Source organism: Streptomyces tropicalis (assembly GCF_029269835.1).
Lineage (GTDB): Bacteria > Actinomycetota > Actinomycetes > Streptomycetales > Streptomycetaceae > Streptomyces > Streptomyces tropicalis.
In genome coordinates, this window is the sequence record NZ_JARJBB010000005.1 from 453,911 (window position 1) to 503,087 (window position 49,177).

A 49,177-nucleotide genomic window follows, 5' to 3' on the forward strand; every position below is an offset into this window, starting at 1 on the left:
TGCTCTTCCTGGTACCGGTCTTCCTGCAGACGACTTTCGGATTCGGTGCCCTGCACTGCGGAATCGTGCTGCTCCCGATCACGTTGGGGCTGATGGCGGCCGCCCCGCCGGCCGCCCGGCGCATCGGACAGGGGAGGATGACCCACCGCGCCGCTGCGATGGGGGCGTTCGCCTGCATGGGCGTCGGTTGCGTCGCTGTCGCCGTTCTGTTCAGTCCGCGTGCACAGGGAGTGGCGGCGGTGGGCCTGGCACTCGCGCCGGGCATCCTCCTCGTCGGGCTCGGCCGAGGCATGGCCACGACGCTCACCGACCTCGTCCAGTCGGCGCCCGACCGGGACGAGGTGAGCGACGTGACAGGACTGTCGTACACGGCCGGCTATCTGGGAGGTTCATTCGGAGTCGCCCTCGCCGGTGCCTTGATGGCCACCTCCCTGCTGTACGCGTTCGAGGCCGGGGTGAACGACAGCAGGGTCCTATCCACCGCCCAGAAGGAGCAGGTGACGCGGGCCGTGGAGCACCAGGTCCAGATCACCGCCGTGTCCGACGACGCCCTGCGGGCGAAGGCGGCGTCACGGGGCATCACGGGTACCGCGGCCGACGGGATCGTACGGATCAACGCACGTGCCAGGGAGCAGGCGCTGACCGTGTCGGCCACCGGCATGGCCGTACTGGCCGTGGTCGGCTGGCTGATGGCGCTGCGTCTGCCCATCCGTGCCGGGATCGCGACGGCCGCGAGCGCGGGACGTGAACCCCCTGCGCACGGCCGGTAGTGCCCGCCCGTCCGCGCCGTTCCACCGGTGGAGCCGCGCCGGGGGCGCCGAGGGCGACCACCGGCTGCGCCGGGGAAACCCCGCCCCGCTCTTCGGTGCCCGTGCCCGTGGCCTGCGTGCCGGCGCTTCCCGAGCCGAGACCTCGCTGCGGCCCCGGTCCGTCGGTCCAGCGAGACAAGCCTCGCGTCGTCCCACCTGGCAGCGGCCTCGAAGAACTGGCGGAGGCCGTCCCGGTGACGCCCCTGTTCCGCGGCACCGGGCTCCCTACACCCCAGAGGCAGGCCGCGGCACTGGTCGGGTCGGCGGAGCCCGCCCCTCCGGTGAGCCGGGTACGACCGCCCGCAGGCAGCGGGTGCCCCGGTGTGGCAGACATGCCGGGGGGAGGAGACGAGACAGGATGGAAGGACGAATTCGTCCCGGGAGGAGGAGTGCGGCATGGCCGGACCCGGCTCTGGCGGTCCCGAGGGCGTGGAGGGGGGCAAGTCGCGGTTCGACGACATCTACTGCGGGCCGGACCCACGCGCGTACTTCAGGCGGCTGGCGCCGCTGGAGTACGAGATCCCGCACCATGCCCAGCCGGTCTTCCGGCAGGCTGCCACCGAGCGGGCCGCACTCGACGAGGGCAGCACCCACGGGCCGGCGGTACTGGACGTGTGCTGCTCCTACGGGATCAATGCCGCGCTGCTCAACCACGACGTGACCCTGGCGGAGATGTGTGAGCGGTACACCTCCCCTGGGAGCCGGACCCTGTCGACGGCGGAACTCAGGGCATCGGACAAGGCTTTCTATGCCGCGCGGCGCCGGCCGGACCCGGTGCCGGTGTTCGGCCTGGACGTCTCGGCCCCCGCCGTGCAGTACGCGCTCGAGGTGGGTCTGCTGGACGCCGCTTTCACCGACGATCTGGAACAGGGCTCACCCAGCCCCAGGCTGCGCAGCGCGCTCGCCGATGTCGGACTCATCACGCTGACGGGGGGCGGCAGCTATGTCACCGTCCGCACGTTCACGGCACTGCTGACCGGTGCTCGCAGACCGGTATGGGTCGACGCGTTCGTGCTGCGGACGGTGTCGTACCAGCCCATCGCCCGCACGTTGGCCGTCCACGGCTTGACCACCACCGTCGACGTGTCTCGCACGTATCCACAGCGCCTCTTCACCGACGAGCGGGAACAGCGCTATGCAATCGCGGCGGTACGAGCGCTGGGGGGCGACCCCACAGCCCACGAGGAGAACGGCCGTTTTTACACCCTGCACTACGAGTCCCGGCCCGATGCGCCACGACAACCGGTGAGTCGACCCCACCGGGACGGCGGCGGGGCGGCGCCCGGGCCCGGTTAAGCGTTGCCGGAGTGAACCGGGCCGGCATCTCCGGCCGGCGGCCCGTGCCCGGATCGAAGCCCTCGCCCCTGCCGGAGGGACTGCGCCCAGTGCGAGCGCCTGGACGTCGGCTGCGGGAGGCCGCCGCCACACCGCCCGCGCTCATCCAGGAGCGTGATGCAGCGGGTCGCGACGACTTCCTTGAGCATCACCCCGGGCCACCGGGGAGTTCTCCCGACGGGGGACACGGCCCGCCCGCGTCCCGCGCCGCGGCCGGCGCCGCGGCCGGCGCCGCGGCCGGTCGCTGCCGCGAGCGGCCTCCCGGACCGGCCCGGCCGCTGAACGCCCGGCCCTCGCGGCCCGTACCCCTGGGTGGAGTCACGATGCCTGTGCGGAAGGGACGTCAGCATGACCAGCGAATCGCTTCAGCCCCCGGTGGGACCCGCCCGGCGGACCGTCGTCGCGGCGGTGGGAGCGGCGGGGCTCGCCGCCGCGCTGACCGCGTGCGGGTCCGACGACATGTCCTCGAAGGGGGCTTCCGACAGCGGTGGGGGCAAGGGCGGTTCGGACGGCGGCAGCGTCTCCGTGGGCGCCGCCGGGACCGTGGTCGCGAAGACCTCCGACATCCCGGAGGGGGGCGGCATGATCTTCAAGGAGCCCGCCATGGTCGTCACCCAGCCGACCAAGGGCGAGTTCAAGGCGTTCTCCAGCAAGTGCACCCACCAGGGCTGCCCCGTGACGGGGATCAGCAAGGGTGTGATCACCTGTCCGTGCCACCACAGCGCCTTCTCCATCGCCGACGGCAGCGTCAAGCACCTGCCCGCGACGCAGCCGCTGGCCTCCGTGCGGATCGACGTCGCCGGGGACGAGATCAAGCTGGCCTGACGCCGCATGGGACCGGCCGGCGTTGCGCGCGGACGCAGGACGACTCATCCTTTTCTGACGTGATGTCAGAGGTACTCCCCCGGTCGGGACGGGCGGGATGCACGCCCTCTGGCACGACGTGAGAGAAGAGGGGGGCGGATGACCGCCACACAGCGCCGGGGCCGGAAGATCATGATGACGCCGGTGGAGCTGGACGAGTTCCTCACCACCGCGCGCACCTGCCGGGTCGCCACGGTGTCGGCGGGCGGCGCCCCGCACGTGAGTGCCCTGTGGTTCGCCTGGGACGGGACCTCGCTGTGGCTGTACTCCGTGGTGCGCAGCAGGCGTTGGGCCGACCTGCGCCGCGATCCGCGCGTCGCGGTGGTCGTCGACACCGGTGAGGAGTACGACCAGCTGCGCGGCGTGGAGCTGTCGGGCACGGCCGAGTTCGTGGGCGAGGCGCCGCGCACCGGGGAGCTGTGCGCCGAACTCGACGTCCCCGAGACGCTGTTCGCCCGGAAGAACTTCGGCCTGGAGGAGATGCCGCACGACGGGCGGCACGCGTGGGTGCGGCTGACCCCGGAGAGGACCGTCTCCTGGGACTTCCGCAAACTGGGCTCCGTCGGCTGAGGCTCCGTCCGCCGGGGCACCCCTCGCCGGCCGCGGCACCGGGTCAGCCCGCCGGTTCCCCGCCCTCGGTCCGCTCCCCGTCCGCGATCCGCTCTCCCGCCGCGCGCAGGGCGTCGGCCGCCGCGCGGATCGAGGGCCGGCGGTCGGCGTCGGCGCGCCACACCGCGTAGACGTGCCGGCGTACGGCCTGCCGCACCGGCACCGCGCGCACGCCCGCGGGCAGCGGTCCGCGCCCGAGCCGGGGCGCCACGCACACCCCGAGCCCCGCCGCCACCAGCGCGAGCTGGGTCGCGTGTTCCTCGGCCCGGTGCGCGATACGCGGTTCGATGCCCTTGGAGCGCAGGGTGTCCAGCAGCCACTCGTAGCAGAACTCGGCCTCGCCCCAGGTCACCCACTCGTCGCCCGCGAAGTCCTCCAGGTCCGCCTCGGCCCGGTCGGCGAGCGGGTGTCCGGCGGGCACAGCGACGTCGGCCGGGTCGTCCAGGACCGGGGCGCGGCCGAGCCCCTCGGGCACGGGCAGCGGCTTGTTGTACCAGTCGAGCACCAGGGCCAGGTCGACGTCGCCGCGCAGCACCGCGCGCAGGGCGGGCGCGGGCTCCATCTCCCCCGTGGTGACGCGCAGTCCGGGGTGCCGGGTGCGCAGGTCGGCGAGCGCCGCGGGGAAGAGCCCGCGCGCCGCACTCGGGAACCCGCCGAGCCGCAACTCGCCGACGACCTGCCCTCGTTGCGCCTCCAGGTCCGACTGGGCGAGCTCCACCTGCGACAGGATGCGCGCCGCGTGCTCGGCGAGGAGGCGGCCGGCGTCCGTGAGGCGGACTCCCCGGCCGTTGCGCGCGAGGAGCGGCTGGCCGACCTCCCGCTCCAACTTGGACATCTGCTGGGAGACGGCCGACGTCGTCACGTGCAGCCCGTCGGCCGCGCCGCTGACCGAGCCGTGACGGGCGAGTGCGTCCAGGGTGCGCAGGCGCTCCAGATTCAACATGTAAGTGATTCTACGAGATACCGACCACGTATTCTCGATTGTGCTACGACGTCTCCAGACTGCATGGTGGGCACCATGAGCAACCCGACCGTCTCCCGGCCGACCGCGCCCCGCCCGGCCGCCCTCCCCCGCGGCCCCCTCCCGTGGCGGGTCCGTTTCGCCTTCCTGTCGTCCGTGTGGGGCTTCAGCTTCCTCTTCATCAAGGTCGGCACGGAGGGCTTCGCACCCTTCCAGGTCACCTTCGGCCGGCTGCTGTTCGGCACGGCGGTGCTCGCGGCGGTGCTGGCGGTGAAGCGGGAGCGGCTGCCGCGCGGGGCGCGGACCTGGGGACATCTGGCGGTCGCGGCGTTCCTCCTGAACGCACTGCCGTTCTCGCTCTTCGCCTACGCCGAGCTCACCATCCCCTCGACCCTCGCGGGCATCTGCAACGCCACCTCGCCGCTGTGGGGCATGGTCCTGTCCCTGGTGGCGCTCTCCGAGGACCGCCCCACCCGGGTGCGGGTCGCCGGGCTGGGGCTCGGCTTCCTCGGAGTGCTGACGGTGCTGGGCGCCTGGCAGGGCTTCCAGGGCCTGGACGCCACGGGCACGGCCCTCGCCCTGCTCGCCTCGGTAAGCTACCCGGTCGGCTGGATCTACGTCCGCCGCACGCTGGCCGGCGCGCCCGAGTCGCACCTCTCCCTGACCGGCGGCCAGCTGCTGCTGGCCACGCTCCAACTCGCCGTCGTCACGCCACTGTTCACCAGCCTTCCCAGCCACCTGCCGGTGCTGCCGCTGCTGGCGGTCGCGGCACTGGGCGCCCTGGGCACGGGGCTGGCGATGCTGGTGCAGTACGGCCTGGTCGCCGAGGCCGGGCCGACGACCGCGCAGATGGTCACCTACTTCGTGCCGATCATCGCCACCGCCGCGGGTGTGGCGGTGCTCGGTGAGCACCTCACCTGGTCGACGCCGGTCGGCGCGGTGATCGTGCTCGCGGGAGCGGCACTGACGCAGGCCCGCCCGAGGTCCGGCACGGCCCTGCCCCGCGAGGCCGCGGTCCGGCCCGCGGAGGCGCCGCGGCCGGCCGTCGCCGGGGCCGACGGCGGGCACCGCGACGGGCCGCAAGGCCTGGCCGCCGGGCCCGGGCGGCCCGCGACGGCCGCCGCGGAGCCTGCCGCCGGTACGGCCGGCGCCGTGACCGGCATCGAGGGCCTGGCCGCCTGCGCGACCGGGGAGGCCCCGGCAGCCTGACCGCCTCCTCCCCCTCGGCGCCGGGCGGTCTGCGGAGAGGTCACGGACGCGGGGCGCCGCGGCGGGCACCGGGGCCGGTCCGGACGAGGGTGCACGGACGCCAAGGCCCGGCGGCCGGGATGGACGTCGGACACCCCTCATACCGGCTGCTGGACGCCGAGCCGGGGCGCGGACACGAACGGAGCGCCCGCCGGAGGCCGCACGCTTGATCCCGGCTCGGCGCTCGGCCACGGACAGGGCCGACCGGCAGCCGAGGCGGACGCCGGAGGCGTGCTGCTGAACGCCGGGACGCGCGCGACGGGCGCCGGGTCCGGACGAGCGGTCACGGACACGGAGGTCCGGCGGCGCGGGCGAGCGCCGCTCCACGGCTCGGTCACGGACGCGGAGGCCCGGCAGCCGGGGCGGACGTCGGACACCCCGTGCCGGCTCCTGGACGTCGAGTCGCGGCGCGGACACGAGCGGGCCGGTCCGGCGGCCGGGACGGACGCCCGGCACCGGGCGCCGCGGCGCGGCGCGGCGCGGTCGCGGACAGCGGTCCGGCAGGCGCCGGACCGCCGGACCCTCACCCCCGCCTACACATAACTCCGCGCCGGCTCCGGACCCAGCGCCGCAGCCACCGCGTCCGCCAGCGGAGCCGCCTCCTGCGCGCTCAGCGTCGCGACGGTGATGCGGACGCCGGGCGGCGCGCCCAGCCGGAAGCGGGCACCGGGGGCGACGGCCCACCCGGCCTGCAGCAAGCGGGCCACGGCCCCCGTCTCGTCCGGCACGGGCACCCACACGTTCATGCCGCTGCGCCCGTGGGCCCGCACCCCCCGCTCGGCCAGGGCCGCGATCACCGCGTCCCGCCGTCCGCCGTACGCGGCGGCCACGGCGGCCGTGTCCAGGGCGCCGTCCGTCCACAGCCGGACCACGGCGCGCTGCACGAGCAGGCTCACCCAGCCGGGGCCGAGGCGCTGCCGGCCGTGGACCCGGCCGACCGTGACCGCGTCACCGGTGAGCAGCGCGAGGCGCAGGTCGGGCCCGTAGGCCTTGGCGACCGAGCGGACGAAGGCCCAGTGCCGGGTGGCACCGGCGAGCGGGTGCAGCGGCAGGTCCACGATCCCGTGGCCGTGGTCGTCCTCGATCACGAGCACGTCCCGGTGCTCCCGCAGGACCGCGCGCAGGGCGCGGGCGCGCGGTGCGCCGACCGCGGCGCCGGTCGGGTTCTGCGCCCGGTCGGTGACGATCAGGGCCCGCGCCCCCGCCGCGAGCGCCCGGCGGACGGCGTCGGGCAGCGGCCCCTCGTCGTCGATCGCGACGGGGACCGTGCGCAGCCCCAGCGCGGGGACGAGGTCGAAGACGCGGCCCCACCCGGGGTCCTCGACGGCGACCGTGTCACCCGGCTTGAGGTGGGCGGCGAGGACGCGTTCGACGCCGTCGAGTGCCCCGGACAGCACGGCGAGCGGGCCCTCGGGGACCCCGTCGGCCGCCAGCCCGGACCGGGCGAGCCGCTCCAGTGCGGGGTCCACGGCGGTGTCGCCGTACAGCACCGGGTCCCGGTCTCCCGCCGCGGCGGCCGCGGCGAAGGCGGGTGCCAGCGGCGGCAGCAGGGCCGGGTCGGGGTTGCCGCTGGAGAGGTCGCGCACCCCGTCGGGCACCTCCACCCGGATGTGGTCCCGTCCGGTGGTGGGGGGCGCGGGCCGGACCCGGCTGCCCCGGCGCCCGGCCGTCTCGATCACCCCGCGCTCGCGCAGTGTGCGGTAGGCCGCCGCCACGGTGTTGGGGTTGACGCCCAGCTCGATCGCCAACTCCCGCATGGGCGGCAGCAGTTGCCCCGGCGCCAGGGAGCCCGAGCCGACTCCCTGTTCGACGCTCGCCGCGATCTCCGCCGCGCGCCTGCCCTCGATCCGATATCCTCCTAGCACAAAAGAGATTATGCACTAGCGCAATGGAGATGGCAATGCAGGGGACCCCGCAGCCGACGTCACCGCCCGACGACGCCTACACCCGCACCGACCGCACGGTCCCCACCCGTTCGGCGGACCGGGCGACGTACGACCGTGAGACGGTGCACGCGATACTCGACGAGGGCTACGTCTGCCACCTCGGCTTCGTCCGCGACGGCGCGCCCGTGGTGCTGCCCACCCTCTACGGCCGGGTCGGCGAGCGGCTCTACCTGCACGGCTCGACCGGGTCGCGCCCGCTGCGCATGGCCGGCCGGCCCGACCCGGGGCTGCCGGTCTGCGTGACGGTGACCCACGTCGACGGCCTGGTGCTCGCCCGGTCCGCCTTCCACCACTCGATCAACTACCGCTCGGTCGTGGTGCACGGCACCGCCCACCAGGTCACGGACCCCGAGGAGAAGCGCTCGGCACTGGACGCGCTGGTCGACCACGTGGTGCCGGGCCGGTCCGCCGACTCCCGCCCGGCCAACGCCAAGGAGCTGGCCGCGACGGCGGTGCTCCGGCTCGACCTGGGCGAGGTCTCCGCCAAGCTCCGCACCGGCGGTGTCAACGACGAGCCCGAGGACCTCTCCCTCCCCCACTGGGCCGGGGTGGTCCCGGTCGCCCGGCACTACGGCGCGCCGCTCCCCGACGCCGCCCTGGCGCCGGAGACCGGGCTCCCGGACTACCTCGCGGCGCTGTGATGCTGATCCATCCGTGGGACGCGGCGCGCGACGGCGCCGAGTGGCAGCACTGGCTGACCGGCCGCGACTTCGGCCAGCTCGCGGTCAACGGGCCGCCCGGCGAACCGCCGTTCGTCCAGCCGCTGCACTTCGCCTACGACCCCGGGCGGGGCGACGCGGTCACCCACCTCGCCCGCCCGAACCCGCTCTGGCCCGCGCTGGAGGCGAACCCGACGGTGCTGCTGAGCGTGGTCGACGACTACGTGTTCGTCCCCGGCCCGTGGCAGGCCGCCCCGGAGGACCCGCCCGAGCACGGCGTCCCGACCAGCCTGTACGCGGCGGTGCAGCTCACCTGCACCGCGCACGTCGTGGACGACCCGCAGGAGAAGGCCGCACTGCTGAACCGCCAGACGGGACACTTCCAGCCGGAGGGCGGCTCCGCCCGGGCCGCGGCCGGCGAGGAGCCGTACGGGCGGATGCTGCCCGGCATCCGGGGGCTGCGGCTGGAGGTGCTGGCGGTGCGCGCCAAGTTCAAGTACGCGGGCAAGAAGCCCGCGGAGATCCAGGAGCGCATCGCGGGCGGCCTCGCGGAGCGCGGCGGGCCGGGGGACGCGGCGGCCCGCGGCCACCTGCTGCGGCGGCGCGAGGCGTGAGCCGGGGGGGGGAGTCCCGCGGACCGCGGGACTCCCCCCCGGCGCCGTCACACCGGGAGCGGGTCGGGCTCCGCGCGGGCGGCGCGCACCGCCCGCGCACCGCGTGCCTCGGCGTACGCCAGGGCCGCCACCGAACCCAGCATCAGCGCCGTGCCCGCCAGGGTCGCCGCGGTCAGCCGCTCGCCGAGCAGCGCGACCGCGAGCACGGCGGCGCTCACCGGCTCGAGCAGCATGATCACGGAGACGGTCGCCGACCGCACGACGGCCGCCCCGGCGAAGTACAGGGCGTAGGCGAGCGCGGTGGGGACGGTCGCGATGTAGGCGACGAGGCAGAGCAGGCGCACCGGGTCGGCGGTGTGCGGCACCGCGCCGTGCACGAGGGCGAACGGCAGCAGGCACACCGTGGTGACCGCGAACGCCCCGAGGGTGGTGGCGGAGTGGTCGGTCCCGCCGTCGCGGCCCCACCAGCGGGTCAGCAGGGTCATCACCGAGTAGCCGGCCGCCGAGGCGAGTGCGAGCAGGACACCCCACGGGCGGACGGTGGCACCGCCGCCGCCGAGCACCAGCACCGCGAGCCCGGCGAGCGCCCCGGCGACGGCGGACAGACCGGGCCCGCCGAGCCGTTCGCCCAGCGTCAGGCGGGCGCCGAGGGCGATGAGGACGGGGCCCGCACCGAGTGTGACCACGGTCGCCACGGCGAGCCCGGTCGCCGAGACGGCGGCGAAGTAGGCGGTCTGGAACACGGCGAGGCCGAGTCCGGTGGCGAGCGCCCGCAGCGCCCTGCTGCGCAGCGGGAGGACGGCGGCGGCCCGGCTCCGGCGGGCGCGGTCACGGGGGCGGGCGAGCCGGGCCGCGAGCAGCAGCACGGTCCCGGCGGCGCACCGCCAGAAGGACAGGACCACCGGGCCCATGTCGCTGGTCCGGTAGACCAGGAGGGCGGCGGCGCCGGCGGTGCCCCAGGCGGCGCCGGCGACGATCAGGTAGAGGAGGCCACGCCCGACGGGCAGGCCGAGGGAAGGCTGGGACACGAGTCGTCTCCGCAGAGGTCGGAAGTACGGGGAGGGACCCCGGTCGAGCGGGGTCGGCGGACTTCTTCTGCGGGCAGCACCGTTCAGCCCGGCGCAGTGCCGGGCTCGATCACCGGAGGGCCCGCCTCAGGCGGCCGGAGGCGGAAGAACGAGTGCGCGGTCGTACATGATCGACACTCTAGGCCGCCGTCCCGCGGGCCGACAACTCCCGCTCCGCCCCGCCGCTGGCGACCGGGTCCGGGGAGCCCTTGGCCGGGGCGGACGACTGGGCGATGAAGGCGCCCAGGAGCACGACGGCGCCGCCGGCGACCTGCGGCGCCGAGAGGTGCTCGCCGAGGAGCACCCAGGCCAGCACGGTCGCGACGACCGCCTCCAGGCAGGCCACGACGCCGGCGACCTGCGGCGAGAGCCGGCGCACGGAGAGCACCCCCGTGGCGTACGCCAGGACCGTCGCGACCAGCACGATCCAGGCGAGCAGCAGCGCGGCCGGGACCGGGGAGCCGTCCATGGTCGCGGAGCCGGCGAGCACCTTCCAGTCCAGGTTCCAGGGGCGGGCCACGACCGTCAGGACCACGGCACCGACGAGCAGCCCGTGGGCGATGACTCCGAGCGGGTCCGGGGCACGCTCGCCCCGCGTGCCCCCGTGGTCGGAGAGGATGAAGTACCCGACCTGGCAGCAGGCGGCGCCGAGGGCGAGGAGCAGCCCGAGGAGGTCGAAGCGCAGGCCGGACCAGACCTCGACCACGCCGGCCAGACCGGCCGCCGCGAGGACCACCCCGAGTGCCGCGGCATGGGTCACGGGACGGCGCTGGACGAAGCGCACCCAGCCGAGGACCAGGGCCGGCGCCAGGTACTCGACGAGCAGCGCGACACCGACGGGGATGCGGGAGAGCGCCGCGAAGTAGCAGGCCTGGACTCCGGCCACGGCCAGCAGTCCGTAGCCGGCGAGGAGTACGGGCCGGGTGCGCAGCAGGGCACGGTGCCGCAGCGCGAGCGGCAGCATGACCAGGGCCGCGCCGGTGACCCGCAGCCACACCACGTGCAGCGGGTCGAGGCCCGCCGTGATCAGCGGCTTGGCCGCGACCCCGGAGCCGCCGAAGGCGACCGCGGAGACGAGCGCCAGGCCCAGCCCCGCGCCCCTGCCGGCGGTGCCGGGATTGCTCTTGGACGTACGCACCGGCACATGATGACAGGCGATGACATGAGCGTCACCCCTGATGGCACCTGTCTCATCGGCTGGACGGGCGACCACCTCGGCCCGGGGCGGTTCCGGCACCTCCGGTGCATTCCCCTGCGCGGCCCCCGGCATCGTTGTCAGAGCCGTCACCAGGGCTGCCTGCCGGGGCGCCGCGGCCGCCGTCCGTGACGGGGGCGAGGCGGGTGTCCGCGGCCGGGTCCGGGCCGGACTCCGGGGCGCGGCCGGAGCCGGTGGCCAGCCGGGCCGTGAGGGCGCGGGGGTCGACACCGGCGCGGGCGAGCACGTCGACGGCGCGGGCGTGCGGCTCCGCGACGATGGCCGCGAGCAGGTCGGTTCCGCGGGCCGGGGAGCCGCCGGGACGGCCGGTCCGCCCGCAGGCGTACGCGAGGGCGGCCGCGGCCAGCGGCGAGAGCCCGTCGGCGGCGGCCGGGGCGAGCAGCGGCAGACCGCCGGACGCGGACGGCGCGGACGCGGATCCCGGGGATCCCGGGGATCCGGAATGCCGGGCGCCCGCGTCCTCGACGCTGCCCTGCCAGCGCAGGCCGTAGCCGATGCTGCGCTGCACGAGATAGCCCAGCAGCCGGGCGATCTGCGGGGTGCCGTCGAAGACGGCGCGGACCTCCGGGTCGGACTCCAGCAGCGAGTGCAGCAGATGGGCGGTGTCGACCTGCCGGTCCCCGTCCCGCACGGCCCGCCGGCGCGCACCGGCGACCGTCGCCTCGAGTTCGGCGCTGAGCCCGGCGTCGTCGTCCGCGCGGCGGCTGTCCGGCTCGGCGGCCGACTGCCTGGGGATACGGGGTTGCACGCCCCCACCCCATCAGCCCCCGGGGCCGGGCACATCACCGGCAGGAAGCATTCCGGCGTCCCACGGACAGTGCACACACAGGCCCCGGATCTCCTCCCTGAGGAGGAGATCAGACCGCGGAGCGGCCCCGCGGAGAGGTCCGCGGGGCCGCTCGGCCGGCTGGTTCTCAGTGCTCGTCGGCGAGGATCAGGTACAGCTTCCTGCGCGCCTCGTTGATGACGGTGAGCGCCTTCTCGCGCTGCTCCTTGCTGCCGGTCTTCCAGACCTGGCCGAAGGCCTCCATCAGGCCGAACCCGGCCTGGCGGATCTCGGTCAGCGCCTCCCAGTCGACCCCGCGCGAGGCCTCCTCCCAGGGGGCGTCGGCCCCCTCGTCGGCGGCCGCGCGGCCCGCCCCGGTGAGCGAGAAGAGCTTCTTGCCCCCCTCGCTCTCGCTGGCGATGAGCCCCTCGTCCTCCAGCAGTTGGAGGGTGGGGTAGACCGATCCGGGGCTGGGCTTCCAGGCGCCGCCGGTGCGCTCGGCGATCTCCTGGATCATCTCGTAGCCGTGCATGGGGCGCTCCTTCAGCAGCGCGAGGATCGACGCCCGTACGTCTCCGCGCCGGGCCCTTCCGCGGGGTCCGCCCCGCCCTCGGCCACCACCCCAGGGACCGGGACCGAAGCCCGGCCCGAACCCGGGGCCGCCGGGACCGAAGCCGCCACCGCCGGGACCGAAGGGCCCGAAGGCCCCCCGCCGCCCGTCGAAACCGTCCCGGCCGCTCCGGGGGCCGCCCTGCCGGTGCCCGCGCTCGAATCCATGGGTACGCATCGTCACCACTCCATTCCGTCGTTGATCTGTCGCGATGCCTCAACGATATATCGGCAACTTTCTTGCGACAAGGCCCGCTCAGGAAGACGGCTGTCCCGCGGCAGCGAATCTCGTCCGATTGCCACTGACCTTCGGCCACCGGTACGTTCCTGCCCCGGAACGTCGATCGTTGCGGTGGGAGGCGTGGTGGGGGCACCGGCTCATGCGGAGGGAGATCGCGCGGTGACCGACGAGCAGGAGCGGGCGCAGCCGTCGGGGGTGTGGGCCACGGCCGTGGGGGTGGCCAGGGTGCGGGCGCTGGAGACCGAGCGGGAGAACGCGCTGTTCCGCGACCCACTGGCACGGGCCTTCGCCACCGCCGGCGGCCTGTGGCCCTCCTCGCCGCCGCTGCCCGATGACGAGGCCGCGCGCCGCCGCAGGCGGGCCGTGTCGTTCTCCATCGTCATCAGGACGAAGTTCCTCGACGACCTGTTGCACCAGGCCTCCGCGTCCGGGGTCCGGCAGGTCGTGCTGCTCGGCGCCGGCATGGACAGCCGGGCCTTCCGGATGGACTGGCCCGAGGGCACCCGGCTGTTCGAGGTCGACACCGCCGCGCCGCTGGACTTCAAGGCTTCGGTGCTGCGCCGGGAGCGGGCCGTCGCACGCTGCGAGCGGATCACCGTCGCGGTGGATCTGCGTGAGGACTGGCCAAGCGCGCTGGTCGCCGCGGGGCACGACCCGACGGTGCCGACCGCGTGGATCGCCGAAGGGCTGCTGATCTATCTGCCCGAGGATGCGGTGGAGCTGCTGCTGGCCCGGATCGGCGCGCAGTCGGCGGCAGGCAGTCGGATGGGGCTGACGTGGGGCTCGCGCGGCGTGATCGAGCGCTTCGGCGCGGACGCCGTGCCGGGATCGGCCGCGTCCATGTGGGTCTCGGAGATGCCCGACGACCCGGTGGGCTGGCTGGCCGGGCACGGCTGGGAGGCCGCCGGCCACACCCTGCGCGAGCGCGCTGCCGCCTACGGCCGCCCGGTCAGCGCCCCTCCGCAGCGCGAGGAGCGGCCCGGCGGACTGATCTCGGCGGTCCGCCGGTAGAACGCCTCCAGGCGGTCAAGCTTCAGCGGCCATCGGTCAGGGTTCACTGTCGCAGGACGACGGCGTCCCGCGCGGGCGGACCACGCGGGCACGTGGGACAGGACGGGCGGCCGTCCTCCGTACGAGCCACCGGGCGCGGATTGGCCTTGGGCGGTGCGCCGGTCGGGGCCCTACGGTCGGGGCATGCGGATCCGAATCGTCGACGCCTTCACCGACCGTCCCTTCGCCGGCAACCCGGCGGGAGTCCTGCTGCTCGACGCCTTCCCCGAGGACGAGTGGCTCCAGAAGGTGGCCCTGGAGGTCAACCACGCCGAGACCGCGTTCGCCCGTCCGCTGCCCGAGGGCGGGGAGGCGGACTGGGCGCTGCGCTGGTTCACGCCCGCCACCGAGGTGGCGATGTGCGGTCATGCCACGCTGGCGACCGCGCACGTCCTGCACACGACCGGCGCCCACCACGGCCCGGTGCGCTTCGCCACCCGCAGCGGGGTGCTCGTCGCGGCGCCCGCCGAGGACGGCACCATCACCCTCGACTTCCCCACCGCCCCGCTCACCGCCGTCGAGGTGCCGGACGGCGTCGCCCGGGCTCTCGGGGCCGTGCCGATCGCCGCCGCCGACACGGGGCCGCACGTCGGCGACCTCCTCCTGGAGCTGGCCGACGAGGAGGCGGTGCGCGCGGTGCGGCCGGACCACGCGGCACTCGCCGCCCACTCGGAGCGCGGCATCATCGCCACCGCCCGCGCCGGGGACCCCGGCCGGGGCTACGACTTCGTCTCCCGCTGCTTCTTCCCGAACGTCGGCATCGACGAGGACCCCGTCACCGGCAGCGCCCACACGGCGCTCGCGCCCTTCTGGTCCGCACGCCTCGGCCGCACCGACCTGATCGGCCTCCAGGCGTCACCACGGTCCGGCCTGGTCCGCACCGGGCTGCGCGGCGACCGCACCCTGCTGACCGGCGGCGCGGTCACCGTCATCGACGGCGAACTGCTCAGCGGGGCGTACTGATCCGGAGATCCGAGGATCCGCGGCGCCGGGGACGCCGGGGGCGCGGCCCGCGCGCCCCGCTCCGCGCGGGCCGCCGGCGGACCCCCACCGCCGGTCGCCGTCAGGCCGTGGGCAGCCAGCCCACCTTCCCGGCCAGCAGCGCGTAACCGACGAACGCGCCGATGTCGAGCAGGGAGTGCGCGACGACCAGGGGGCCGACCCGCCCCCACCGGCGGTAGAGCCAGACGAAGACCACGCCCATCACCAGGTTGCCGAGGAAGCCGCCGATGCCCTGGTACAGGTGGTAGGAGCCGCGCAGCACGGAGCTGGCGACGAGCGCGGTGCCCGGGGTCCAGCCCAACTGGCCGAGCCGGCGCAGCAGGTAGCCGACGACGACGACCTCTTCGAGGATCGCGTTCTGCAGGGCGGACAGGATCAGCACCGGGTACTTCCACCACACGTCGGGCAGCGCCTCAGGCACCACCGTGAGGTTGAAGCCGAGGCCGCGCGCGGCGAGGTAGAAGGCGATGCCGGTGCTGCCGATGACCGCGGCGACCGCCGCGCCGCGGCCCAGGTCCGGAGCCGGCCGGGTCCGGTCGAAGCCGAGGCCGCGCAGGCTCGACCCCTCGCGCAGCAGCAGGTGCGCGACCAGCGCGACCGGCACCAGTGCCGAGGCGATCCCGAAGAGCTGCCAGGCGAGGTCGAGCCAGGGCCGGCCCGGGGCGGCGGAGGCGTTGAGGGTGGCCGCCTGGTCCTTGAGGCCGCCGGGCTTGGTGACCGCGCCGACGAAGCTGATCAGCGCGGACACCCCGCTCGCCCCGAGCGAGAGGGCCAGGACGAGGATCGTCTCGTCGCGGAAGAGCCGCCGCGCCGGCTGCTCGCGGGGGTAGGGATCGGCCACCGGCCCTGTCTCCGCCTGCACTCTGCCTCCAGTCGACCAGCCGCCGCGCCCCGTCCTCGTCCGGCCAGGGTCCCGGAAGGGTGCCGCGCGCGGTGCGCGACAGGCCGGACGGGGGCGTGCACCCCGTGGGAGTCACAGCTTGCCGCATCGCCCCGGACGGTGGGTCGGCACCCCCGGCGCAGGCCGGTCGGCGGGGGCGGGCGCGAGGCGGGCCGGGCGAGCGGGCCGACGGCCGACCGGGCCGCGTGCTCGGTCGGCCCGGTCCGGGGCCGGCGTGGCCGGGACGCCCCGCTCCGCCCCGCGGGTCAGCCCAGCGGCACCGGCTCCGGCAGCCCCACCGGCCAGGTGTGCACCGGCTCCCCGACGTGCATGAGCTGGCAGTACCGCCGGGTGGTGGCGGCCAGCGCGGCCTCCCGGGTGTACCCGTGGTCGAGCGCCCGGTGGAAGGTCGCGACCTGCCAGGACGCGCCGTTGACGCGGCGGCGGCACCGCTCCTCGATCACTCCCAGGTAGAAGTCCCGGTCGGCCGGCTCGACCCCCCAGCCGTTCAGGCCGGACTCGGCGAGCGGCAGCAGTTCCTCGCGGACGAGACTGACGGCGTCGACCTCGGCCGTGCCGGCGTAGCGTCCGCGCCGCGGCCAGGTCAGGCGGGCGTCGATGCCGTACCGGCAGGCCGCGTCGAAGTTGGCGGCCGCCGCCTCGAACGGGAGCCGGGACCAGACCGGCCGCGACTCCTCGGCGAGGGCGCGCACGAGTCCGTAGTAGAAGGCCGCGTTGGCGACGACGTCGACGACGGTCGGGCCGGCGGGCAGTACGCGGTTCTCCACCCGCAGGTGGGGGACGCCGTCCGCGATGTCGTAGACCGGGCGGTTCCAGCGGTAGACGGTGCCGTTGAGCAGCACGAGTTCCCCGAGCTTCGGGACGCCGCCCGCGTCCAGCACGTCGAGCGGGTCCTCCTCGTCGCAGATCGGCAGCAGGGCCGGGAAGTAGCGCAGGTTCTCCTCGAACAGGTCGTACGCCGAGGAGACCCACCGCTCGCCGAACCAGGTGCGCGGCCGGACGCCCTGCGCCTGGAGTTCGGGCGGGCGGGTGTCCGTGGACTGCTGGAACAGCGGGGGCCGGGACTCGCGCCACAGTTCGCGGCCGAAGAGGAAGGGCGAGTTGGCGCCGAGCGCGATCTGCACGGCGGAGGCGGCCTGCGCCGCGTTCCACACGTCGGCGAAGCGGCCCGGGGTGACCTGGAGGTGCAACTGCACGGAGGTGCAGGCGGCTTCGGGCGCGATGGACTTCGAGGTGCAGCTCAGGTGCTCCACCCCTTCGATGTCCAGGTGGAAGTCCTCGCCGCGGGCGGCGACGATCTGGTCGTTGAGCAGGGTGTAGCGGTCGGCGGCCGAGAGGTTGGAGGAGACGAGGTCGTCCCGGTCCAGGGTCGGCAGAATGCCGATCATCGCGATTCCGGCGTCGACCTCCCCGGCTTTCCGGTGGGCGTACGCAAGGGCCGTGGTGACCTCTTCGGCGAGCCGGTCGAATACGCGGGCTCCGAGCCGGTGGGGGGCGATGTTCACTTCCAGGTTGAACATCGCGAGCTCCGTTTGGAAATCACGGCTCGCGATGCGCTCCAGCACCTCTGCGTTCAACATCTTCGGCATGCCGTCGGAGCCGACGAGATTCAATTCGATCTCCAGCCCCATGAGGTTCTTGGGGCGATCGAACCGCTTCTCCTCCAGGAGCCTCTCGAGCCCCTGCAGGCACCGCCCGACCTTGTCGCGGTAGCGGTGGCGATCGGACAGGTCGAACTGGCCTGCCACGACCTTCTCGCCCATCGCAGTGTCCCTCCGTGCACGGGTGGGCCGGCTTTCCGGCCGTCTGGGGTCCCGGTCAGGTGTGATGATGCCCCGCCGAAGCGATCGATAACGTCCCGCATCCGCGCGACGGCGACTAGGCTGTTCCGCAAGTCCACCGGCACATTCACGAGGCATGCCGCGCAGAGCACGTTTCCGGCCCGCCCGGAAGTCGTGAAAAACGCCGACGAGAACGAGCCGACCGCTGTCCGGCCCTCGCCCGAGGTCACGGTGCTTCAGCCCTCCGGAAATCGGGATCATTTCCGCGTATGGGCGACCGAATTGGGCCTTGCTTTTCGCCCCGGAAACGGCTAGGCGAAACACGATATGAACATGTGTCGTATAAACTCGCCCAGAAGGCAGAAGGCTGGCGCCACGGACCCGGCTCCCGACGGCCCGGGTTCCGTGTGCGGGCCGCACCTCGCACTCCCTCGCACGCCCCTCGCCCACCACCCCGGGCCGCGCCCTCCCCTGCCCTCGAGAGCTGACAGCGCCGTCCGCCCCCGCCCCGCGCCCCCGCGCCACCGTGCCTGTCGACAAGAGAGGCGACCCACCATGCCGCTGCACGTCCCGCCGGCTCCCGCGCCCGCACTCCGCTCCGTCCTCACGGCCCTCGGTTCCCCCACCGCGGTCCGCGAGGCCCGAACCCCCGCCCTGCGCGCAGCCCAGGGTCCGGTCACCCCCGAGCTGCCGCTGCCCGTGCACGTCCTGGACCGGATCACCCCCGAGGGGATCTCCGCCACGCGGCTGGCGGGCTGGCGCTTCCTGATCCGCAGCGGCGGACACGCCGTCGCCGCCGCCGACACCATGCTGACGGCCGACGGCTGGGCCTTCTCCCACTTCTTCGAGGGCCCCTACGTCGCCTCCACCGAGCACGCGCTGCGCCAGGCGGAGGCGATGCCGCAGCCCTACCAGCCGCGCCTGCTGTCGGTGCCGGGCCTCTACATGCTGACACTGTGGCTGCACGACAACCTCGCCGACGACGGCGCCGGGGGCCATCCGGTCGCCACGGACATCCTCGTCCCGCTGGCGCCGGCCCCGCCCGGCATCGCGGCCCACCGGCCGCTCGGGGTGGCCGAGCTGCTTCCCGTGCTCACCCTGCGGGCGACGCCGGTCCGGCTGCTGGGCTCGCCCGCCTGACATCGGCCCGGCCGCCGCTCCGGTCCCGCCTCAGTCGCTCCCGTACCCCGTCGCCGGTATTTCCCGGAGGCGGGGTACACGCTGTTTACCGGAGGTAAAGATCCCCCGGTGCGGAAATTCGCTCGTACGAGCCGCATTTAGCTCGCATGAGCCTGCCGCCAGGGACGACCCGGGCGGACTAGCCCCATCCGACCACCCCGAACCACCCGAAAGGACAGGGCAGTTGGGGCGAACCGTCCACCCGGGTGAGGCGTCCTCCACCGGTGAGGAGCGGTCCGTCGAAATGCCTGCGGAATCATCTCCTTCGGGCAACACTGGTTTCCGACCGACTTATCAAACGGGGGGCGGCCATGGAGAATGCCACCAGCCGCGGAACACACCTGACAGACAGCCCATACGACACGACACACCGAGAGATCCCACCCATGTGCCAGCACCAGCCACCGTGCCCCTCATCGGACTCCGCCGACCGGGAATCCGCCCGCCTCGTGGCGCACCACCCGGAGCAGGGATGGAGCCTGCTGTGCAACGGCGTTCTGCTCTTCGAGGACACCGGTGAGCTCCTGCCCGACGGCAAGATCATCGCCCCGCACCGCCCCCTGGGCGGCCAGGTGATGACCGCCGCCTGACGGCATCCGGGCGGCCCGCTCCGCCGCCCGCGCACCACGAGGGGCCGGACCGCACCCGTCTGCGAACCGGCCCCGACGCACGTCCGGACCCGGCTACTCGGCGTAGCCGCCCGGGAGCGCTGCCGTCACGGCTCGGAGCGGTACCCCGTGCCGGGCCCGGTGACGAGGCGGCGGGGGGTGGACCGGGTCGGCCTCCGGCCTGCGGCGGATGCGGGCCGTACAGGACCGCAGGCAGCCGGGCCTGCCGCTCCGGCAGACGCTCCGGGCTTCGCGGGTGGCCCGCTCGGCGTACGGGTCGGCCGTCACCACGACCGGCGGGTGCGCGGCCGCCGGCCGGAGGGCCGTGGCGCCGCAGGGCGCCGCGTCCACTCCGTACCGGCGGGCCCGCACGGTGATCACGAGGGTCCGGACGAGCCGGGGGCCGTCCTCCACGTCCAGGACCCGGACCGTCAGTGGCCCTTGGTCAGCGCCCTCAGTGCGGTGTTGAGGGCGAGGACGTCGACCCGCGGCTCGCCGATGAAGCCGAGGGTGCGGCCCTGTACGTGGTCGTCGACGAGCCGCTCGACCCGGGCGACGGGCAGGTGGTTGCGGGCGGCGACGCGGTGGACCTGGAGCCGTGCGTACTGCGGGGAGATGTCCGGGTCGAGGCCGGAGCCGGAGGAGGTGACCGCGTCCGCGGGGACGTCCGCGGGCCTGACGGTCCATCCGGGCACCGTGTTGTCCCTGACGACGGCGGCCCTGGCATCCTCGACCTGCCTGATCAGCACCGTGTTGTCCGCGGCGAGGTTGGTGGCGCCGGACAGGATCAGTGTGTACTGCGTGTTGACGCTGTTGGTGCCGAGCCCGTTCGACGGGCGCCCCTGGAACCACCTCAGGTCGGGAGCCGGGGCCCGCCCGCCCTTCTTCGGGGGCAGGTCGTACCGCTGCCCGATGAGCGAGGAGCCCACGACCCTGCCGTCCGCCTCGACCTCGGAGCCGTTCGCCCTGCCGGTGAAGAGGGCCTGGGCGACGCCGGTGACGGCCAGCGGGTAGAGGACGCCGGTCACCAGGGTGAGCACGAGCAGGGCACGCAGCCCCGCCCCCAGCAACCGGGCGGTGTTCACAAAGGAGTTGTTCATGTCCTTCACCCGATTCCGGGGATCAGAGAGAGCAGCAGGTCGATGAGCTTGATGCCGATGAACGGGGCGATCAGGCCGCCGAGTCCGTAGATGCCGAGGTTGCGGCGGAGCATCCGGTCGGCGCTGACAGGCCGGTAGCGCACGCCCTTCAGGGAGAGCGGCACGAGGGCGATGATGATCAGCGCGTTGAAGACGACGGCCGACAGGATCGCGGAGTCGGGCGAGGACAGGTGCATGATGTTCAGCTTGTCCAGGCCCGGGTAGACCGCCGCGAACAGCGCCGGGATGATCGCGAAGTACTTCGCGACGTCGTTGGCGATGGAGAACGTGGTGAGGGCGCCACGCGTGATCAGCAGCTGCTTGCCGATCTCGACGATCTCGATGAGCTTGGTCGGGTTGGAGTCGAGGTCGACCATGTTGCCGGCCTCCTTGGCGGCCGACGTGCCCGTGTTCATCGCCACGCCGACGTCGGCCTGGGCGAGCGCCGGGGCGTCGTTGGTGCCGTCGCCGGTCATCGCGACGAGCTTGCCGCCCGCCTGCTCCCGCTTGATGAGGGCCATCTTGTCCTCGGGGGTGGCCTCGGCGAGGAAGTCGTCGACGCCGGCCTCCTCGGCGATGGCCTTCGCGGTGAGCGGATTGTCGCCGGTGATCATGACGGTCCTGATGCCCATGCGGCGCAGTTCGTCGAAGCGTTCCCGCATGCCCTGCTTGACGACGTCCTTGAGGTGGATGACGCCCAGCACGCGCGCGCCCTCGGCGTCCCGAACGGCGACCAGCAGCGGGGTGCCCCCGGCCGCGGAGATGCGCTGGGCCGACGCGTCGGCGTCCTCGGGAACCGTGCCGCCCTGCTGCTCGGCCCAGGCGATGACCGAACCGGCCGCGCCCTTGCGGATGCTGCGCCCGTCGACGTCGACGCCGGACATGCGGGTCTGCGCGGTGAAGGCGATCCACTCCGCGCCGGCCAGTTCGCCCTGGTGGCGCTCGCGCAGGCCGTACTTCTCCTTGGCGAGGACGACGATCGAGCGGCCCTCGGGGGTCTCGTCGGCGAGCGAGGACAGCTGGGCGGCGTCGGCGACCTCGGCCTCCGTGGTGCCGCGCACCGGCACGAACTCCGCGGCCCGGCGGTTGCCGAGGGTGATGGTGCCGGTCTTGTCGAGCAGCAGCGTGGAGACGTCGCCCGCGGCCTCGACCGCGCGCCCGGACATCGCCAGCACGTTGCGCTGGACCAGCCGGTCCATGCCGGCGATGCCGATCGCGGAGAGCAGCGCGCCGATGGTGGTGGGGATGAGGCAGACCAGCAGGGCGACCAGCACGACCATCGTCAGGTGGGTGCCCGCGTAGACCGCGAAGGGGGGCAGGGTGGCCACCGCGAGGAGGAAGACGATGGTGAGCGAGGCGAGCAGGATGTTCAGCGCGATCTCGTTCGGCGTCTTCTGCCGGGCGGCGCCCTCGACCAGGTTGATCATGCGGTCGATGAAGGTCTCGCCGGGCTTCGTGGTGATCTTGATGACGATGCGGTCGGAGAGCACCTTCGTGCCGCCGGTCACCGCGGAGCGGTCGCCTCCGGACTCGCGGATGACCGGCGCGGACTCGCCGGTGATCGCCGACTCGTCCACCGAGGCGACGCCCTCGACGACGTCGCCGTCGCCGGGGATGACGTCGCCGGCCTCGCAGACGACCAGGTCGCCGACCACAAGACCGGTGCCGGGCACCTGCTCCTCGGAGCCGTCCGCGGCGAGCCGGCGGGCGACGGTGTCGGTCTTGGCCTGGCGCAGCGTGTCGGCCTGCGCCTTGCCGCGGCCCTCGGCGACGGCCTCGGCGAGGTTGGCGAAGACGACGGTCAGCCACAGCCAGGCGCTGATCGCCCAGCCGAACCAGTCGCCGGGGTCGGTGCAGGAGAAGACGGTGGTGAGCACCGAGCCGATCCACACCACGAACATCACGGGCGACTTCACCATCACCCGCGGGTCGAGTTTGCGGAAGGCCTCCGGCAGGGACCTGAGGAGCTGCTTGGGGTCGAAGAAGCCGGCGCCGACACGGCCCTCGGCGGACCGGTGCCCGGTGGACAGGTCGCTGTGCGGGGCCCGGGTCGGAGTGGCTGTGGACATCGAGTCCTCGTGCTTGTGGAGGCGGGCGGTCATGACGCGAGCCCTTCGGCGAGCGGGCCCAGTGCGAGGGCGGGGAAGTACGTCAGACCGGTGATGATGAGGATGGCGCCCACCAGCAGGCCGGTGAACAGCGGCTTCTCGGTGCGCAGGGTGCCCGCGGTCGTCGGCACCGGCTTCTGCCCGGCGAGCGAGCCGGCCAGGGCCAGCACGAACACCATCGGCAGGAAGCGGCCGAGCAGCATCGCGAGCCCGGTCATGGTGTTGAACCAGTCGGTGTTCGCGTTGAGCCCGGCGAAGGCCGAGCCGTTGTTGTTGGCCGCCGAGGTGAAGGCGTAGAGGACCTCGGAGAATCCGTGCGCGCCGGGGTTGAGCATGGAGTGCGGCGGCGTCGGCAGGGCCATCGAGACCGCCGTGAACACCAGGACCAGTGCGGGCGTGACGAGGATGTAGACCGCGGCCAGCTTGATCTCGCGGGAACCGATCTTCTTGCCCAGGTACTCGGGTGTCCGGCCGACCATGAGGCCCGCGATGAACACCGCGATGATCGCCATGATCAGGATGCCGTAGAGGCCGGATCCGGTGCCGCCGGGCGCGATCTCGCCGAGCATCATGCTCAGCAGGGCGATGCCGCCGCCGAGGCCGGTGAAGGACGAGTGGAAGGAGTCCACCGCGCCGGTCGAGGTCAGAGTGGTCGCCACCGCGAAGATCGACGAGCCGCCGACGCCGAAGCGGACCTCCTTGCCCTCCATCGACCCGCCGGCGATCTGCAGGGCGCCCTCGTGGTGGGCGAACTCGGTCCACATCATCAGGGCGGTGAAGCCGACCCAGATGGCCGCCATGGTGGCGAGGATCGCGTAGCCCTGCCGCACCGAGCCGACCATGAGGCCGAAGGTGCGGGTCAGCGAGAAGGGGATCACCAGGATCAGGAAGATCTCGAAGAGGTTGGTGAAGGGGCTCGGGTTCTCGAAGGGGTGGGCGGAGTTGGCGTTGAAGTAGCCGCCGCCGTTGGTGCCGATCTCCTTGATGGCCTCCTGGGAGGCGACCGCTCCGCCGTTCCACTGCTGCGAGCCGCCCATGAACTGGCCGACCTCGTGGATGCCGGAGAAGTTCTGGATCGCCCCGCAGGCCACCAGGACCACCGCGGCGACCGCCGCGAGCGGCACCAGGATGCGGACGGTGCCGCGCACCAGGTCCGTCCAGAAGTTGCCGAGGTCGCCGGTGCGGGAGCGGGCGAAGCCGCGGACCAGCGCCACCGCGACGGCGATGCCGACGGCGGCCGAGACGAAGTTCTGCACCGCCAGGCCGGCGGTCTGCACGACGTGGCCCATGGTCTGCTCGCCGTAGTACGACTGCCAGTTGGTGTTGGTGACGAAGGAGGCGGCGGTGTTGAATGCCTGCGCCGGGTCGATGGACCTGAACCCCATCGACAGCGGCAGGACGCCCTGGATCCGCTGCAGGAGGTACAGGAGGAGGACACTCACGGTCGAGAAGGCGAGGACGCCGCGCAGGTAAGCGGGCCAGCGCATCTGCGTGTCGGGATCGGCGCCGATGGAGCGGTAGACCCACCGTTCGACGCGCCAGTGCCGGTCGGAGGAGTAGACCCTGGCCATGTAGCTGCCGAGGGGGACGTGGGCGAGGCCCAGCGCGCCGATGAGGGCGAGCAGCTGGAGGACGCCGGCGAGTACGGGACCCATGTCGGCGTTCAGAACCTCTCCGGGAAGATCAGGGCGAGGACGAGATAGCCCAGCAGGGCGACGGCCACGACCAGGCCGACGATGTTCTCCGCGGTCACAGCTTCGTCACCCCCTTGGCGACGAGAGCCACCAGCGCGAAGACCGCGAGCGTGGCGACGACGAAGGCCAGATCGGCCATCGTGAGCTCCTGGAATGAGGTTCGGATCGGACGTGGACGGTATGAGGAAACCGCCTCCGTGGCCTGATTCGAGCGCCGTTGACGTGTCCCTTACGGCAGCTCACGGGCCTTTGACGCTACCCTTACGGCCGATCGGCCGCAGGGCGGGAGACGGCGTGGTCAGCGCAGCCGGAAGCGCAGTCGGCAGATCGCGGCGTCGGTCTCCCGGCGCACCGCGTGCGCCACGAGGGCGCCCCGCTGGTTCTGCAGCAGCCGCTGCCACACCCGCTCCGGCTCGGTCTCGGCGATCAGCACGGTCACCCGGTCGGCCGGCGCCAGCGCGGTGACCTCACGGACGTACGCGGCGACGGGCCGCCCGAGCGCGTGCCGCGCGGAGACCAGCCGGACCAGCGGCACCCCCGGGTTCCACAGGGCCCACGCCCGCTCCAGGGCGTGCAGCCGGGCGACGTCCTCCGGATCGGGGTGGCAGACGGTGACGGCGCGGACCTCGTCGCCCAGGGAGACGGCGGCCGTCAGGGCCTCCGAGGTCAGCCGGGACAGCGTGGACACGGGCACGATCACCAGCGAGCGGGCGCGGCGGGGGGCCTGCGGGGTCCGGCCGAGACCGAGGCGCTCGCCGATGCGGGCGTACGTCCGGCGGACGGCGAGGAAGACCGCGACGAGGGCCGGCAGGGCGAGGACGACCAGCCAGGCGCCCTCGGTGAACCTGCTCGCCGTGACGACGACGGCGGCGACGCCGGTGAGGACGGCGCCCGTCCCGTTCAGCAGCATCCGGCCCCGGCGGCCCGGACCGCGCCGGGTGCGCCAGTGCCGGACCATGCCGGCCTGGGCGAGAGTGAAGCCGACGAAGACGCCGACGGCGAACAGCGGGACCAGCGTGTCGGTGTCGCCCCCCGAGAGGACCAGGAGGGCGGCGGAGACCAGGGCGAGGGCGAGGACACCGTGCCGGTGCACCTGCCGGTCGGCCTTCAGCGCGAACACGTGCGGCACGTGGTTGTCCCGGGCCAGCAGTTTCAGCAGCACCGGCAGCCCGCCGAACGAGGTGTTCGCGGACAGGGCCAGCAGGACCGCCGTGGCGGACTGGACGACGTAGAAGGCGGCGTTGTGGCCGAGGGAGGCGTCGGCGAGCTGGGCGAGGACCGTGACGCCCTCGACCGGCTGGAGGTGGAAGCGGGCGATCAGCACCGCCAGACCCACCAGCATCACGCCGAGCAGCGCGCCCAGGGCCACCTCCGCCCGCTGCGCGCGCCGCACCCGGGGGGCCCGGAAGGAGGGCACGGCGTTGGCGAGGGCCTCGACGCCGGTCAGTGCGGAGCATCCGGCGGCGAACGCCTTCAGCAGGAGCAGCGCGCCGACGGCGGAGGCCTGGCCGGCGACGGCGGAAGGGTGCCCGTCCGCGGCGGCGGTGCTCACCGGCGCCGACCGGAACAGACCGACGGCGATCAGCACGAGGACCGAGCCGACGAAGACGGCGGTCGGCACGGTGAGCGCCTTCGCCGATTCCGCGATGCCGCGCAGGTTCACCGCGGTGATCAGGGCGAGCACCCCGAGGCACAGCCCCAGCCGGTCGCCGTAGAGGGCCGGGAAGGCGGAGGTCAGTGCGGCGACGCCGGCCGTGACGGCGACGGCGACGTTGAGGACGTAGTCCAGGACGAGCGAGGCCGCCGCCAGTCCGGCCCGCTCCCCCAGGTGGGTACGGGCGACGGCGTAGGCCCCTCCCCCGTCCGGGAAGGCGGCGATCACCTGCCGGTACGAGGCGACGAGCACCGCCAGCAGGAAGGCGATGGCCAGCGTGACGGGCAGGGTGAGGCCGAGGCCGTGGGCTCCCGCACCGGCCAGCACGAGGACGATCGCCTCCGGCCCGTACGCCACCGACGCCATCGCGTCCAGGGAGAGCGCGGCGAGGCCGGTGAGGGTGGTGAGGCGGTGGCGCTCGCCGGTGTCGGGCGGCTCCTCGCCCAGGGGGGCGGCGCTCGGTTCGGCGGTCGGTGCGGACATGGGCGGTGGCTCCCCGGTGGTGTGGACACGGCCGCCGTGTGCGGGGTCCGCACACGGCGCCCTCAGCGTGGGTCCGCTCCGGACCGCCGCCGCCTGCCTCTTGCGGGTTCCTCGCGCCGCACCGGCCGGCCTTGACGTGATCTTGACGGGCGGCCGGGCGCTGCGGCGGCGTCAGGAAGAGGGCGCCCGTCGTCAGAGTGCCGTCAAGGGCGGCGGCCGCCCGCCGCCCCAGCCTCTACCGTCGAAGACATGGCACACCGCGAGGACGCACGATCGGCCCGGGTCGGCTCGCCGCCACCGGCGTCCGGCCACGTCGTGCACGACCGCTCCTGGGCGCGCGACCTGCGCGGCGCGCTGTGCAGTGCGGGCGTACTGCTGGTGCTGCTGCTCCTGATCGACGGCAGCGCGGGCGACCTGTCCTGGTGGCGTGCCGCGCTGTGGCTGGCGCTGGCCGTGCTGCTGTTCCTGGTGCTCTGCCCGGTCCGGGTCAGTGCGGGCGAGGGCTGGCTCGCGACGCGACGGCTGGTGGGCGGGCAGCGCGTGCGCACCGACCTGCTGGTGTCGGTGCGCTGTCTGGGCGGGGTGTCCCAGCGGCTCGTGCTGCGGGACGTGTTCGGCGCGCGGGTCGAGATCGACCCGCAGGTCCTGCTGGACAACCCCGACCTCTGGTACCGCGTGGCCGAGGACGCCCGGGCCTCGGCCGCCGCGGGCTCCCTGCTGTGCGGCGGGACGGCGCTGGCCCGGCTCGCGGAGCGGGTCGACCGCGAGCAGGCCCGGACGGTGTTCCGGGTCTCCGGGATGGAGTAGGGGCCGGGCCGGGACCCGGTGAACCGACTCGGGAACCGGTGAACCGGATCGGTCCGTACCGGTCCGGGGCCCGATGGACCGCTCCGGCCGGGGACTCGTGGGGCGGCCCGGCCGGTCCCGTCCGGTGGGGGCCCGCGACTGTGCGTGTCCGCCGACCGCCCCGGGGAGTCTGCCGCGCCCCCGCTCCCCGCCTCCCCCGTACGGTCCAGCGGGCGCCGCACGCCCCCCTGACCGCGGGTTCCACCCCGCAGGCCGCGCCGCCCGGGCATTCTTAACGGAAGATTGATGCCGGTCGCCCCCCTGAGCGCAGGCCCCCACGTCACGCTCCGCATACGCTGGTGCCGCCATCCGCGTGATGGCCGATCCACGCTGAACTGCACACCAGGAGCAGGGCCGATGGCCACCACTCAACACCCTCCCAGTCGTCTGCGCGCCTGGATGCTGGAGGGCCTGTCCGACATGGGCAAGGGCATGCAGCAGGCCCCGCACGCCCTGCCCGAGCCCCCGCACAAGGGGCAGCGCTGGTGGCGGGTGATGTGCCTGACGGGTGTCGACTACTTCTCCACGCTCGGCTACCAGCCCGGCATCGCGGCCCTCGCGGCCGGTCTGCTGTCCCCGGTGGCGACCCTGGTCCTGGTGCTGGTCACGCTCGCAGGGGCGCTGCCCGTGTACCGCCGGGTCGCCGCGGAGAGCCCGCACGGCGAGGGCTCCATCGCCATGCTGGAGCGGCTGCTGTCGTTCTGGCAGGGCAAGCTGTTCGTGCTGACCCTGCTCGGCTTCGCCGCCACCGACTTCCTCATCACCATCACCCTGTCGGCCGCCGACGCCTCGACCCACCTGGTGGAGAACCCGCACCTGACGAGCGCGCTGCACAACCACCAGATGCTGATCACGCTGCTGCTGGTGGCGCTGCTCGGCGCGGTGTTCCTGAAGGGCTTCCTGGAGGCCATCGGCGTCGCCGTCGCCCTGGTCGGCGTCTATCTGGTGCTGAACCTCGTCGTCGTGGCCGTCGGCCTGTGGCACGTCGTCACCGCGGGCCATGTGATCGCCGACTGGTCGGACGCGCTGCTCGCCCAGCACGGAAACGTATTCGCCATGATCGGCGTGGCCCTGCTGGTGTTCCCCAAGCTGGCGCTCGGCCTGTCCGGCTTCGAGACCGGCGTCGCCGTCATGCCGCATGTGAAGGGCAACCCGGACGACACCGAGGAGCGCCCCACCGGCCGGATCCGGGACACCCGCAAGCTGCTCACCACCGCGGCCCTGATCATGAGCTGCTTCCTCATCGCGACCAGCTTCATCACCACCCTGCTCATTCCGGCGAAGGACTTCCAGCCCGGCGGCCAGGCCAACGGCCGGGCCCTCGCCTTCCTGGCCCACGAGTACCTGGGCAACGGCTTCGGCACGGTCTACGACGCCTCCACCATCGCCATCCTGTGGTTCGCCGGCGCCTCCGCGATGGCCGGCCTGCTCAACCTGATGCCCCGCTACCTCCCCCGCTACGGCATGGCACCGCACTGGGCGCGGGCCGTCCGCCCGATGGTCCTCGTCTTCACCCTCATCGGCTTCCTGGTCACCTGGATCTTCGACGCCAATGTCGACAAGCAGGGCGGCGCCTACGCCACCGGCGTGCTGGTGCTGATCAGCTCGGCGGCGATCGCGGTGACCATCGCCGCGCGCAAGGCGGGCCAGCGGAGAGGGACGGTCGCGTTCGCCGTGATCTCGACGGTCTTCCTCTACACGACCGTCGTCAACGTCATGGAACGCCCCGACGGCGTGAAGATCGGCGCCTGCTTCATCGTCGGGATCATCCTCGTCTCCCTGCTGTCCCGGCTGATCCGCTCCTTCGAGCTGCGGGTGACCAGCGTGACGATGGACCCCCTGGCGGAGCGGTTCGTCCGGGACATCGCCAGCCGCAAGATGCGCTTCATCGCCAACAAGCCCGGCCCGCGCGACAAGGCCGAGTACCGCGACAAGATCGAGCAGATCCGGCAGGACAACGAGATCCCGGCCACCGAGGACTTCGTCTTCGTCGAGGTGACGGTCACCGACCCCTCCGACTTCGAGGCCGGTCTGACGGTGCACGGGGAGGTCCTGCACAACCGCTACCGGGTGCTGACCCTCCAGTCCTCCTCCGTCCCCAACGCGCTGGCCGCACTCCTGCTGCACGTGCGCGAGACGACCGGCTGCACCCCGCACATCTACTTCGAGTGGACCGAGGGCAGCCCCTTCGCCAACTTCCTGCGCTTCTTCCTCTTCGGCCAGGGCGAGGTCGCCCCGGTCACGCGCGAGGTGCTGCGCGAGGCGGAGCCGGACCGCACCGTGCGGCCCCGGGTACACACCGGCTGAGCGGGACGGGGCCCGGCGGGACAGCGGCCGAGCGAGCCGGGCGCGGACGGGCGGCACGGGACCGGCGCAGGCCGGACACCCGGGCCGGGCGCGCCGGTCGGCCGGTGGCGATCCTCGCGCAGGCGGGCGGTGGGCGGCCGGTGCCGGCGTCCACGCCGACGGGCCGCCCGGTGTCCGCCGCCCGCCCGGCCTGGCCCTATCGTGACCGGCATGCAGTCCTACACGATCGGCCAGGCCGCACGGCTGCTCGGGGTCAGCCCCGACACCGCCCGCCGCTGGGCGGACGCGGGCCGGGTCGCCACGCACCGCGACGACAGCGGACGGCGGGTCGTCGACGGGCGCGACCTGGCCGCCTTCTCGGTCGAGCTCGCCCGCACCGGGGACGGCGAGGAGGGCCCCTCGTCCACGTCGGTGCGCAACGCCTTCCCCGGCATCGTGACCGCCATCAAGCTCGGCGACGTCGCGGCGCAGGTCGAGATCCAGGCGGGCCCGCACCGCCTCGTCTCCCTGCTCACCCGCGAGGCCGTCGAGGAGCTGGGCCTGGAGGTCGGCATGGAGGCCACCGCGCGGGTGAAGTCGACGAACGTCCACGTCGACCGCGTCTGACAGCCCGCGCGGGAGCCCGCACGAGCGGCGCCGAGGAGCTCCGGTCCGGTGCTCCGGTCCCACGCCCCGGTCTCACGGTCTCCGGCCGTAGCCGCCGTCCACCCGGATCGCGCGGATCCCACTGATGTGCCGGGCGCCGCAGCGGTCCTGCGGCAGCACGAGCTGCGGTCCGGCGCGGTCCAGCGGTGCGCCGTCGACGCTCACGGCGAGCAGGACCGGGGCGTCGGCGAAGTCCGGGTCGATCTCCGCCCAGGTCAGCAGCGCCCGGTGGCCGTCGGTGCCGGTGACGCCGATCAGGAAGCGCAGCCGGTCCTTGCGGCGGGCCGGATCGAACCCGGGGCGCGCGTCGGCGAGCACGTCGTACAGCCGCGGCCCGGAGAAGCGGTGGTGCTGCACCCCGCTGGTGGCGCACGCGAAGGCGACGCGGACCCGATGCAGGGGCCATCCCATCAGGTCCGGCACGGTGAGGCGGGCCGGGCGGCCGAGGTCGCCGGTCAGGGAGAGCTCCGCGCAGGGCGCCTGCGCGACGGACGGCCGGGGCGGGGACTGGCTCACGGGGCACCACCTCCCGGGGGCGGCACCGGGCACGCCCCCGCAGAACCGTACCCGTACCGACGCCCCGTACAAACGCACATGCATGCCTCTGTGCACCCCTGGACCAGCTCATGCGATGCAACAGAAGACTTACGCCTTGCATGTGCGGCAGTATCATCGCGGCAGGGCCCCCACCGGCCGTGGCAGGGCCCGCATGCCCTGGTGAGCAGCACAAAAGGGAGTAACCGTGATGATCCGTTCCGCGCGCCGGACCCGTCGCACCGTGCAGCTGGCCGGTGCCGGAGTCGCCGCGCTGCTGGCCCTGAGCGCCTGCTCCTCCTCGTCGGACCCGTCCACGGGATCCGGCGCGTCCCCCGCCGCCGGCTCCTCCTCGTCCAAGCTGTCCGGAAACATCACGGTGTTCGCGGCCGCCTCCCTCAAGGAGAGCTTCACGGCGCTCGGCAAGGAGTTCGAGCGGCAGCACCCGGGCACCGGGGTCACCTTCAGCTTCGGCGGCAGCGACAGCCTCGCCGCGGGCATCACCGGCGGTGCCCCGGCCGACGTGTTCGCCGCCGCCAGCCCCAAGACCATGGCGATCGTGACGGGCAGGAAGGACGCGGCAGGCCCGCCCGCCACCTTCGTGCGCAACCAGCTGGAGATCGCCACCCTGCCCGGCAACCCGCACAAGGTGTCCTCCCTGAAGGACCTGACCCGGTCCGGCCTGAAGGTCGTGCTCTGCGACCGGACCGTGCCGTGCGGCGCCGCCGCCCAGAAGGCGCTGGCCGCCGGCGGTCTGAAGCTGACCCCGGTCTCCTACGAGCAGGACGTCAAGAGCGCCCTGACGAAGGTGGAGCTGAAGGAGGCCGACGCCGCCGTCGTCTACCGGACCGATGTGAGGGCGGCGGGTGACACGGTGGAGGGCGTGGAGTTCCCCGAGTCGGCGAAGGCCGTCAACGACTATCCGATCGCCCTGCTCAAGAACGCGCAGAACGCCACCACGGCGAAGGCGTTCATCGACCTGGTCCGCTCCCCCGAGGGCCAGAAGGTGCTCACCGCCGCCGGGTTCCTCAAGCCATGACGTCCACGGACAGCTCCCCTGCCGCGGCGCGGGCGGACCGGCCGCGGCGCGGGCATCCGTCCCGCGGGGCGCCACTGCCCCTGCTGGTCCCCGCGCTGGTGGGCCTGGCCTTCCTGCTGCTGCCGCTGCTCGCCCTGCTGGTGCGGGCGCCGTGGCGCAGCCTGCCCTCCGAGCTGACCAGCCCGGAGGTGTGGCAGGCGCTGCGGCTGTCCCTGGTCACGGCCACCCTCGCGACCGCGGTCAGCCTCGCCCTCGGGGTGCCGCTGGCCTGGCTGCTGGCCCGCACCGACTTCCCCGGCCGGGCCCTCGTCCGGGCCCTGGTCACACTGCCGCTGGTCCTGCCGCCGGTGGTGGGCGGCGTCGCACTGCTGCTGGCACTCGGACGCAACGGCGTCGTCGGGCAGTGGCTGGACGCCTGGTTCGGGATCACCCTGCCGTTCACCACCGCCGGGGTGGTGGTCGCGGAGGCGTTCGTCGCCATGCCGTTCCTGGTGATCAGCGTCGAGGGCACCCTGCGCGCCGCGGACCCGCGGTTCGAGGAGGCGGCGACCACCCTGGGCGCCTCCCGCTTCACCGCGTTCCGGCGGGTGACCCTGCCGCTGATCGCGCCCGGCATCGCGGCGGGCGCCGTGCTCGCGTGGGCGCGCGCCCTGGGCGAGTTCGGCGCCACGATCACCTTCGCCGGCAACTTCCCCGGCCGGACCCAGACCATGCCCCTCGCGGTCTACCTGGCACTGCAGAACGACCCGGCCGCCGCCATCGCCCTGAGCCTGGTGCTGCTCGTCGTGTCCGTCGCGGTCCTGGCCGGGCTGCGCGACCGCTGGATGACGACCTCATGACCGACCTCACCGGCACCGCCGGCCGCGCGTCCGCGCAGAAGCTCGGCGCGCCGGGACTCGACGCCCGGCTCGTCGTCGACCGCGGCGCCTTCCGGCTCGACGTGGCGCTGACCGCCGCCCCCGGCGAGGTCGTCGCCCTGCTCGGCCCGAACGGCGCCGGGAAGACCACCGCTCTGCGCGCCCTCGCCGGTCTCACCCCGCTCTCCGACGGGCACCTGCGCCTGGACGGCACCGACCTGGACCGCACCCCGCCCGAGTGCCGCCCGGTCGGGGTGGTCTTCCAGGACTACCTGCTCTTCCCGCACCTGTCCGCGCTGGACAACGTGGCGTTCGGACCGCGCTGCCGGGGTGCCTCGAAGGCGGACGCCCGCGCCGACGCCGCCTCCTGGCTGGAGCGGATGGGCCTCGCCGAGCACGCCGCCGCCCGGCCGCGCCGGCTGTCCGGCGGGCAGGCCCAGCGGGTCGCGCTCGCCCGCGCGCTCGCCATCCGGCCCCGGCTGCTGCTCCTGGACGAGCCGCTCGCCGCGCTGGACGCCCGGACCCGGCTGGAGGTCCGCGGCCGGCTCCGGCACCACCTCGCGGCGTTCGAGGCGGTCGCCGTCCTCGTCACCCACGATCCGCTGGACGCGATGGTGCTGGCCGACCGGCTCGTCGTCGTCGAGGACGGCGCCGTGGTCCAGGAGGGCGTCCCCGCCGAGATCGCCCGCCGCCCCCGCACGGACTACATCGCCCAGCTGGTCGGCCTGAACCTGTACCGGGGCCGGGCCGACGGACACACCGTCCGGCTGGAGGGCGGCCCCTCCATCACCACCGCCGACGCCCTGTCCGGACCGGTCTGCGTGGCCTTCCCCCCGGGCGCCGTCACCCTGTACCGGGAGCGGCCCCTCGGCTCCAGCGCCCGCAACCTGTGGGCCTGCGAGGTCGCCGGCCTGGAGAGCCACGGCGACCAGCTGCGCGTGGACCTCGTCGGCGAACTGCCGCTCGCAGCGGACCTGACGACGGTCGCCGCGGCCGAACTCGACCTGCACCCCGGTGCACCGGTCTGGGCGACGGTCAAGGCGGCGCAGACGCACGCCTACCCGGCCTGACCCTCCGCCCGCGGCTACGGTGAGGGTCGCGACGGCGGGAGACGACCTCCGGCCCCCCACCTCTGCGAGGCGCGCCCATGACCCTGTCCATCCGCAACCAGCTCTCCGGCACCGTCACCGGCATCACCCCCGGCGAGGCCATGGCCACCGTCAGGATCCGCCTGTACGGCGGGCAGGACCTCACCGCGGCCGTCACCCGGGAGGCCGTCGACGATCTGGGCCTGGCCGCGGGCTCCGCCGTGCGGGCCCTGGTGAAGTCGACGGAGGTGGCGCTGTCCACCGGGCCGGTCGAGGGCCTGTCGATCCGCAACCGGCTGCCCGGCACCGTCACGGGCGTCACCGCCGGGGAGGCCATGGCGTCGGTGAAGGTCGGGGTGGACGGCGGCGAGGTGACCGCGGCGATCACCCGGGACGCCGTCGCGGACCTCGGCCTGGAGACGGGATCGCCGGTCGTCGCCCTCATCAAGTCGACCGAGGTGTCCCTCGCCACGGCCTGACCCCGGCCCCGGCGGCCCGCACGCACGAGGGCTCCGCCCCGGCCGTCGACAGCCGGGGCGGAGCCAGGAGCGTGAGGTGCTCGGTCCGTGGGGTGGTCAGTCCTCGTACGCGTCCAGCGGCGGGCACGAGCAGACCAGGTTCCGGTCGCCGTAGGCCTGGTCGATGCGGCGCACCGGCGGCCAGTACTTGTCGGCGACCGAGACACCGGCCGGGAAGACGGCCGCCTCGCGGCTGTAGGCGTGCTCCCAGTCCCCGGCGAGCGCGTTCGCCGTGTGCGGGGCACCGCGCAGCGGGTTGTCGTCCGCGGGCCACTCACCGGCGCCGACCTTCTCGATCTCGGCACGGATCTCGATCATCGCCTCGCAGAACCGGTCCAGCTCGGCCAGGTCCTCGGACTCGGTCGGCTCGATCATCAGCGTGCCGGCCACCGGGAAGGACATCGTCGGCGCGTGGAAGCCGTAGTCGATCAGGCGCTTGGCGACGTCGTCGACGCTGACACCGGTCGACTTGGTCAGCGGGCGCAGGTCGATGATGCACTCGTGCGCGACGAGACCACCGGGGCCGGTGTAGAGCACCGGGTAGTGCGGCTCGAGGCGCTTGGCGACGTAGTTGGCGGACAGCACGGCCACCTGCGTGGCGCGCTTGAGGCCCTCGCCGCCCATGAGGCGCACGTACGCCCAGGAGATGGGGAGGATGCCGGCCGAGCCCCACGGCGCGGCCGAGATGGGGCCGACGCCGGTGTCGGGACCGGCCGCGGGCTGCAGCGGGTGGTTCGGCAGGTACGGCGCCAGGTGCGCGCGCACGCCCACCGGGCCGACGCCCGGGCCGCCGCCGCCGTGCGGGATGCAGAAGGTCTTGTGCAGGTTCAGGTGCGAGACGTCGCCGCCGAACCGGCCGGGCTTGGCCAGTCCGACCAGGGCGTTGAGGTTGGCGCCGTCCACGTAGACCTGGCCGCCGGCGTCGTGCACGGCCGCGCAGATGTCCGCGACGTGCTCCTCGAAGACGCCGTGGGTGGAGGGGTAGGTGATCATCAGCACGGCGAGCTCGTCGCGGTACTGCTCGATTTTGGCGCGCAGGTCCTCGACGTCGATCTCGCCGTCGTCGGCGGTCCTGACCACGACGACCTTCATGCCCGCCATCACGGCGCTGGCGGCGTTGGTGCCGTGCGCGGAGGACGGGATCAGGCAGACGGTGCGCTGGTCGTCGCCGTTGGCGCGGTGGTAGCCGCGGACCGCGAGGAGACCGGCCAGCTCGCCCTGCGAGCCCGCGTTCGGCTGGAGGGAGACCTTGTCGTAGCCGGTGACCTCGGCGAGGCGCTCCTCCAGCTCGCGGATGAGGGTCAGGTAGCCCTCCGCCTGCTCGGCGGGCGCGAAGGGGTGCAGCTGACCGAACTCGGGCCAGGTGACCGGCTCCATCTCCGTGGTCGCGTTGAGCTTCATGGTGCAGGAGCCCAGCGGGATCATGCCGCGGTCGAGCGCGTAGTCGCGGTCGGCGAGCTTGCGCAGGTAGCGCAGCATCGCGGTCTCGGAGCGGTACTGGTGGAAGACCGGGTGCGCGAGGTAGTCGTCGGTGCGCACCAGCGACTCCGGCAGGCTGTCCCCGGCGGCCGCGTCCAGCGCGTCGATGTCGCCGGCGACGCCGAACGCGGACCACACGGTGCGCAGCTGGGCCCGCGTGGTGGTCTCGTCGCAGGCGAGGGAGACGTGGTCGGCGTCGGCCTGGTGGAGGTTGATCCCGTCGCGGCGGGCGGCGGCCACGACGTCCGCGGCCCGACCGGGGACGCGCACGGTCAGCGTGTCGAAGTACGAGCCGTGCACCACCTCGGCACCGCCGGCCGTGAGCCCCGCGGCGAGCACGGAGGCGTAGCGGTGGGTGCGGCGCGCGATGGCCCGCAGGCCCTCGGGGCCGTGGTAGACGGCGTACATCCCGGCCATGACGGCGAGCAGCACCTGGGCGGTGCAGATGTTGCTGGTGGCCTTCTCGCGGCGGATGTGCTGCTCGCGGGTCTGCAGCGCCAGGCGGTAGGCCTTGTTGCCGTCGGCGTCGACGGAGACGCCGACCAGGCGGCCGGGCAGGCTGCGGGCGAACTTCTCGTGCACTGCCATGTAGCCGGCGTGCGGACCGCCGAAGCCCATCGGCACGCCGAAGCGCTGGGTGGTGCCGACGGCGATGTCCGCGCCGAGCTCTCCGGGCGAGGTGAGCAGGGTCAGGGCCAGCAGGTCCGCCGCGACCGTCACCAGCGCGCCCAGCTCGTGCGCCTGGTCGATGACCGGCTTGAGGTCGCGCACGGCACCGGAGGCCCCGGGGTACTGCAGGAGGACACCGTTGATCTCGCGCTCGGCGATCCCGGCCGGGATGCCCTCGGAGAGGTCGGCCACGACGACCTCGACGCCGGTCGGTTCGGCGCGGGTCCGGATCACCGCGACGGTCTGCGGCAGCGCGTCGGCGTCGATCAGGAAGAGGCCCTTCTTGTTCCGGCCCATGCGCCGGGACAGGGCCATGGCCTCGGCGGCGGCCGTGCCCTCGTCCAGCAGCGAGGCGCCGGAGGTGGGCAGGCCGGTCAGCTCGGCGACCACCGTCTGGAAGTTGAGCAGCGCCTCCAGGCGGCCCTGGGAGATCTCCGGCTGGTAGGGCGTGTACGCCGTGTACCAGGCCGGGTTCTCCATGACGTTGCGCAGGATGACCGGAGGCGTGAAGGTGCCGTAGTACCCGAGGCCGATCATGGAGCCGAGGACCTGGTTGCGGTCGGCGAGCGTGCGCAGCTCGGCCAGCACCTCGGCCTCGGTGCGCGCACCGGGCAGGTCGAGCGCGTCGGCGTTCTTGATCACGTCCGGGACCGCGGCGGCGGTGAGGTCGTCGAGCGAGCCGTAGCCGACCTGCGCCAGCATCTTGGCCCTGGCCTCGTGGTCGGGGCCGATGTGGCGCTGCTCGAAGGGCGTTCCCTGCTCGAGCTCGGAGAGCGGAATGCGATGGGCGGTCATGGCGGAGGCCTCCTGGTCTGACGCGACCTTCGAGGGCACCACGGCGCGGGTGCCCGAACGGCCTCCCCCTCTGTCATCTCGACCTGAGAGCTTCACCGGGCCGCCCGAGGGCTCCCGGCTTTCACCGTCGGTGAGAACGGAAGCCGTCGACATCCGCTCTGCTTTCCAGAGTGACCTCGTCCGCGCGGTACGTGTGCCTGAGAGATTCCGGGGAGGATTTGCTCCTTCGGCGCCTCCGGTGAACCGGAGGACTCTCCCGCGCGGGGTCAGCAGCCGCTGCCAGCGTACCAGCGGGCCGAAAGCCAGGTTTTCGAGTGGCCGCCACGCACATTGTGCTCTTTTGTAGAGCTTACGGATGAGTTGCGACCACGTGGAGGGCCCGTGCAGACCGAAATCGATCCGCGCAACCTGATCGGCCGCAAGGCGTTCGACCGCAACGGCACCAAGATCGGCACGGTGGACGAGGTCTACCTCGACGACGCGACCGGGGTGCCGGAGTGGGCGGCGATACGCACCGGCCTGTTCTCCCGGGACGCCTTCGTGCCCCTGGAACCCAGCGAGCTGGTCGAGGGCGCGCTGCGCGTCCCCTTCGACCGGACGCTCATCAAGGACGCCCCCGACTTCGGGGTCGGCCGCCATCTCTCACCGGAGCAGGAGCTGCAGCTCTACCACCACTACGGACTCGACGTGTCCATGGGCCCGCACGTCCCGGACCGCGACTTCGGCAAGCTGGCGGGCTCGGGCTCGGAAGACTCCTGACCCGGGGCCCCGGCCCCGCGTGCACTGCCCGAACCCACCGCACCGTCCGCACCTGCCGGCGCCCGGCGCGCACCGGCCGCGCCCGCGGAAGCCCGGTACTCCCCCGGCGCGCCCGGGTCTCCCGGAACCGCGCCGGACACGTCCGCGTCCGCATGCTCCCGCACGGGTCCCGCAGCCCCCGCAACCCCCCCGTCGCCGGACCGGGGACCGCCCGGCCACCCCGTCGGTGCGGTCCCGGCCGGGCCCGCGTCGGCCGGGCCGGTCGGCGACGGGCCGGCGCCGGGCGACCCGACGGGCCCGCCCGGTCTTCGGGTCACCAGCGGCAGCGGATCCGCCGGCTCCAGCCCCGGGTCGTCGACCCGGAACGTCCGGACGCGCCCCGGTGCGGAGTCGGGGGTCTCGAACCGGACGGTGACCCGGCCGAGCCCGCTGCCCTGGACCCATCCGTGCCCGTACCGCTCGTGCCGCACGTCGTTGCCCGACCGCCAGTGGCGCTCGGTCGGAGCGGGCCGCACCTCGGCGGGCGCGTCCGCGGGCTCCTCCGCCGGAAGTTCGACCGGTGCGCCCGCCGCCTGCGCGAACAGGTCCTCCTGCGTGTAGTCGGCGAGGCCGGAGACGCCGACGCCGAGGAGCCGCACCCCGCCCGTGGTGTCCACGGCGTCCAGCAGCCGGGCCGCCGCCTCCCGCACCACCGCCGGATCGTCCGTCGGCCCGCGCAGCGTCTCCGAACGGGTCAGTGTCGAGAAGTCGTAGCGCCGGACCTTCAGCACGATGGTCCGGCCGGACAGCCCCGCCCCGCGCAGCCGCCGCACGCACCGGTCGGCCAGCCGCTGCACCTCCAGGCCCACCCGGAGCCGGTCGTGGATGTCCACGTCGTAGGTGTCCTCCACCGACACCGACTTGGCCCCGCGCTCGGCGACCACCGGGCGCTCGTCGTGTGCCAGCGCCATGGCGTACAGCGCATGCCCGTGCGCCTTGCCCACCAGCCGCACCAGCTCGTCCTCGCCGGCCTCGGCCAGCTCCTCGACGGTGTGGATCCCGGCCCGGCGCAGATGGTCACCGGTGGCCGGTCCGACCCCGGGCAGGGTCCGTACCGACAGGGGACCGAGGAGGGCCCGCTCACTGCCCGGTTGGATGAGCACGAGCCCGTCGGGCTTGGCCTGCTCCGAAGCGATCTTGGCCAGCATCTTGGACGCGGCCAGCCCCACGGACCCGGTCAGCCCGGTGACGGCACGGATGTCGGCGCGCAGCCGCACCCCGACCCGGCGGGCCGACTCCGCGTCCCAGGCCCTCTCCCCCGCCTCCAGGTCCACGAAGGCCTCGTCCAGGCTCAGCGGCTCCACCAGCGGCGACAGCGCCCGCAGCAGCGCCATCACCTGCTCGCTGATCGACCGGTAGAAGCCGAAGCGCGGCACCAGGTACGCGGCGTTCGGCGCCAGCCGACGCGCCTGGCCCATCGGCATGGCCGAGTGCACCCCGAAGACCCGCGCCTCGTACGACGCGGTGGCGACCACCCCGCGCGGACCCAGACCGCCGACGACGACCGCCTTCCCGCGCAGGCTCGGCTTGGACGCCTGCTCCGCCGAGGCGTAGAAGGCATCCATGTCGAGGTGCAGGATGGTGGGCGCGGTTCTCACATCTCCGATGCTGCACCACACCACTGACAACGCGGCGGCAGGCCCGCTCGCACGGGGCGCGAAACCGCCGTCAGACGGCCCGGTTGCGCCGCCTGGCCAGCTCGTCGCCCGGGTTGTGCCCGAGGAGGGTCTCGCCGGTGTCGACCCGCTCTCCGTGCAGCTGCGACAGCGCGCTCTCGACGTCCCGCCACACCACGCCGACGGCGATCCCGAAGATCCCCTGGCCGCCCTGGAGCAGGTCGTGCACCTCGTCCGGGGAGGTGCACTCGTAGACCGTGGCGCCGTCGCTCATCAGCGTCATGCGCTCCAGGTCGCTGAATCCGCGCTCGCGCAGGTGATGCACGGCGGTGCGGATGTTCTGCAGGGAGACGCCGGTGTCGAGGAACCGCTTGACGATCTTCAGTACGACCACGTCGCGGAAGCTGTACAGCCGCTGCGTGCCGGAGCCGTGGGCGGGCCTCACGCTGGGCTCCACCAGGCCGGTGCGGGCCCAGTAGTCCAGTTGGCGGTACGTGATGCCGGCGGCGGCGCAGGCCGTGGGCCCGCGGTAGCCGATCTGCTCGGACGCCATGGACGTCGACCCTCCGCTGTCCGGCACGGCCGTCGGCCGCTGCGGAGCGTGGTCGGCCGCGCCGCCGTGATGGGGATACCCCCCGCTCGAGGCGAGCCGAGAGCTCGGTGGAGGGTACGGACCGCCGCCCCCGACACTGCGTCCGGGGGCACCCCCAGCCGTACCGTCGCCGCTGCTTCTCACGCCGACCTCCGTCCTTGACCTGCCTCCTCGACGGTAGGCAGTCACCAGGGGTGCGTCAACGATCGCCACACTCGGCACGCCGAGTGATAATCACCCTAAGAGTGGTTTCCCGTGTCCCACCGCGGGGAAAGGCTAGCCGAATGTGTCCGCGAAGAGCCGCAGGACGCCCACACTCGCCGGTGGCATGTGCGCACGACGTGACAACGCCGCGGATGGTGCACGCCCCCGCGGAGGCATCCCCGGCCCGGGGCCACCGTCAGGGGCGCCGGCGGCCGGTCACTGGCTGCTGGTGCCGAAGTCCTCGGGCGAGATCTGGTCGAGGAACTCGCGGAACTTCTCGACCTCGTCCTCCTGCTCGTCCGGGATCGCGATGCCCGCGTCGTCGAGCACCGTGTCACTGCCGAAGATCGGCGTCCCGGTGCGCAGGGCCAGCGCTATGGCGTCCGAAGGGCGCGCGCTCACCTCGACTCCGCTGGCGAAGACCAGCTCGGCGTAGAAGACGCCCTCACGCAGGTCCGTGATGCGCACCTCGGTGAGCTCCTGGCCGACGGCCTCCAGCACATCCTTGAAGAGGTCGTGGGTCAGCGGCCGCGCGGGGGCCATGCCCTGCTGCGCGAAGGCGATCGCCGTCGCCTCCCCCGGCCCGATCCAGATGGGGAGGTAGCGGTCGCCTCCCACTTCGCGCAGGAGCACGATCGGTTGGTTGGAGGGCATTTCGACCCGGACACCTACGACATCGAGCTCGTTCACACAGCAACCCTAGGCCGTGCCCGGGAGGTTTGGGTAGTCGGGCCGGAATCGGGAGGCCGATCCGGCCGCCCCCGGTCCGGGCCGCGGGGCACGCTCAGCCGCTGCTCAGGGCAGGCGGACACCGAGCGCGGTCTGCACCAGGGCCGCGTGCAGCTTCACCGTGAGCACCGCCAGCTCCCGGGCCCGGTCCTCGGCGTGCGCCCGGGTCTGCGGGTTGCGGTGGCGCCTGAGCGGGGCCACCACCTGGTCGACGAGTCCTGCCTCGCGGTCCGCGGCGGCCTTCATCACCCGGAGGTGCCGCGGCTCGATCCCGAAGCGTCCCAGCTCGGTGACGAGCGAGGCGACGGTGACCGCCTCGGCGTCGTAGGACCCGCCGTCCAGTGGAGTGATCAGGCCGTACGACTCCCACTCCCGCAGGTCGCCGTCGGTGATCCCGGAGGCGGCGAGGAGCTCCTCCCGTCCGACCCGGACCGCCACGGGCACCCCCGGCGGTGCCGGCGGGGGCTCGCCGTCCCGCTGCCGGGCGAGGACGGGCAGGGCCACGGCCTCACCGCGCGCCATGGCGTCCAGATGCTCGCGGATCACCTTCAGCGGCAGGTAGTGGTCCCGCTGCATGCGCAGGACCCGGGCCAGGCGCTCCAGGTCCTCCGGGCTGAACTTGCGGTAGCCGGAGGGTGTGCGCCGCGGCTCGATGAGCCCCTCCGCCTCCAGGAAACGGATCTTGGAGATGGTGACTTCGGGGAACTCGTCACGCAGCGCGCCCAGCACCGCGCCGATGCTCATCAGCCCACTGTCCGCGGCGGCGGCGCCGTGACCGGCACCGCCGCTCGGTGTTTGACGCATGGACCTTCCCTGGGGTCCCCCCGGACCGAGTCCGGGACGGGTCAGATGGCCTGCCGGCTCGAGTGGAAGACCAGCCGGTACTTGCCGATCTGCACCTCGTCGCCGTTGGACAGGGCGACCTGGTCGATACGCTCACGGTTGACGTAGGTGCCGTTGAGGCTGCCGACGTCGGCGACCGTGAAGGAGCCGTCCGGGCTGCGCCGGAACTCCACGTGGCGGCGCGAGACCGTCACGTCGTCCAGGAAGATGTCGCTCTGCGGGTGGCGCCCGGCCGTGGTCAGCTCGCCGTCCAGGAGGAAGCGGCTGCCCGAGTTCGGACCGCGGCGCACCACCAGGAGCGCGGAGCCGAGCGGCAGCGCGTCGACGGCCGCCTGGGCCTCGGGCGACAGCATCGGCGTCTGACCGGTGGCCTCCGCGTCGTAGGCCTCCAGGCCGGAGATGGAGATCGTGGACGTGGTCTCCGAAGGGCGCTCCGGAGTGGCACCGGGCCTCAGCGGCGCGCCGCAGTTCGAGCAGAAGCGGCTGTTCTCAGGATTGCGGTTACCGCACCTCGTACACACCAGGGCCGACATGGACGGATCCTCCTGCCGAGGCTGCCCCGCGGGGGCATGGGACGCGTACGGGTCGGCGGCAAACCCTCCACCCGTACCTGAGGTTGACGGTTGCCCGAAACCTATGCCGCTCGACTGGGCAGGGTCAACAGACGGCGCGCCCTGACCACCGGAAAGGTCACCGCCCTGACCGGCGACCTGATCCCGGAACAGAGGGCGCTGGCCCTCCGCATCGGGCTGTGCGCGATGACGAGCGGTCGCGTTGTCGCCGCCCTCTCGCGCGCTCTTGCCGAACAACTTCGCAAACAACTTCACGGGCGATTCCCCTTGACCGAAACAGACCCGCCCGTGGGGCAGGACGAACCCTGATTGCATACACCGGCCGACCCGGACATCTTCACAACGTCCGTATCCGCCAAACAGTTTCCACCACGCGGCACCCAATCGGTGCGCCGACCCCCCGCAACCTCATGCCCCTGCCGGGCGGACGCCATGCACCCCCGGTTCACTGGGAGGACGACCGAGCGTAGTCAGGCCGCTTCGCCGCTCGCAAGGCGTCCACGACGATCTTGTCCGACCGCTCCACGGTCACCGTGGCCTGCTCCTTCTCCAGGGTCTGCACCACGCCTCCAGGAATGTTGAGCGCCGGTTCGAGGTCCTGCGGCTTGCCGATGACCTTGAAACGATACGGGGCGTTGATCTTGTTCCCGTCGACGTCCACGCTCTTCCCGGAATCCGAGACGAACGTGTTCGCGACCACGCGCACCCCGTTCACCTGGATCGCCTCGGCCCCGGCGGCACGCAGCTCCTGTATCGCGTCGAGCAGCATGTCGGACTGGACCGTCCCCTTCGGGTCCCCGACGGAGATCGTGATGCCGGGCCCCTGCGCAGCCACCGTGCCCGCGAGGATGCCCAGTTGCTTCTCCTTCTCGGCCGTCTGCCTGCGGGCCTCCGCGGCCTGGTTCGAGCTGTTCTCCAGCTCCTGGCGCTGCTTCTCGAGACCCTGCTTCTCGTCCTCAAGACGCTGGGTCCGGCCGTCCAGTTCATCGAGGATGCGCACGAGATCCTCCTGGCGGGCGCCGCGCAGCGCGCTGTCGCTGTCCGAGTTGGAGGCGACCTGGACGGCCAGCCCGAAGCCGAGGCCGAACAGCAACAGCGCGACGATGAGTTGCGCCCGGGTGATCCGCGGCGGCCAGATGCCCTGGCCGAGCCGCTGGCGGCCGGTCAGTTCGGGCTCGGCGGGGCCGTCCTGCCGAGCGTCCCGCGGCCCGGCGGAACCGGCGCCCTCGGCGGTGCCGCCGACCGGGGCCCGCTCGGCGCCGGCCGACGGGCCGGGCCACACGGGCGACGAGGCCGGCCCGGAGCTGCCGGACGGCGCGGGCGTCCCGGGCTGCACCATCGGCCCGGTCGTCCGCGCGGACGGACCGGAGGGCGTGCCGGGACCGGAAGGGACGGGGCGCCCGAACGGGGTGGTGGGTCCGGACGGCCCGGCGGGACGCGACGGCCCGGCAGGCCGGGCGCCGGTCTCCGGCCGGGTGGCGCCCGGTGGGGGCGCGCCGGCTCCGGAAGCCTTGGATCCGCTCTCCCCGGGCGGCTCCGCCGCACCCGGGGTCTTGCCGGCGGCCCGCGGCGGCACCTCGTCGGGCAGTTCCCTGCGCAGCCTGTTCTCGCGCTGCTCCTCGGCCGGTCCCGCCGGGGACGGCTGCTGCGACTGTTCGTCCTGGTTGCTCATCGGCCTCACGCCCGGAACACGTGCCGCCGGATCGCCGCGGCGTTGGAGAAGATACGGATGCCGAGGACGACCACGACCCCGGTGGACAGCTGGGCGCCGACGCCCAGCTTGTCGCCGAGGAACACGATCAGCGCGGCCACGACGACGTTCGACAGGAAGGACACGACGAAGACCTTGTCGTCGAAGATGCCGTCCAGCATGGCCCGCAGACCGCCGAAGACCGCGTCCAGCGCCGCCACCACGGCGATCGGCAGATACGGCTCGACGACCGCGGGAACCTCCGGCCGGACCAGCAGTCCGGCCACGACGCCCACGACGAGGCCCAGTACGGCGATCACGATGTGCCCTTCTCAGTGCTCGGCTGTGCAGTACGTACGATCACACTCGGTGCGGCGGGCAGCCGGACGTCGCTCTCCGCGGAGATGCTGGTCCGGATGCCGTAGTTCTCCTGCAGGGCGTGCAGATACAGCCCGTCCGGGCTGTTCTGGAAGCTGTTGCTCAAGCGCTCGCCGTCCCCCACCGCGAGCACCGTGTACGGCGGTACCAGCGGCCTGTTGTCCACCAGTATGGCGTCACCCGCGGCCCGGATCGCGGACAGGGCGGTCAGCCGCTGCCCGTTGATCGAGACGGCCTCGGCCCCGGACTGCCACAGCCCGTTCACCACGCGCTGCATGTCCCGGTCGCGCACCCGGCCGGTGTCGGAGAAGTCCGCCGTCTCGCGCGGGTCGCCGTTGCCGCCGCTGGTGGCCTCCTTGGCGTCGTTGACGACGAGCCGGACGCCCGGGCCGTGCACCGCGGTGGCCCCCGACAGAATGCTCACCAGGTCGGCACGTTCGTTGCCGCCGCTCTTGCGCAGGGCCTGGCGCTGCCGCGCGGCCACGTCGTCCCGCAGGGCGTCGACACTCCCCTCCAGCTTGTCCGCCGCCGCGGTCTCGCTGTCGATGCGGTCGATCAGCTCCTGGCGCTCCTTGGCCACGACCGGGGCCGCCACACGTGTCTGCGCCGCTCCCACGGTGACGACGAGTGCCGCCAGCACCAGACCGGCCGCCAGCCCCAGGCGCGCCTTGAGCGTCCGCGGCATGCCACCCTCGCCCGCGGCCTGCTTCCGGGCAGCGGCCTCGGCGTATCCGTCGTCGAGGCTGTGGTCCATGACGTTGGTGATCAACGACATGGAGGCATCCGGACGGGAGGGCCGCGCGGGGATGCTCCGAATGGGGGATTGCTGCGGCATGCCGCACATCGTCGCACGTGGTGGCCGCGTACTCCGAACGGCCCCACCGGCGTGCCGGACAGGCCCCCTTGGGGACACTTGTCCGGCACGCGCGCGTGGTGTCCGTTTTACCGCCCGAGGGCGGTGGAACGCCCGACGCGGCGGCTCAGCGGCCCGCGCTGTCCACGACCGCCGACCACTCCTCCAGCAGGCTCTTCGCGGAGGCGTCGTCCGGGCCCTCGGCCCACAGGTGCGTCACCGCCTCGGCCGGGTCCGGCAGGACCATGACCCAGCGGCCGTCGGTCTCGACCACCCGCACGCCGTCCGTGGTGTCGACATGGCGGTCTCCGGCCGCCTCCACGACCCGGCGCATCACCAGGCCCTTCACCGCCCACGGGGTGGCCAGGTCCCGCTTGAGGACGTGCGCCCGCGGGATCCGCGCGTCGATCTGGCTCAGCGTGAGCTGGGTGCGCGCCACCAGACCGATCAGCCGGACGAACGCGGCGGTGCCGTCGTAGACGCTGCTGAACTCGGGGACGATGAATCCGCCCTTGCCGTCGCCGCCGAAGATCGTCCCCTCCTCGCCGCCGACCCTGGTCAGGTCGTCGGGCGAGGTGGTCGTCCACTCGACCTGCGTGCCGTGGTAGGCGGCCACCTGCTCCGCGATGCGGGTGGTGGTCACCGGCAGCGCGACCCGGCCGCTGCGCCGCTCGGCCGCGACGAGGTCGAGCATGACCAGCAGGGCCCGGTCGTCCTCGATGATGCGGCCCTTCTCGTCCACGAGGGAGAGCCGCTCGCCCACCGGGTCGAAGCGGACGCCGAACGCGGCGCCCGAGGAGCCCACGATCTCCCCGAGACGCACCAGGCCCGCCCGGCGCATGTCCCCGGTCTCCGTCGGCCGCGACTCGTCGAGACCGGGATTGATGGTCAGCGAGTCCACGCCGAGCTTGCCCAGCAGGCTGGGCAGCACCAGTCCGGCACTGCCGTTCGAGGCGTCCACCACGACCTTGAGTCCGGATTCGGCGATCCCGGTGGTGTCGACGTTCCGCAGCAGCGATCCGGTGTACGAGTCGAAGACGCTGGACGGGAAGTACAGGTCGCCGATCTCGCCGGGGAAGGCCCGCCGGTACTCCTGGCGGGCGAACACCCGGTCCAACTTGCGCTGGCTGCCCTGGGACAGGTCGGCGCCCTGACCGTCGAAGAACATGATGTCGACGGAGTCCGGCACGCCCGGCGACGTCCGGATCATGATGCCGCCGGCGCTGCCGCGCGCGGTCTGCTGACGCGCCACCGGCAGCGGCACGTTCTCCAGGTCCCGTACGTCGATGGCACTGGCCTGCAGGGCCGAGATGACCGCCCGCTTGAGCGCCCGGGCGCCACGCGAGTGGTCGCGTGCCGTGGTGACGGTGGAACCCTTCTTGAGCGTGGTCGCGTAGGCGCCGGCGAGGCGCACGGCCAGCTCCGGGGTGATCTCCACGTTCAGGATGCCGGAGACACCGCGCGCCCCGAAGAGGTGCGCCTGGCCCCGCGACTCCCAGATGACGGACGTGTTGACGAAGGCGCCGGCCTCGATCGTCTTGAACGGGTACACCCGGACGTTGCCCTGGACGATCGATTCTTCACCGATCAGGCACTCGTCGCCGATGACCGCGCCGTCCTCGATCCGCGCCGCGCGCATGATGTCGGTGTTCTTTCCGACGACGCAGCCGCGCAGGTTGCTGTGCTGTCCGATGTACACGTTGTCGTGGACGACCGCCCTGTGCAGGAAGGCGCCGCTCTTCACGACGACGTTGGATCCGACGACGGTGTGCTCGCGGATCTCCGCGTCGGCCTCGACCTTGGCGTAGTCGCCGATGTAGAGCGGACCGCGGAGGACGGCGTCGGGGTGCACCTCGGCGCCCTCGGCGACCCAGACGCCCGGGGAGATCTCGAAGCCGTCGATCTCGACGTCGACCTTGCCCTCGAGCACGTCGGCCTGGGCCTTCACGTAGCTCTCGTGGGTGCCGACGTCCTCCCAGTAGCCCTCGGCGACATAGCCGTAGATCGGCTTGCCTTCCTTCATCAGCTGCGGGAAGACGTCACCGGACCAGTCGACGGGGACATCGGGGTCCACGTAGTCGAAGACCTCGGGCTCCATCACGTAGATGCCGGTGTTGACGGTGTCGGAGAAGACCTGGCCCCAGGTCGGCTTCTCGAGGAAGCGCTCGACCTTGCCCTCCTCGTCGACGATGGTGATGCCGAATTCCAGGGGGTTGGGTACGCGGGTGAGACACACGGTCACCATCGCGCCCTTTTCCTTGTGGAACCGGATCAGGTCGGTGAGGTCGAAGTCGGTCAGCGCGTCGCCGGAGATGACGAGGAAGGCGTCGTCCTTCAACGCCTCTTCGGCGTTCTTGACGCTTCCGGCGGTGCCGAGGGGCTTCTCCTCATTGGCATAGGTGAGCTCCATGCCGAGCTCTTCACCGTCACCGAAGTAGTTCTTGACCATGGAGGCCAGGAACTGGACGGTCACGACTGTCTCGTTCAGCCCGTGCCTTTTGAGCAGCCGGAGAACGTGCTCCATGATCGGCCGGTTGGCCACCGGCAGGAGCGGTTTCGGCATGCTCGAGGTCATGGGGCGAAGGCGTGTGCCTTCGCCTCCGGCCATCACGACGGCCTTCATGTCGGAAGCGTCCTCCTCCAAGAGACGACGGTCTAGCCGACTTCACCCGTCAAGATTGTCCCGCACTTTCGCGCAGCGGGCCATCGAGCCATCGCAGCCGCCCCCATTGGCGAGCTCAGCCGGCCATGGCGTCCGCACGGACCAGGCGGCGGACTTGTACCACGTAGAGCACTCCTGCCCACCAATAGAGGGTTGTACCCCACACCGCGAACGCCCATCCGAAAACCGCGGCCACTGACGCGATCCATCCGCTTCCGTCGCTGAGCAGGAGGAGGGGGAATGCGTACATCAGGTTGAACGTCGCGGCCTTCCCCAGGAAGTTGACCTGGGGAGGCGGATAGCCGTGCCGTCTGAGGACGGCCACGGCGACCAAGAGCATCAGTTCCCGGGCCAGGAGGAGCGCGGTGAGCCAGACGGGCAGGATCTCGCGCCAGGTGAGCCCCAGGAGCGTGGAGAGGACGTAGAGCCGGTCGGCCGCCGGGTCGAGCAGCCGGCCGAGGCTGCTGATCTGGTTCCAGCGGCGGGCGAGCTTGCCGTCCAGGTAGTCGCTGACGCCGCTCAGCGCCAGGACCAGCAGGGCCCAGCCGTCGCTCTTGGGGCCGCCGAACTCCGGCCGGAGGATCAACCACAGGAACAGCGGCACTCCGAGGAGCCGCGCCATGCTGAGGATGTTCGGGATGGTGAGGACCCGGTCCGTCTGGACCCGGGTCTCCTGGACCTCCACCCGGGAGCCTCCTGGGATAAACGTGCCTACGATGCTCCCCGACCCTACCTCAACGCAAAAAAGCTCTGGCTCCTGGGCGGTGTGCCCAAGAGCCAGAGCTCTAAAAGGAGTTCGGCGGCGTCCTACTCTCCCACAGGGTCCCCCCTGCAGTACCATCGGCGCTGTAAGGCTTAGCTTCCGGGTTCGAAATGTAACCGGGCGTTTCCCTCACGCTATGACCACCGAAACACTTTGA

At 73.2% G+C, this 49,177-nt stretch carries 42 protein-coding genes, 1 rRNA gene, 3 pseudogenes and 1 riboswitch (1 of these 47 only partly in view); of the genes and pseudogenes, 19 read left to right on the forward strand and 27 right to left on the reverse strand.

The features are described from left to right. From P3H78_RS13565 to P3H78_RS13580, 4 genes are all read left to right on the forward strand, one after another. Positions 1-770, forward strand: partial view of an MFS transporter gene (locus P3H78_RS13565; protein WP_276109183.1) — the end only. The gene continues 958 nt to the left of window position 1, outside the view; only the last 770 of its 1,728 coding nucleotides appear in the window; the start codon falls outside the window, past its left edge; its stop codon occupies positions 768-770. A gap of 435 nt (positions 771-1,205) precedes the next feature. Beyond that, complete coding sequence (locus P3H78_RS13570; protein WP_276109184.1) at positions 1,206-2,105, forward strand: hypothetical protein; 900 nt, start codon at positions 1,206-1,208, stop codon at positions 2,103-2,105. A gap of 387 nt (positions 2,106-2,492) precedes the next feature. Continuing rightward, positions 2,493-2,969 (forward strand): Rieske (2Fe-2S) protein, encoded by a 477-nt coding sequence (locus tag P3H78_RS13575; RefSeq protein ID WP_276109185.1) that lies wholly within the window; start codon positions 2,493-2,495, stop codon positions 2,967-2,969. Positions 2,970-3,107: 138 nt separating this feature from the next. After that, entirely contained in the window at positions 3,108-3,578 is a 471-nt protein-coding gene (locus P3H78_RS13580) for a pyridoxamine 5'-phosphate oxidase family protein (protein ID WP_276109186.1), read from the forward strand. A gap of 43 nt (positions 3,579-3,621) precedes the next feature. On the opposite strand, the gene P3H78_RS13585 is transcribed toward P3H78_RS13580, so the two are convergent. Next, positions 3,622-4,560 (reverse strand): LysR family transcriptional regulator, encoded by a 939-nt coding sequence (locus tag P3H78_RS13585; protein ID WP_276109187.1) that lies wholly within the window; start codon positions 4,558-4,560, stop codon positions 3,622-3,624. Between the two features lie 75 nt (positions 4,561-4,635). On the opposite strand from P3H78_RS13585, the gene P3H78_RS13590 reads away from it, so the two are divergent. After that, positions 4,636-5,787 (forward strand): DMT family transporter, encoded by a 1,152-nt coding sequence (locus P3H78_RS13590; protein WP_276109188.1) that lies wholly within the window; start codon positions 4,636-4,638, stop codon positions 5,785-5,787. 572 nt (positions 5,788-6,359) lie between these two features. On the opposite strand, the gene P3H78_RS13595 is transcribed toward P3H78_RS13590, so the two are convergent. Beyond that, positions 6,360-7,691, reverse strand: a complete 1,332-nt coding sequence (locus P3H78_RS13595) for an aminotransferase class I/II-fold pyridoxal phosphate-dependent enzyme (protein ID WP_276109189.1) — start codon at positions 7,689-7,691, stop codon at positions 6,360-6,362. A 35-nt stretch (positions 7,692-7,726) separates the two neighbouring features. On the opposite strand from P3H78_RS13595, the gene P3H78_RS13600 reads away from it, so the two are divergent. Together P3H78_RS13600 and P3H78_RS13605 are read left to right on the forward strand one after the other, a co-directional pair. Then, positions 7,727-8,413: a pyridoxamine 5'-phosphate oxidase family protein gene (locus tag P3H78_RS13600; RefSeq protein WP_276109190.1), complete on the forward strand. Its 687-nt coding sequence runs from the start codon at positions 7,727-7,729 to the stop codon at positions 8,411-8,413. Beyond that, on the forward strand, positions 8,413-9,045 hold the full coding sequence (locus tag P3H78_RS13605; protein ID WP_276109191.1) for an FMN-binding negative transcriptional regulator: 633 nt from the start codon (positions 8,413-8,415) through the stop codon (positions 9,043-9,045). Before P3H78_RS13600 ends, P3H78_RS13605 begins: the two co-directional genes overlap by 1 nt. A 47-nt stretch (positions 9,046-9,092) precedes the next feature. Here P3H78_RS13605 and P3H78_RS13610 read toward each other — a convergent pair whose 3' ends face one another. The 4 genes and pseudogenes from P3H78_RS13610 to P3H78_RS13625 all read right to left on the reverse strand — a co-directional run bounded on the left by P3H78_RS13610 (position 9,093) and on the right by P3H78_RS13625 (position 12,881). After that, positions 9,093-10,073 (reverse strand): DMT family transporter, encoded by a 981-nt coding sequence (locus P3H78_RS13610; protein ID WP_276109192.1) that lies wholly within the window; start codon positions 10,071-10,073, stop codon positions 9,093-9,095. A gap of 178 nt (positions 10,074-10,251) precedes the next feature. Then, entirely contained in the window at positions 10,252-11,256 is a 1,005-nt protein-coding gene (locus P3H78_RS13615) for an EamA family transporter (protein ID WP_276109193.1), read from the reverse strand. A 250-nt stretch (positions 11,257-11,506) separates the two neighbouring features. Then, positions 11,507-12,076, reverse strand: a pseudogene (locus P3H78_RS13620) (Clp protease N-terminal domain-containing protein); the annotation flags it as partial. A 166-nt stretch (positions 12,077-12,242) separates the two neighbouring features. Next, entirely contained in the window at positions 12,243-12,881 is a 639-nt protein-coding gene (locus P3H78_RS13625) for a PadR family transcriptional regulator (RefSeq protein ID WP_276109194.1), read from the reverse strand. 258 nt (positions 12,882-13,139) lie between these two features. Between P3H78_RS13625 and P3H78_RS13630 the strand changes: the two genes are divergently transcribed. Then, the gene (locus P3H78_RS13630) at positions 13,140-13,955 is read left to right on the forward strand and encodes a class I SAM-dependent methyltransferase (protein ID WP_276109237.1); all 816 of its coding nucleotides are present in this window, start codon (positions 13,140-13,142) and stop codon (positions 13,953-13,955) included. Between the two features lie 183 nt (positions 13,956-14,138). Then, the gene (locus P3H78_RS13635) at positions 14,139-14,957 is read left to right on the forward strand and encodes a PhzF family phenazine biosynthesis protein (RefSeq protein WP_276109195.1); all 819 of its coding nucleotides are present in this window, start codon (positions 14,139-14,141) and stop codon (positions 14,955-14,957) included. A 100-nt stretch (positions 14,958-15,057) separates the two neighbouring features. Here P3H78_RS13635 and P3H78_RS13640 read toward each other — a convergent pair whose 3' ends face one another. Next, complete coding sequence (locus P3H78_RS13640; RefSeq protein WP_276109196.1) at positions 15,058-15,858, reverse strand: CPBP family intramembrane glutamic endopeptidase; 801 nt, start codon at positions 15,856-15,858, stop codon at positions 15,058-15,060. Between the two features lie 284 nt (positions 15,859-16,142). Next, positions 16,143-17,660, reverse strand: a complete 1,518-nt coding sequence (locus P3H78_RS13645) for a glutamate-cysteine ligase family protein (RefSeq protein ID WP_276109197.1) — start codon at positions 17,658-17,660, stop codon at positions 16,143-16,145. Positions 17,661-18,233: 573 nt separating this feature from the next. Between P3H78_RS13645 and P3H78_RS13650 the strand changes: the two genes are divergently transcribed. Both P3H78_RS13650 and P3H78_RS13655 read left to right on the forward strand, forming a co-directional pair. Beyond that, positions 18,234-18,818, forward strand: coding sequence for a hypothetical protein (locus P3H78_RS13650; RefSeq protein WP_276109198.1), 585 nt, complete (start codon positions 18,234-18,236; stop codon positions 18,816-18,818). Positions 18,819-19,243: 425 nt separating this feature from the next. Continuing rightward, positions 19,244-19,447: a DUF5999 family protein gene (locus P3H78_RS13655; protein WP_276109199.1), complete on the forward strand. Its 204-nt coding sequence runs from the start codon at positions 19,244-19,246 to the stop codon at positions 19,445-19,447. Positions 19,448-19,741: 294 nt separating this feature from the next. Here P3H78_RS13655 and P3H78_RS13660 read toward each other — a convergent pair. From P3H78_RS13660 to P3H78_RS13685, 6 genes and pseudogenes are all read right to left on the reverse strand, one after another. After that, positions 19,742-19,900: pseudogene (locus tag P3H78_RS13660) on the reverse strand (response regulator); the annotation flags it as partial. Then, entirely contained in the window at positions 19,897-20,565 is a 669-nt protein-coding gene (locus P3H78_RS13665; protein WP_276109200.1) for a potassium-transporting ATPase subunit C, read from the reverse strand. The pseudogene P3H78_RS13660 and the gene P3H78_RS13665, both read right to left, overlap by 4 nt. Before the next feature lie 5 nt (positions 20,566-20,570). Further along, on the reverse strand, positions 20,571-22,673 hold the full coding sequence (gene kdpB, locus P3H78_RS13670) for a potassium-transporting ATPase subunit KdpB (RefSeq protein WP_276109238.1): 2,103 nt from the start codon (positions 22,671-22,673) through the stop codon (positions 20,571-20,573). 29 nt (positions 22,674-22,702) lie between these two features. Then, positions 22,703-24,367, reverse strand: coding sequence for a potassium-transporting ATPase subunit KdpA (gene kdpA / locus P3H78_RS13675; RefSeq protein ID WP_276109201.1), 1,665 nt, complete (start codon positions 24,365-24,367; stop codon positions 22,703-22,705). Positions 24,368-24,375: 8 nt separating this feature from the next. Beyond that, positions 24,376-24,465, reverse strand: coding sequence for a K(+)-transporting ATPase subunit F (kdpF, locus tag P3H78_RS13680; protein WP_016434100.1), 90 nt, complete (start codon positions 24,463-24,465; stop codon positions 24,376-24,378). 239 nt (positions 24,466-24,704) lie between these two features. Then, complete coding sequence (locus tag P3H78_RS13685; protein WP_276109203.1) at positions 24,705-26,543, reverse strand: APC family permease; 1,839 nt, start codon at positions 26,541-26,543, stop codon at positions 24,705-24,707. A gap of 249 nt (positions 26,544-26,792) precedes the next feature. Between P3H78_RS13685 and P3H78_RS13690 the strand changes: the two genes are divergently transcribed. The 3 genes from P3H78_RS13690 to P3H78_RS13700 all read left to right on the forward strand — a co-directional run bounded on the left by P3H78_RS13690 (position 26,793) and on the right by P3H78_RS13700 (position 30,302). Continuing rightward, the gene (locus P3H78_RS13690) at positions 26,793-27,350 is read left to right on the forward strand and encodes a hypothetical protein (protein WP_276109204.1); all 558 of its coding nucleotides are present in this window, start codon (positions 26,793-26,795) and stop codon (positions 27,348-27,350) included. Positions 27,351-27,746: 396 nt separating this feature from the next. Beyond that, positions 27,747-29,696: an APC family permease gene (locus tag P3H78_RS13695; RefSeq protein ID WP_276109205.1), complete on the forward strand. Its 1,950-nt coding sequence runs from the start codon at positions 27,747-27,749 to the stop codon at positions 29,694-29,696. A gap of 210 nt (positions 29,697-29,906) precedes the next feature. Next, positions 29,907-30,302: a TOBE domain-containing protein gene (locus tag P3H78_RS13700; protein ID WP_276109206.1), complete on the forward strand. Its 396-nt coding sequence runs from the start codon at positions 29,907-29,909 to the stop codon at positions 30,300-30,302. A gap of 72 nt (positions 30,303-30,374) precedes the next feature. On the opposite strand, the gene P3H78_RS13705 is transcribed toward P3H78_RS13700, so the two are convergent. Then, complete coding sequence (locus P3H78_RS13705; RefSeq protein ID WP_276109207.1) at positions 30,375-30,857, reverse strand: molybdopterin-dependent oxidoreductase; 483 nt, start codon at positions 30,855-30,857, stop codon at positions 30,375-30,377. Between the two features lie 229 nt (positions 30,858-31,086). Between P3H78_RS13705 and modA the strand changes: the two genes are divergently transcribed. From modA to P3H78_RS13725, 4 genes are all read left to right on the forward strand, one after another. Then, positions 31,087-31,914, forward strand: coding sequence for a molybdate ABC transporter substrate-binding protein (modA, locus tag P3H78_RS13710; protein ID WP_276109208.1), 828 nt, complete (start codon positions 31,087-31,089; stop codon positions 31,912-31,914). After that, positions 31,911-32,753, forward strand: coding sequence for an ABC transporter permease (locus P3H78_RS13715; RefSeq protein WP_276109209.1), 843 nt, complete (start codon positions 31,911-31,913; stop codon positions 32,751-32,753). The genes modA and P3H78_RS13715 overlap by 4 nt, the downstream gene beginning before the upstream one ends. After that, the gene (locus tag P3H78_RS13720) at positions 32,750-33,841 is read left to right on the forward strand and encodes an ABC transporter ATP-binding protein (protein WP_276109210.1); all 1,092 of its coding nucleotides are present in this window, start codon (positions 32,750-32,752) and stop codon (positions 33,839-33,841) included. The genes P3H78_RS13715 and P3H78_RS13720 overlap by 4 nt, the downstream gene beginning before the upstream one ends. Positions 33,842-33,918: 77 nt before the next feature. Further along, positions 33,919-34,338, forward strand: a complete 420-nt coding sequence (locus P3H78_RS13725; protein ID WP_276109211.1) for a TOBE domain-containing protein — start codon at positions 33,919-33,921, stop codon at positions 34,336-34,338. Between the two features lie 96 nt (positions 34,339-34,434). Here P3H78_RS13725 and gcvP read toward each other — a convergent pair whose 3' ends face one another. After that, a complete protein-coding gene (gcvP, locus tag P3H78_RS13730; RefSeq protein ID WP_276109212.1) occupies positions 34,435-37,320 on the reverse strand; it encodes an aminomethyl-transferring glycine dehydrogenase in 2,886 nt (961 codons plus the stop codon). 175 nt (positions 37,321-37,495) lie between these two features. Next, positions 37,496-37,589: riboswitch (glycine riboswitch) on the reverse strand. A gap of 112 nt (positions 37,590-37,701) precedes the next feature. Between gcvP and P3H78_RS13735 the strand changes: the two genes are divergently transcribed. Next, on the forward strand, positions 37,702-38,079 hold the full coding sequence (locus tag P3H78_RS13735; protein WP_276109213.1) for a PRC-barrel domain-containing protein: 378 nt from the start codon (positions 37,702-37,704) through the stop codon (positions 38,077-38,079). Between the two features lie 164 nt (positions 38,080-38,243). On the opposite strand, the pseudogene P3H78_RS13740 reads toward P3H78_RS13735, so the two are convergent. The 11 genes and pseudogenes from P3H78_RS13740 to rrf form a co-directional block, all read right to left on the reverse strand. Continuing rightward, positions 38,244-39,716, reverse strand: a pseudogene (locus P3H78_RS13740) (DNA polymerase IV); the annotation flags it as partial. A gap of 70 nt (positions 39,717-39,786) precedes the next feature. Then, positions 39,787-40,470, reverse strand: coding sequence for a MerR family transcriptional regulator (locus P3H78_RS13745; protein WP_276109215.1), 684 nt, complete (start codon positions 40,468-40,470; stop codon positions 39,787-39,789). A gap of 276 nt (positions 40,471-40,746) precedes the next feature. Beyond that, positions 40,747-41,220, reverse strand: coding sequence for a bifunctional nuclease family protein (locus P3H78_RS13750; RefSeq protein WP_037684412.1), 474 nt, complete (start codon positions 41,218-41,220; stop codon positions 40,747-40,749). A gap of 105 nt (positions 41,221-41,325) precedes the next feature. Further along, on the reverse strand, positions 41,326-42,063 hold the full coding sequence (gene ftsR, locus P3H78_RS13755) for a transcriptional regulator FtsR (protein WP_276109216.1): 738 nt from the start codon (positions 42,061-42,063) through the stop codon (positions 41,326-41,328). 41 nt (positions 42,064-42,104) lie between these two features. Next, on the reverse strand, positions 42,105-42,989 hold the full coding sequence (locus tag P3H78_RS13760; RefSeq protein WP_276109239.1) for an FHA domain-containing protein: 885 nt from the start codon (positions 42,987-42,989) through the stop codon (positions 42,105-42,107). 130 nt (positions 42,990-43,119) lie between these two features. Next, positions 43,120-44,013, reverse strand: coding sequence for a DUF881 domain-containing protein (locus P3H78_RS13765; protein ID WP_276109240.1), 894 nt, complete (start codon positions 44,011-44,013; stop codon positions 43,120-43,122). 338 nt (positions 44,014-44,351) lie between these two features. Then, on the reverse strand, positions 44,352-44,684 hold the full coding sequence (locus P3H78_RS13770) for a small basic family protein (protein ID WP_003988855.1): 333 nt from the start codon (positions 44,682-44,684) through the stop codon (positions 44,352-44,354). Beyond that, positions 44,681-45,517, reverse strand: a complete 837-nt coding sequence (locus tag P3H78_RS13775) for a DUF881 domain-containing protein (protein WP_276109217.1) — start codon at positions 45,515-45,517, stop codon at positions 44,681-44,683. Before P3H78_RS13775 ends, P3H78_RS13770 begins: the two co-directional genes overlap by 4 nt. Before the next feature lie 205 nt (positions 45,518-45,722). Next, positions 45,723-48,218 carry a mannose-1-phosphate guanyltransferase gene (locus P3H78_RS13780; protein ID WP_276109218.1) on the reverse strand — a complete coding sequence of 832 codons (2,496 nt, stop codon included), beginning with the start codon at positions 48,216-48,218 and terminating at the stop codon, positions 45,723-45,725. Positions 48,219-48,333: 115 nt separating this feature from the next. Continuing rightward, positions 48,334-48,942, reverse strand: coding sequence for a cardiolipin synthase ClsA (gene clsA / locus P3H78_RS13785; RefSeq protein WP_276109219.1), 609 nt, complete (start codon positions 48,940-48,942; stop codon positions 48,334-48,336). 109 nt (positions 48,943-49,051) lie between these two features. Further along, a 5S ribosomal RNA gene (rrf, locus tag P3H78_RS13790) occupies positions 49,052-49,168 on the reverse strand. Positions 49,169-49,177: the final 9 nt, after the last annotated feature.

Coding starts and splice junctions, on each gene's coding strand:
- P3H78_RS13605 (WP_276109191.1), top strand. CDS start 8,413: ATGCTGATCCATCCGTGGGACGCGGCGCGCGACGGCGCCGAGTGGCAG.
- kdpA (WP_276109201.1), bottom strand. CDS start 24,367: ATGGGTCCCGTACTCGCCGGCGTCCTCCAGCTGCTCGCCCTCATCGGC.
- P3H78_RS13700 (WP_276109206.1), top strand. CDS start 29,907: ATGCAGTCCTACACGATCGGCCAGGCCGCACGGCTGCTCGGGGTCAGC.
- P3H78_RS13720 (WP_276109210.1), top strand. CDS start 32,750: ATGACCGACCTCACCGGCACCGCCGGCCGCGCGTCCGCGCAGAAGCTC.
- modA (WP_276109208.1), top strand. CDS start 31,087: ATGATCCGTTCCGCGCGCCGGACCCGTCGCACCGTGCAGCTGGCCGGT.
- P3H78_RS13650 (WP_276109198.1), top strand. CDS start 18,234: ATGCCGCTGCACGTCCCGCCGGCTCCCGCGCCCGCACTCCGCTCCGTC.
- P3H78_RS13590 (WP_276109188.1), top strand. CDS start 4,636: ATGAGCAACCCGACCGTCTCCCGGCCGACCGCGCCCCGCCCGGCCGCC.
- P3H78_RS13580 (WP_276109186.1), top strand. CDS start 3,108: ATGACCGCCACACAGCGCCGGGGCCGGAAGATCATGATGACGCCGGTG.
- P3H78_RS13690 (WP_276109204.1), top strand. CDS start 26,793: ATGGCACACCGCGAGGACGCACGATCGGCCCGGGTCGGCTCGCCGCCA.
- kdpB (WP_276109238.1), bottom strand. CDS start 22,673: ATGTCCACAGCCACTCCGACCCGGGCCCCGCACAGCGACCTGTCCACC.
- P3H78_RS13570 (WP_276109184.1), top strand. CDS start 1,206: ATGGCCGGACCCGGCTCTGGCGGTCCCGAGGGCGTGGAGGGGGGCAAG.
- P3H78_RS13780 (WP_276109218.1), bottom strand. CDS start 48,218: ATGAAGGCCGTCGTGATGGCCGGAGGCGAAGGCACACGCCTTCGCCCC.
- P3H78_RS13600 (WP_276109190.1), top strand. CDS start 7,727: ATGCAGGGGACCCCGCAGCCGACGTCACCGCCCGACGACGCCTACACC.
- P3H78_RS13635 (WP_276109195.1), top strand. CDS start 14,139: ATGCGGATCCGAATCGTCGACGCCTTCACCGACCGTCCCTTCGCCGGC.
- ftsR (WP_276109216.1), bottom strand. CDS start 42,063: ATGCGTCAAACACCGAGCGGCGGTGCCGGTCACGGCGCCGCCGCCGCG.
- P3H78_RS13665 (WP_276109200.1), bottom strand. CDS start 20,565: ATGAACAACTCCTTTGTGAACACCGCCCGGTTGCTGGGGGCGGGGCTG.
- P3H78_RS13575 (WP_276109185.1), top strand. CDS start 2,493: ATGACCAGCGAATCGCTTCAGCCCCCGGTGGGACCCGCCCGGCGGACC.
- P3H78_RS13585 (WP_276109187.1), bottom strand. CDS start 4,560: ATGTTGAATCTGGAGCGCCTGCGCACCCTGGACGCACTCGCCCGTCAC.
- P3H78_RS13695 (WP_276109205.1), top strand. CDS start 27,747: ATGGCCACCACTCAACACCCTCCCAGTCGTCTGCGCGCCTGGATGCTG.
- P3H78_RS13765 (WP_276109240.1), bottom strand. CDS start 44,013: ATGGTGCAGCCCGGGACGCCCGCGCCGTCCGGCAGCTCCGGGCCGGCC.
- P3H78_RS13685 (WP_276109203.1), bottom strand. CDS start 26,543: ATGTCCGCACCGACCGCCGAACCGAGCGCCGCCCCCCTGGGCGAGGAG.
- P3H78_RS13775 (WP_276109217.1), bottom strand. CDS start 45,517: ATGTCGTTGATCACCAACGTCATGGACCACAGCCTCGACGACGGATAC.
- P3H78_RS13645 (WP_276109197.1), bottom strand. CDS start 17,660: ATGGGCGAGAAGGTCGTGGCAGGCCAGTTCGACCTGTCCGATCGCCAC.
- P3H78_RS13625 (WP_276109194.1), bottom strand. CDS start 12,881: ATGCGTACCCATGGATTCGAGCGCGGGCACCGGCAGGGCGGCCCCCGG.
- P3H78_RS13655 (WP_276109199.1), top strand. CDS start 19,244: ATGTGCCAGCACCAGCCACCGTGCCCCTCATCGGACTCCGCCGACCGG.
- P3H78_RS13760 (WP_276109239.1), bottom strand. CDS start 42,989: ATGCAATCAGGGTTCGTCCTGCCCCACGGGCGGGTCTGTTTCGGTCAA.
- gcvP (WP_276109212.1), bottom strand. CDS start 37,320: ATGACCGCCCATCGCATTCCGCTCTCCGAGCTCGAGCAGGGAACGCCC.
- P3H78_RS13715 (WP_276109209.1), top strand. CDS start 31,911: ATGACGTCCACGGACAGCTCCCCTGCCGCGGCGCGGGCGGACCGGCCG.
- P3H78_RS13725 (WP_276109211.1), top strand. CDS start 33,919: ATGACCCTGTCCATCCGCAACCAGCTCTCCGGCACCGTCACCGGCATC.